This is a genomic window from Flammeovirga sp. AWQ4_249, assembly GCF_056161045.1.
Genome location: NZ_JBSWYJ010000016.1, coordinates 1 through 57,671 on the forward strand (window position 1 = coordinate 1; position 57,671 = coordinate 57,671).

At 31.7% G+C, this 57,671-nt stretch carries 50 protein-coding genes (1 of these 50 running past the window's edge); 17 read left to right on the forward strand and 33 right to left on the reverse strand.

The window, feature by feature from the left end:
- Positions 1 to 245: 245 nt before the first annotated feature.
- Entirely contained in the window at positions 246 to 590 is a 345-nt protein-coding gene (gene gldC / locus ACXAHM_RS13270; RefSeq protein WP_474960926.1) for a gliding motility protein GldC, read from the reverse strand.
- Between the two features lie 98 nt (positions 591 to 688).
- Between gldC and ACXAHM_RS13275 the strand changes: the two genes are divergently transcribed.
- Positions 689 to 973 (forward strand): putative quinol monooxygenase, encoded by a 285-nt coding sequence (locus tag ACXAHM_RS13275; protein WP_474960927.1) that lies wholly within the window; start codon positions 689 to 691, stop codon positions 971 to 973.
- 5 nt (positions 974 to 978) lie between these two features.
- Here the strand turns inward: ACXAHM_RS13275 and queD are convergent, their stop codons facing one another.
- The 3 genes from queD to ACXAHM_RS13290 all read right to left on the reverse strand — a co-directional run bounded on the left by queD (position 979) and on the right by ACXAHM_RS13290 (position 3,563).
- Complete coding sequence (queD, locus tag ACXAHM_RS13280; RefSeq protein WP_474960928.1) at positions 979 to 1,335, reverse strand: 6-carboxytetrahydropterin synthase QueD; 357 nt, start codon at positions 1,333 to 1,335, stop codon at positions 979 to 981.
- Between the two features lie 54 nt (positions 1,336 to 1,389).
- Positions 1,390 to 2,412: a DNA polymerase III subunit delta gene (gene holA, locus ACXAHM_RS13285; protein WP_474960929.1), complete on the reverse strand. Its 1,023-nt coding sequence runs from the start codon at positions 2,410 to 2,412 to the stop codon at positions 1,390 to 1,392.
- Between the two features lie 140 nt (positions 2,413 to 2,552).
- Entirely contained in the window at positions 2,553 to 3,563 is a 1,011-nt protein-coding gene (locus tag ACXAHM_RS13290; RefSeq protein ID WP_474960930.1) for a hypothetical protein, read from the reverse strand.
- Between the two features lie 146 nt (positions 3,564 to 3,709).
- Here ACXAHM_RS13290 and ACXAHM_RS13295 point away from each other — a divergent pair, with 146 nt between their 5' ends.
- Positions 3,710 to 4,195, forward strand: coding sequence for a hypothetical protein (locus tag ACXAHM_RS13295; protein WP_474960931.1), 486 nt, complete (start codon positions 3,710 to 3,712; stop codon positions 4,193 to 4,195).
- An 83-nt stretch (positions 4,196 to 4,278) separates the two neighbouring features.
- On the opposite strand, the gene ACXAHM_RS13300 is transcribed toward ACXAHM_RS13295, so the two are convergent.
- The 4 genes from ACXAHM_RS13300 to carB all read right to left on the reverse strand — a co-directional run bounded on the left by ACXAHM_RS13300 (position 4,279) and on the right by carB (position 10,860).
- Complete coding sequence (locus ACXAHM_RS13300) at positions 4,279 to 6,171, reverse strand: cytochrome c oxidase subunit I (RefSeq protein ID WP_474960932.1); 1,893 nt, start codon at positions 6,169 to 6,171, stop codon at positions 4,279 to 4,281.
- Positions 6,172 to 6,214: 43 nt separating this feature from the next.
- On the reverse strand, positions 6,215 to 7,243 hold the full coding sequence (locus ACXAHM_RS13305) for a cytochrome c oxidase subunit II (RefSeq protein WP_474960933.1): 1,029 nt from the start codon (positions 7,241 to 7,243) through the stop codon (positions 6,215 to 6,217).
- A 208-nt stretch (positions 7,244 to 7,451) separates the two neighbouring features.
- Positions 7,452 to 7,907 (reverse strand): deoxycytidylate deaminase, encoded by a 456-nt coding sequence (locus ACXAHM_RS13310; protein WP_474960934.1) that lies wholly within the window; start codon positions 7,905 to 7,907, stop codon positions 7,452 to 7,454.
- 136 nt (positions 7,908 to 8,043) lie between these two features.
- Complete coding sequence (gene carB, locus ACXAHM_RS13315; protein WP_474960935.1) at positions 8,044 to 10,860, reverse strand: carbamoyl-phosphate synthase large subunit; 2,817 nt, start codon at positions 10,858 to 10,860, stop codon at positions 8,044 to 8,046.
- Positions 10,861 to 11,033: 173 nt separating this feature from the next.
- On the opposite strand from carB, the gene hisF reads away from it, so the two are divergent.
- The 9 genes from hisF to ACXAHM_RS13360 all read left to right on the forward strand — a co-directional run bounded on the left by hisF (position 11,034) and on the right by ACXAHM_RS13360 (position 21,648).
- Complete coding sequence (gene hisF, locus ACXAHM_RS13320; protein WP_474960936.1) at positions 11,034 to 11,789, forward strand: imidazole glycerol phosphate synthase subunit HisF; 756 nt, start codon at positions 11,034 to 11,036, stop codon at positions 11,787 to 11,789.
- A gap of 231 nt (positions 11,790 to 12,020) precedes the next feature.
- Positions 12,021 to 12,371 carry an aspartate 1-decarboxylase gene (gene panD, locus ACXAHM_RS13325; protein WP_474960937.1) on the forward strand — a complete coding sequence of 117 codons (351 nt, stop codon included), beginning with the start codon at positions 12,021 to 12,023 and terminating at the stop codon, positions 12,369 to 12,371.
- 97 nt (positions 12,372 to 12,468) lie between these two features.
- The gene (locus ACXAHM_RS13330) at positions 12,469 to 13,467 is read left to right on the forward strand and encodes a lysylphosphatidylglycerol synthase transmembrane domain-containing protein (RefSeq protein ID WP_474960938.1); all 999 of its coding nucleotides are present in this window, start codon (positions 12,469 to 12,471) and stop codon (positions 13,465 to 13,467) included.
- A 2-nt stretch (positions 13,468 to 13,469) separates the two neighbouring features.
- Entirely contained in the window at positions 13,470 to 13,955 is a 486-nt protein-coding gene (gene rfaE2 / locus ACXAHM_RS13335) for a D-glycero-beta-D-manno-heptose 1-phosphate adenylyltransferase (protein ID WP_474960939.1), read from the forward strand.
- A gap of 113 nt (positions 13,956 to 14,068) precedes the next feature.
- Positions 14,069 to 14,377, forward strand: a complete 309-nt coding sequence (locus ACXAHM_RS13340; RefSeq protein ID WP_474960940.1) for a HesB/IscA family protein — start codon at positions 14,069 to 14,071, stop codon at positions 14,375 to 14,377.
- Positions 14,378 to 14,401: 24 nt separating this feature from the next.
- Positions 14,402 to 16,060, forward strand: a complete 1,659-nt coding sequence (locus tag ACXAHM_RS13345) for a S41 family peptidase (protein ID WP_474960941.1) — start codon at positions 14,402 to 14,404, stop codon at positions 16,058 to 16,060.
- 46 nt (positions 16,061 to 16,106) lie between these two features.
- A complete protein-coding gene (locus ACXAHM_RS13350; protein WP_474960942.1) occupies positions 16,107 to 18,065 on the forward strand; it encodes an ATP-binding protein in 1,959 nt (652 codons plus the stop codon).
- Between the two features lie 143 nt (positions 18,066 to 18,208).
- Entirely contained in the window at positions 18,209 to 19,285 is a 1,077-nt protein-coding gene (locus ACXAHM_RS13355; protein WP_474960943.1) for a lysylphosphatidylglycerol synthase transmembrane domain-containing protein, read from the forward strand.
- A gap of 362 nt (positions 19,286 to 19,647) precedes the next feature.
- Positions 19,648 to 21,648 carry a YgiQ family radical SAM protein gene (locus ACXAHM_RS13360; protein WP_474960944.1) on the forward strand — a complete coding sequence of 667 codons (2,001 nt, stop codon included), beginning with the start codon at positions 19,648 to 19,650 and terminating at the stop codon, positions 21,646 to 21,648.
- 71 nt (positions 21,649 to 21,719) lie between these two features.
- Here ACXAHM_RS13360 and ACXAHM_RS13365 read toward each other — a convergent pair whose 3' ends face one another.
- Positions 21,720 to 22,121, reverse strand: coding sequence for an energy transducer TonB (locus tag ACXAHM_RS13365; protein WP_474960945.1), 402 nt, complete (start codon positions 22,119 to 22,121; stop codon positions 21,720 to 21,722).
- 431 nt (positions 22,122 to 22,552) lie between these two features.
- Between ACXAHM_RS13365 and ACXAHM_RS13370 the strand changes: the two genes are divergently transcribed.
- The 4 genes from ACXAHM_RS13370 (at position 22,553) to ACXAHM_RS13385 (ending at position 27,229) form a co-directional block, all read left to right on the forward strand.
- Positions 22,553 to 22,930: a BlaI/MecI/CopY family transcriptional regulator gene (locus tag ACXAHM_RS13370; RefSeq protein WP_474960946.1), complete on the forward strand. Its 378-nt coding sequence runs from the start codon at positions 22,553 to 22,555 to the stop codon at positions 22,928 to 22,930.
- A gap of 4 nt (positions 22,931 to 22,934) precedes the next feature.
- Positions 22,935 to 24,467: a TonB family protein gene (locus ACXAHM_RS13375; protein ID WP_474960947.1), complete on the forward strand. Its 1,533-nt coding sequence runs from the start codon at positions 22,935 to 22,937 to the stop codon at positions 24,465 to 24,467.
- Positions 24,468 to 24,661: 194 nt separating this feature from the next.
- Positions 24,662 to 26,011 carry a leucine-rich repeat domain-containing protein gene (locus tag ACXAHM_RS13380; protein ID WP_474960948.1) on the forward strand — a complete coding sequence of 450 codons (1,350 nt, stop codon included), beginning with the start codon at positions 24,662 to 24,664 and terminating at the stop codon, positions 26,009 to 26,011.
- A gap of 210 nt (positions 26,012 to 26,221) precedes the next feature.
- Positions 26,222 to 27,229 carry a glutamyl-tRNA reductase gene (locus ACXAHM_RS13385; RefSeq protein ID WP_474960949.1) on the forward strand — a complete coding sequence of 336 codons (1,008 nt, stop codon included), beginning with the start codon at positions 26,222 to 26,224 and terminating at the stop codon, positions 27,227 to 27,229.
- A gap of 92 nt (positions 27,230 to 27,321) precedes the next feature.
- On the opposite strand, the gene ACXAHM_RS13390 is transcribed toward ACXAHM_RS13385, so the two are convergent.
- From ACXAHM_RS13390 to ACXAHM_RS13450, 13 genes are all read right to left on the reverse strand, one after another.
- A complete protein-coding gene (locus tag ACXAHM_RS13390; RefSeq protein WP_474960950.1) occupies positions 27,322 to 27,999 on the reverse strand; it encodes a Rossmann-fold NAD(P)-binding domain-containing protein in 678 nt (225 codons plus the stop codon).
- Between the two features lie 615 nt (positions 28,000 to 28,614).
- A complete protein-coding gene (locus tag ACXAHM_RS13395) occupies positions 28,615 to 29,226 on the reverse strand; it encodes a 4'-phosphopantetheinyl transferase family protein (protein ID WP_474960951.1) in 612 nt (203 codons plus the stop codon).
- Between the two features lie 42 nt (positions 29,227 to 29,268).
- Positions 29,269 to 30,324, reverse strand: coding sequence for a PepSY-associated TM helix domain-containing protein (locus ACXAHM_RS13400; RefSeq protein WP_474960952.1), 1,056 nt, complete (start codon positions 30,322 to 30,324; stop codon positions 29,269 to 29,271).
- 67 nt (positions 30,325 to 30,391) lie between these two features.
- Positions 30,392 to 32,734, reverse strand: a complete 2,343-nt coding sequence (locus tag ACXAHM_RS13405; RefSeq protein WP_474960953.1) for a TonB-dependent siderophore receptor — start codon at positions 32,732 to 32,734, stop codon at positions 30,392 to 30,394.
- Positions 32,735 to 32,948: 214 nt separating this feature from the next.
- The gene (locus ACXAHM_RS13410; RefSeq protein ID WP_474960954.1) at positions 32,949 to 33,200 is read right to left on the reverse strand and encodes a hypothetical protein; all 252 of its coding nucleotides are present in this window, start codon (positions 33,198 to 33,200) and stop codon (positions 32,949 to 32,951) included.
- A 32-nt stretch (positions 33,201 to 33,232) separates the two neighbouring features.
- A complete protein-coding gene (locus ACXAHM_RS13415) occupies positions 33,233 to 33,973 on the reverse strand; it encodes a hypothetical protein (protein ID WP_474960955.1) in 741 nt (246 codons plus the stop codon).
- Between the two features lie 9 nt (positions 33,974 to 33,982).
- On the reverse strand, positions 33,983 to 34,513 hold the full coding sequence (locus tag ACXAHM_RS13420) for a hypothetical protein (protein ID WP_474960956.1): 531 nt from the start codon (positions 34,511 to 34,513) through the stop codon (positions 33,983 to 33,985).
- A gap of 109 nt (positions 34,514 to 34,622) precedes the next feature.
- The gene (locus ACXAHM_RS13425; RefSeq protein ID WP_474960957.1) at positions 34,623 to 36,716 is read right to left on the reverse strand and encodes a TonB-dependent receptor domain-containing protein; all 2,094 of its coding nucleotides are present in this window, start codon (positions 36,714 to 36,716) and stop codon (positions 34,623 to 34,625) included.
- Between the two features lie 131 nt (positions 36,717 to 36,847).
- Positions 36,848 to 37,702, reverse strand: a complete 855-nt coding sequence (locus ACXAHM_RS13430; protein ID WP_474960958.1) for a DUF350 domain-containing protein — start codon at positions 37,700 to 37,702, stop codon at positions 36,848 to 36,850.
- A gap of 10 nt (positions 37,703 to 37,712) precedes the next feature.
- On the reverse strand, positions 37,713 to 39,224 hold the full coding sequence (locus ACXAHM_RS13435; RefSeq protein WP_474960959.1) for a flavin monoamine oxidase family protein: 1,512 nt from the start codon (positions 39,222 to 39,224) through the stop codon (positions 37,713 to 37,715).
- Between the two features lie 2 nt (positions 39,225 to 39,226).
- Entirely contained in the window at positions 39,227 to 40,291 is a 1,065-nt protein-coding gene (locus tag ACXAHM_RS13440; protein WP_474960960.1) for a hypothetical protein, read from the reverse strand.
- Positions 40,292 to 40,388: 97 nt separating this feature from the next.
- On the reverse strand, positions 40,389 to 41,153 hold the full coding sequence (gene yaaA / locus ACXAHM_RS13445; protein ID WP_474960961.1) for a peroxide stress protein YaaA: 765 nt from the start codon (positions 41,151 to 41,153) through the stop codon (positions 40,389 to 40,391).
- Positions 41,154 to 41,247: 94 nt separating this feature from the next.
- The gene (locus tag ACXAHM_RS13450) at positions 41,248 to 41,646 is read right to left on the reverse strand and encodes a rhodanese-like domain-containing protein (protein ID WP_474960962.1); all 399 of its coding nucleotides are present in this window, start codon (positions 41,644 to 41,646) and stop codon (positions 41,248 to 41,250) included.
- A 286-nt stretch (positions 41,647 to 41,932) separates the two neighbouring features.
- On the opposite strand from ACXAHM_RS13450, the gene rpoN reads away from it, so the two are divergent.
- Both rpoN and ACXAHM_RS13460 read left to right on the forward strand, forming a co-directional pair.
- A complete protein-coding gene (rpoN, locus tag ACXAHM_RS13455) occupies positions 41,933 to 43,408 on the forward strand; it encodes an RNA polymerase factor sigma-54 (protein ID WP_474960963.1) in 1,476 nt (491 codons plus the stop codon).
- Position 43,409: 1 nt separating this feature from the next.
- Positions 43,410 to 44,060 carry a hypothetical protein gene (locus tag ACXAHM_RS13460; protein WP_474960964.1) on the forward strand — a complete coding sequence of 217 codons (651 nt, stop codon included), beginning with the start codon at positions 43,410 to 43,412 and terminating at the stop codon, positions 44,058 to 44,060.
- Here ACXAHM_RS13460 and ACXAHM_RS13465 read toward each other — a convergent pair.
- The 11 genes from ACXAHM_RS13465 to ACXAHM_RS13515 form a co-directional block, all read right to left on the reverse strand.
- Complete coding sequence (locus ACXAHM_RS13465) at positions 44,052 to 44,414, reverse strand: response regulator (RefSeq protein ID WP_474960965.1); 363 nt, start codon at positions 44,412 to 44,414, stop codon at positions 44,052 to 44,054. The genes ACXAHM_RS13460 and ACXAHM_RS13465 overlap by 9 nt on opposite strands.
- Positions 44,415 to 44,419: 5 nt before the next feature.
- Positions 44,420 to 45,871: a PAS domain-containing sensor histidine kinase gene (locus ACXAHM_RS13470; RefSeq protein WP_474960966.1), complete on the reverse strand. Its 1,452-nt coding sequence runs from the start codon at positions 45,869 to 45,871 to the stop codon at positions 44,420 to 44,422.
- Between the two features lie 148 nt (positions 45,872 to 46,019).
- Positions 46,020 to 47,486: a Fe-S cluster assembly protein SufB gene (sufB, locus tag ACXAHM_RS13475; protein ID WP_474960967.1), complete on the reverse strand. Its 1,467-nt coding sequence runs from the start codon at positions 47,484 to 47,486 to the stop codon at positions 46,020 to 46,022.
- A gap of 534 nt (positions 47,487 to 48,020) precedes the next feature.
- Positions 48,021 to 49,382: a dipeptidase gene (locus ACXAHM_RS13480; protein WP_474960968.1), complete on the reverse strand. Its 1,362-nt coding sequence runs from the start codon at positions 49,380 to 49,382 to the stop codon at positions 48,021 to 48,023.
- 31 nt (positions 49,383 to 49,413) lie between these two features.
- On the reverse strand, positions 49,414 to 50,034 hold the full coding sequence (locus ACXAHM_RS13485; protein WP_474960969.1) for a sterol desaturase family protein: 621 nt from the start codon (positions 50,032 to 50,034) through the stop codon (positions 49,414 to 49,416).
- 33 nt (positions 50,035 to 50,067) lie between these two features.
- Positions 50,068 to 51,627 (reverse strand): bacillithiol biosynthesis cysteine-adding enzyme BshC, encoded by a 1,560-nt coding sequence (gene bshC, locus ACXAHM_RS13490; RefSeq protein WP_474960970.1) that lies wholly within the window; start codon positions 51,625 to 51,627, stop codon positions 50,068 to 50,070.
- A gap of 115 nt (positions 51,628 to 51,742) precedes the next feature.
- Positions 51,743 to 52,351 (reverse strand): hypothetical protein, encoded by a 609-nt coding sequence (locus ACXAHM_RS13495; RefSeq protein ID WP_474960971.1) that lies wholly within the window; start codon positions 52,349 to 52,351, stop codon positions 51,743 to 51,745.
- Between the two features lie 63 nt (positions 52,352 to 52,414).
- A complete protein-coding gene (locus ACXAHM_RS13500) occupies positions 52,415 to 53,026 on the reverse strand; it encodes a thioredoxin family protein (protein WP_474960972.1) in 612 nt (203 codons plus the stop codon).
- Positions 53,027 to 53,269: 243 nt separating this feature from the next.
- Positions 53,270 to 54,388 (reverse strand): MFS transporter, encoded by a 1,119-nt coding sequence (locus tag ACXAHM_RS13505; protein WP_474960973.1) that lies wholly within the window; start codon positions 54,386 to 54,388, stop codon positions 53,270 to 53,272.
- Positions 54,389 to 54,484: 96 nt separating this feature from the next.
- Positions 54,485 to 57,466 carry a two-component regulator propeller domain-containing protein gene (locus ACXAHM_RS13510; RefSeq protein WP_474960974.1) on the reverse strand — a complete coding sequence of 994 codons (2,982 nt, stop codon included), beginning with the start codon at positions 57,464 to 57,466 and terminating at the stop codon, positions 54,485 to 54,487.
- A gap of 182 nt (positions 57,467 to 57,648) precedes the next feature.
- Positions 57,649 to 57,671, reverse strand: partial view of a hypothetical protein gene (locus ACXAHM_RS13515; RefSeq protein ID WP_474960975.1) — the final stretch only. Its footprint extends 160 nt past the window's final position; only the last 23 of its 183 coding nucleotides appear in the window; its start codon lies off the right edge, out of view — the gene reads right to left on this strand; it ends in the stop codon at positions 57,649 to 57,651.

The window sequence follows — 57,671 nt, forward strand, 5'->3', positions numbered from 1 at the left end:
AGGTCTTGATAAAATCGAGATAGAGTTAGGTCTTGTCTTCATGTCCATGAATATCATGAAATACGCTAGAAAGCTCCAAAAAGGGGTAAAAAAAGGTGTATTTTTACATATTCTTCATTTTAGGCTTCAAATAAGAGCTATTTAATTCAAAATATCGATACTAATCTATAAAAATGTGGATATGAAAAAAGAGGCCGATTCATAAACTAGTTATGAGACGGCCTCTTTTTTCTTTGGTAAAAATATTATTTACCTTCTTTATTTCTTAATTCTACAACATGATCTGACAAACGCTTACACATTTGATGTATCTCTGCAGCCATCTTTTCATCTCCAGTTGCATTGAAAATATTTTGAGCGATACCCCCCATAGTATCAATATAAAAGAATTTCAATTCTTCAATTGTCATTTCTTTTCCCCAAAGACCGATACGAAGTGTTTCTTTCTTCTCATGGTCCCATATATTTAAATCAAAAGCACGTGTTTCTTGAAGACCCACTTGACCAGAATCGTCTGCTTTCCAGAAAATTTTCTCTGGTACATTTTTATCATCCAATTCTACCTTTACTCTGATATTAGATTCTTTCATTATTAAATCAATTGATGTCTAATGTGATTTTTTATATCGCACAAAGTTGCATATTTTAAGGGAGAAATTGCAATTTTTTTCATGAATAAACCTCTATAATGTTACATAGATTCGTAAGAATGTCGTTTAAACAAGAATGCACATCTGATTTCATCAAAATGTTTGAAAACATTAAAGATACTATTGAAAGTTTTGAAGGGTGTCACTCTGTTATTTTGCTAAGAGATAAGGAGGAAAAAAATAAATTTATGACCTTTAGTATTTGGGAAGATGAAAAGGCTCTAGATAATTATAGACATTCAGATTTTTTCGCAACAACATGGAAGAAAACAAAGCTGATGTTTAATGACAAGCCAGAAGCCTTTTCTATGGATCGACTATAATATTGTTACTCTCCTAAATATTCAGTACCAGCCTCTGGCGTTTCGAAAATCACGACTTTATAAAGTGCTGGAAGATCTTTTTTGATTTTATTCCAAATCCACATGGAGATCACTTCAGAAGTGGGGTTTTCAAGTCCTTCTACTTCATTTAAAAAATTATGATCTAAAATCGTATAGATTGGATTTACAACATTATCAATTTCATGAAAATCAATAACCCATTCATAAGGCATTACAAGTTCACCATCAAAATGTAATTCCATTTTCCATGAATGACCATGAATTCTTCTACAAGGGTGTCCTTCTGGCATTTGAGGTAAGAAATGTGCCGCCTCAAATGTATATGATTTGAATATTTTCATCTTAACGTATTAATTCTAATAAAAAGTACGCAAAGATAAAGGGAGGTATTAAGTCTAATGGAGGATTTTAAACACCAATTCTTTAAGATTTTCGTCATCAGAAAGTGACGCTCTGATACCTTTTGCTTTAAGATCAGCTTCTTGAAGGTGTTCAATGATTTGAAGTACTTTAATTCTTGGGTAATTTTGAACAGCCATTTTATAATCTTTCATAAAATAAGGATTTACACCGATCAACTTTGCTAATTGCTGATCTGGCTGAGTAAAGTTTTCATGTAAGACCAATAACTTTGAAAAATAGGCATACAAAGTACCTACGACAACAACAAAGGGATTACTTTTTGGATTATCATTAAAATACATCACAATACGGTTAGCTTTCAAAACATCCTTCGTTCCTAAAGCATTCTGAAGTTCGAATACATTGTACTCTCTACTTATACCAATATGTTTTGCAATTAAAGCTTCTGTGATTTCAGTAGATTCCTTATCATAATTAAGCATTAATTTTTCTAATTCATTGGCAATACGCACAAGATCATTACCGATGTATTCAGAAATTAAATTAACTGCTCTATCTTTAATTTTGAATCCTTCTGTTTTACAGAACTGTTTAATCCAAGCAGGAATTTTGTTATCATACATCTTCTTAGAATCTAAGAAGACTGCATTTTTTTCAATAGTCTTTTTGGCTGGTGTTCTTCCGTCTAGTTTTTTATTTTTCAATGCCATTACCAATACGGTTGATGGTACTGGATTTTCGGCATACTTATTTAATAATTCTAAGCTGCTTTTTCTACTTAAATCAGGTAAATCCTGTGCTTCCTTAACGATAATAACTTGGCGCATTGCCATCATTGGAAATCGTCTTGCACTTTCAAGAACTTGTGTAAGTGTAGTATCCTTACCGTATAGAATCGTTTGGTTAAAACTTTTTTCAGCATCAGTTAAAGCATTTTCTTCTATATAATCAGAGATTTGATCAATAAAAAACGGTTCTTCACCCTGTAAAAAATACATTGGTGAAAATTTACCAGCTTTCATGTCTGTTAATATAGAATCTGCTGTGAATGCCATAAAAATATTTGACGGTACTTCTTATAAAAAAATTGGACTGCAATTTAGAAGTTGTATTTTAAAAAGAAAAAAGTATAAAGAGTTATTGTAAAAAGAATAACAAATAAATTGATCAAATGAGGTCTTTTAATAGAAAAAAATTATTCAACATCAATATCAATTCCATATCCAATAATTTTTTGATGGATTTGCGTACCCACTTCATTGTAGCCGTTATAATATTGAGGCTGGACTAATTGTATAATCGTACTCCCATTATCACCTGAGGTCCAATTTACAATTGGTGAATTAGGAGAATTTTCCCAAGTTGAAATCCATCGATCTACGCTATCTTGACTAACATCAAATATTGGATTTGTTTCACAGTTATCTTGATCTACAAATGGATTAGCAACTCTAGTTCCATTACCCAAAACTATGGTTTCTGTATTACTATTATCTCCACAATAAGGATTACCAACTAACACTGCTTCCTCTGTTGTAAATTCATAATAACGCCTTGCAGTATTACTATAATCTCTAATTACTAAACCCAAGTCTTTTTGGTAAACAGCAATTTCTGTTTCTTCAGCATCTAAGATTGTATTAATATTATTTACTTCCTGTATTACAGCTGTATTCTCATAAAGCTGACCTTCATAATAATAAGACCTACCCACTCTCAAAATTTCATATCTCAAATCAAATCCTTCTTGAGTTCTTGATGGTAAGCCATTATAAGTATTTTGATTAAAATATGTATTTTCTTGTAGTGGGTTAAGTAATTTCAAATATGGAATTGCATTCTCATAACGAATGATATGATTATCTCGATAGGTAAGTGCCCAAATAGAATCTAAAACCCATTCCATTTCTTCAGAATCTCTTTTATACCTCAGTAATGGATAATTTTGACCACCAAATCCATCATCGTAAGGACTACCAATTAATTCTCTTAATTGTATAGAATTTTCAGAGACAACACCTTCTTCATCTGCATCCTCATTATCAAAATCAATATTAACTGTATCAATTTGATACGTCATATACCAACCTTCTTGAATTGGATAATATGGCGTCCCGTTTTGATATCCAGGATCTGGAACTGTTTCATTACAAGAAAAAATCAAAAATGGTACAATATAGAGGAGAGGAAAATACTTTAGATTCATAATGAGTGATTGTGTTCTACTATCTAAGTTAACAAAAATAGGATTTTATATGAAATTTAATAAAAGTGAACATCATTGTCTAGTTAAAATTTATGTCTGTCTTCAAATTAGATAATCAATTTATACATCTAACTTAATTTATTGCTATGAAAAACGATTCTATCAAAAAACTATTTTTATTAATTGCTTTCCTTTTCACATCCTTCTTTTCTTATAGTCAAAAAGATAAAAGTGATTTTCATTTATCTGCAGGTAATTCATTTAGATATTCACAACCTATTCAATTAGAATATAATTATGGTGTTGGTGTTTATACTGATTTAGATTTCACATTAGTAAAAGGACTTTCTGTAAGAGGTGATTTTGGTTGGAATGATTTCTTCAAGAAACCAAGTAGTGAAAATCTTGATTTAACTAATGAAAATATGGAAGATTGGGAATTCTCAGGTGGATTACGTTATCGTATATCCATGTTATATGTTGAAGCTTTAACAGGCTACAGAACAGGTTTTCAAGATCAAACATATACTGCAGGAGGAGGTTTTGTCTTTGGCAACTTTAATATTGGTGCTTCTTATGTTTATTTAGATCATACTGAGATGATTAATTATAAACTTACTTTCTTCTGGTAAAGACAAAAAAAGGGTATAGACCGAAGTCTATACCCTTTGGATACTTTCTGATAAAAGTATATCTAAATAAATAGATTTCTTTATTAGATGAAAGGATTCTTTTCTCTCTCCTCACCTAATTTATCAAACTCTTGATCTAATTGAGCTAATACTTTTTCCTCAGGAGTATTTGATTCCATAGTTTGTGATAATGGAACATTTTGAGGGATAAAGTCAGTGAAACCATCTTTATCAGCATTAGGCTTAGAGTAGTCATATGGCCAACGATATACTACAGGCAATGCACCTGGCCAGTTACCGTGACCTGGCTCTCTTGGAGTAGTCCACTCTAATGTATTTGAATTCCATGGGTTTAATGGAGCTAATCTACCTCTAAACATACTCCAGAAGAAGTTGAATACAAAGATAAATTGAGCTGTAACAGTGATGATTGCTGCAACTGAGATGAATGTGTTCAAATCAGTGAATGTTGAGAATGCATCAAAGTTAGTGAATGAGTAGTATCTTCTTGGGAAACCAGCGATACCAATATAGTGCATTGGGAAGAATACCATATATGCACCAACGAAAGTTAACCAGAAATGAACATAACCCATTGCGTTATTCATCATTCTACCAAACATTTTTGGATACCAATGATACACACCTGCCATCATACCGAAGAATGCTGCAGAACCCATTACTAAGTGGAAGTGAGCTACTACAAAGTAAGTATCGTGTAATTGGATATCTAATGCTGAGTTACCTAAGATGATACCTGTTACACCACCTGAGATAAATAATGATACTAGACCAATTGAGAACAACATTGCAGGAGTAAAGTGAATATTACCTCTGAATAATGTTGTGATATAGTTAAATGCTTTTACTGCTGAAGGAACAGCAATGATCAACGTTAAGAACATGAAGATTGTTCCTAAGAATGGGTTCATACCAGATACGAACATGTGGTGTGCCCATACAATAAATGAAAGGAATGCAATACCTAACATTGAACCGATCATGGCTCTGTAACCAAAGATTGGTTTTCTAGAGTTCGTAGAGATTACCTCTGAAGTTAAACCTAAAGCTGGTAATAATACGATGTATACCTCTGGGTGACCTAAGAACCAGAATAAGTGCTGGAATAAGATAGGGCTACCACCTGAGTGCTCTAATAATTCACCTTGAATATAGATATCTGACAAGTAGAATGAAGTTCCAAAGCTACGGTCAAACACTAATAATAAAGCTGCAGCAAATAATACTGGGAAAGATAAAGTACCAATAATCGCTGTAATGAAGAATGACCAGATTGTCAATGGCATTTTAGCGAATGACATACCTGCTGTTCTTAAGTTGATTACAGTTGAGATATAGTTGATCGAACCTAATAATGAAGATGCGATGAAGAATACCATTGATACTAACCATAATGTCATACCAATACCCGAACCTGAAACAGCTTGCGGTAATGCTGATAATGGAGGATAAATTACCCAACCACCTGATGCAGGACCAGTTGAAGCAAATAATGAGCAGAACATGATTACTGAAGCTAAGAAGAATAACCAGTAAGAAAGCATGTTCATAAAACCTGATGCCATATCTCTTGCTCCAATTTGAAGAGGAATCAGGAAGTTTGAGAATGTACCACTAAGGCCTGCCGTTAATACGAAGAATACCATAATAGTACCGTGCATGGTTACTGCGGCTAAATAGAATGTAGTATCCATTTTACCAGATTCAGTAATCCAGTCACCTAAAAGTGGTCTTAACCATTCCAAATTCGCTTCAGGAAAACCTAATTGAATACGGAATAAAAGTGATAAACCACCACCAATAATTGCCCAGAAAATACCTGAGATTAAATATTGCTTAGCAATAACTTTATGATCAAATGAAAACACGTAATTGGTCCAGAAGTTACCATGGTGCTCATGATCATCGTGCGAATGAACGTCTTTGTTTTCTACGTCTAATGCTACGCTTGACATGTTATTTATCTTTATTGAGTTTGTGTCTTAAAATAAAAATGGATTAGTGAGTTTGAGCTACAGTAGCTTTTGCTTTTTTAGCTTCCCACTCTGATAAATAGTCAGGGTTTTTCTCTAACCAAGGCTTTTGCTCTTGTAACCATTTATCATATTCCTCTTGAGAAACAATTTTCACTAATCTTCTCATACCAAAGTGACCGTAACCACAAACCTCAGTACAAGCTAATTCATAGTTGAACTTTGGATTATTAGTCTTTTGTCTCATTTCAGCCGTTGTAATTGTTGGCGTAAACTTGAAACGAGTTGGCATACCTGGTACAGCATCCATTTTTACACGGAAATGAGGTAAGAATACTGAATGTATTACGTCGATTGCTCTAATCTTTAATTCTACTTCTTTTCCTACAGGTAATACAATTTCTCTTGCAGTAAAATCATCCTGTGCATTAACATCGTCAAAATCAACTCCCATTGAGTTTGTATTATCGATGTTTGCAACATCATATTTACCTAATTTCAAATCTTTACCTGGGTAACGGATTTCCCATGCAAACTGCTTACCCATTAATTCTACTTGAATAGCATCTTCAGAAGCTGGAGCTGTAATCTCTGACCAAGCTCTCCAACCAAAAATTACCAAAACAGCCATTACAATTGCAGGAACTGCTGTCCATGCGATCTCTAATGTATCGTTATGTGGGTTAAAATCCGCTTTTCTTTTTTCAGAATATTGAAAGAAGAATGGGAATGTAAATAGTAAAAGGTGTGTTAAAGCAAATGCTGCAAAAACAATCCCCATAGTGATCCAGAATAAATGATCTGTTTCTTTACCATGAATCGAAGCTGCTTCTGGTAAAAAGTGCTCTTGTGCATCATTGAAAGACCACATGATTAATACAGCGCCTACAACTAATGCTATTGGGAATAATGCCGCATTAATTTTGTTACTTGAAGTAACTTTCTTCGTTTGGTCGCCCTTAGCGATTCCTACAAGAGTTACGATACGGTAAACCAAAGCAAGTACTGCTATGATTAATATCGCTCCCGTGGCAAAAAGTAAAGCCGTTGTCATACCTTTTTGATAGTGTGTAAGTTTGTGATATACTTTATTAGTGACAATTTATCGTCTTAAATCTCTATTGAGAAAAATAAGTTCGTATAAAATTCCATCAAATATATTAAAACAATTTCACATTGATGATATATATCATACTTTTTTGGTGACGTATTTTAATATTTTATATAAATTTGATTGATTTCCAGCTCAATACAATTCTCATTTAATATTCAACTTGTGAAACTTTAACACCTGCTTTACGTAGTAAGTCCAATCCTGACTGATCTCTGTAAGCTCTTTTGTAAAAGAATTCAGTTATTCCAGCTTGTACAATTAGTTTTGCACATCCGAAACAACAGCTGTCTGTACAATATATAGAAGCTCCATCTGTTGAATAGGTAGATTTTGCTGCTTTTGTAATAGCATTGGCTTCTGCATGTAAAACTTCATTTTTTGTCACTAGTTTTTTTTCTTCAGATTGAGTTTCCTCATTCCAAATTGTCTCCTCAATTTCACAGCAGTTATCGAAACCTTTTGGTGTACCATTATATCCCATGGATATGATGTTGCCATCTTTCACAATGATAGCTCCTACTTTTAATCGGGTACATCTGCTCAAAGCTCCGATTGACTCTGCACAACGCATAAAAGCTAAATCAAATTCTTGTTTTCTTTTCATAATGACTTATTGTTCGCGTTTAATGTTTTAAAAAAATAGCTTTTATTATGTTGCTATTGGCTTCTGAAAAAAATTATATTAAAAAAGCCCTGTCTCCTAAAGAAACAGGGCTAATATAACTACGGAAAAAATCCGATTATCTACTTAAGTAAAGATTTCTTCTAGAGTAAATATCTCTAAAGTATTCATCTTTTAAGTTATCGATAAAGTAAATTGCTTCACCTGTTGATTTCATTTCAGGTCCTAATTGCTTATCAACATTAGGGAACTTATTGAATGAGAATACAGGAACTTTAATCGCATAACCTTTTTTCGTTGGTTTGAAATCAAAGTCAGTTACTTTATTCTTACCCAACATCACTTTAGTTGCATAATTTACGTAAGGCTCTTGGTAAGCTTTACAGATAAATGGCACTGTACGTGACGCTCTAGGGTTTGCTTCAATGATATATACTTTATCATCTTTGATTGCAAACTGAATATTTAAAAGACCTTTAGTTTTTAATGCTAAAGCAATCTTTTTAGTGTATTCTTTGATTTGCTCGATTACTAAATCACCTAAATTGTAAGGAGGTAATACTGCATAAGAATCACCAGAGTGAATACCAGCAGGCTCAATATGCTCCATGATACCGATAATGTAAACATTTTCACCATCACAAATTGCATCCGCTTCTGCTTCAATAGCACCGTCTAAATAGTGATCAAGAAGTACTTTGTTACCAGGAATATCACGCAACGTTTCAACAACGTGTTGCTCAAGTTCCTCTTCATTGATAACAATCTTCATTTTTTGACCACCTAATACGTAAGAAGGTCTTACTAATAGAGGGAAACCTAAATCTTCAGCTTTATCTAATGCTTCATCAGCAGTTTCAATAACATCGAACTTAGGGTAAGGAATATTGTTCTCTTTTAGTAAAGTTGAGAAGCTACCTCTATCCTCCGCTAAATCAAGTGCTTCGTAGCTAGTACCTAAGATTTTGATACCATAACGAGTCAATTTCTCAGCTATCTTAAGAGCAGTTTGACCACCTAACTGAACGATAACACCTTCAGGCTTCTCGTGTAAGATGATTTCATAAATATGCTCCCAGAATACTGGCTCAAAGTATAATTTATCTGCAACATCAGGGTCAGTAGAAACTGTTTCAGGGTTACAGTTGATCATGATTGTCTCATATCCTGCTTCTTTAGAAGCTAAGACACCATGAACACAGCAGTAATCAAACTCAATACCTTGACCGATACGGTTTGGACCTGCACCTAAAACAATAACTTTTTTATTCTTTGTTGCTACTGATTCATTTTCTTTATCAAATGTTGAGTAGAAATAAGGCGTTTTCGCTTCAAATTCTGCAGCACAAGTGTCTACCAATTTGAATTGACGCTTGATTTCCATCTCTTTGTAACGCTTATTAAATACTTCAGATTCTAAACATCCTAAAGTATGAGCGATTTGACGGTCACCAAAACCTTTTTCTTTTGCTTCACGCATCACCTCGTAAGGGATAGTATCAATCGTGTGCTCAGAAATTTTCTTTTCAACTAGAACTAAATCTAAGATCTGACGCAAGAACCATTTATCAATTTTAGTAATCTTACGAACAGTTCTCATAGCAATACCAAGCTTCATCGCATCCCAAATCGCGAACAATCTATCCCATGATGGATGCTCTAATTTGTAAAGGATTTCTTCTTGGTTTGTATTTTCTTTCCCATCAGCACCAATACCATTACGTTTGATCTCTAAAGATTGACATCCTTTTTGTAATGCTTCTTGGAAAGTACGGCCGATACCCATAACCTCACCTACAGCTTTCATTTGTAGACCAAGTTCAGTATCTGCACCTTTAAATTTATCAAAGTTCCAACGAGGGATCTTAACAATCACATAGTCTAATGCAGGCTCAAAGAACGCTGAAGTAGTACCTGTAATTGGGTTTTTCAATTCATCTAAGTTATAACCGATTGCTAATTTCGCTGCGATTTTAGCGATTGGATAACCTGTTGCTTTAGAGGCTAAAGCTGAAGAACGAGATACACGAGGGTTGATCTCAATACCAATGATTTCATCATCATTTGGAGATACTGAGAACTGAACATTACATCCACCTGCAAAAGTACCGATACCGTTCATCATTTTGATTGCCAAATCTCTCATTTTTTGATACACTGTATCAGGAAGAGTTTGTGCTGGAGCAACTGTAATTGAGTCACCTGTATGAACACCCATTGGGTCAAAGTTCTCAATTGAACAGATGATAATTACGTTACCTAAATTGTCACGAAGTAATTCTAACTCGTATTCTTTCCAACCTAAAATAGATTGTTCAACAAGTACTTCATGAACTGGTGACATTTCTAAACCTCTTTTCAGAGCTTTTTCGAAATCTTCTTGTGAGTGGACGAATCCACCACCTGTACCACCCATTGTGAATGATGGACGGATTACAAGAGGGAAACCAATTTCTTGTGCAATTTCCTTTCCTTCTAAGAATGACTTTGCGGTACGACCTCTACAAACACCAACATTAAGCTCAAGCATTTTCTGACGGAAAAGCTCTCTATCTTCTGTTAGGTTAATAGCATCTACGTCGACACCAATCATTTCTACTCCGTAATCTTCCCAGATTCCCGCTTCTTGACAATCAATTGCTAAATTAAGTGCTGTTTGACCACCCATAGTTGGTAATACAGCATCAATTTCATGCTTTTCAAGAATTTCTCTAATGTATTTTTTCTCCAGAGGTCGGAGATAGACATTGTCGGCGGTCACCGAGTCTGTCATAATGGTTGCAGGATTAGAATTAATCAAGGTTACTTCGATACCTTCTTCACGCAACGAACGAGCTGCTTGTGATCCTGAGTAATCAAACTCACACGCTTGACCAATGATGATTGGTCCACTCCCGATGATAAGTACCGATTTGATGTGATTCTTCTTTGGCATTTTGATCTTCTTTAAAAAACATGACTTAACACTCGGGATGCAAAACTAATAGAGTTTTTATTAAAATCACTATAAAAATATCAATATTATGACATAATAAAATTAAAGTTGTTTTTATTCAGATTTGTAAAAATCTTGATCTATCTTTGTACTTTTTCTAAAAATCACCTTATATGCTAACAAAACGAATAATTCCTTGTCTAGACATCAAAGACGGTAAAACGGTAAAAGGTGTCAATTTTGTAGAATTAAGAGATGCAGGAGATCCTGTCGAACTTGCTAAAATCTACAGTAATGAAGGTGCAGACGAACTAGTATTTTTAGATATCACTGCTACTGTTGAAAAAAGAAAAACATTAATTGAACTTGTACAACGAGTTGCTTCTCAAATCAATATCCCTTTTACAGTTGGGGGAGGAATATCAAGTATAGAAGATGTTTCTGCTTTACTAAATGCTGGAGCTGACAAAGTTTCTATTAACTCATCCGCTGTAAAAAGACCAGAATTAATCAACGAACTTTCTGATGAATTTGGAAGTCAATGCGTAGTAGTTGCTGTTGACACACGTTTTGTTAATGGAGAACACATTGTACATGTTCGTGGTGGACGAACTCCAACTGAACTTAGAACAATCCCATGGGTACATGAATGTCAAGAAAGAGGTGCAGGTGAAATTTTACTTACCTCAATGGATCATGATGGTACTAAAAACGGTTTTGCTATCGAATTGACAAAAGAAATTTCTCAATCTGTCAACATTCCTGTAATTGCTTCTGGTGGAGCGGGTAAAGAAATTCATTTTACTGAACTTTTTAAACAAAATGCGGCTGATGCGGCTTTAGCTGCAAGCATATTCCACTTTAAGGAAATTAGTATCCCTCATTTAAAAGGGGAACTTAAAAAAGAAGGAATAGAAATCAGAATGTAGTGATAATGAACAAACAATCATTAAAAGTTCTCTAAGGAAACTTAATAAAATTGTTCATTCAGCAAATAAGTCTTATTATTGCAGGCACGATTTACAAGAGCAACACGGGTAACCTAATAATGAACTGAATATCAAGCAACTAATAATTTGCATATTCTTTAACGATTAAGGATATTTGTTATAGCCTTTGTAAGCCAATAGCATTAGATAACAGATTGTTAAAATACAACTATGTATATAGAAGTTTTAAAGTCAAAGATACACAGAGTTAAAGTAACTCAGGCTGAACTAAACTATGTGGGGAGTATCACTGTAGATCAGGATCTCATGGATGCCGCTAATATTATTGAAGGCGAAAAAGTTCAAATTGTCAACAATAATAATGGTGAGCGATTTGAAACTTATGTAATCACTGGAGAAAGAGGTAGTGGTACTATTTGTCTAAATGGTGCTGCAGCTCGTAAAGTACAAGTTGGTGATATCTTAATCATCATCTCATACGCTTACATGAAACAGAAAAAAGCATTGAAATATTCTCCTAAGTTAGTATTCCCTAATGAGAATAATAAGTTAGAAGATTAACTCTATACAATATTAACAACTATGCCAACTCAGACCTTTTGAAAGTATTTGGGTTGGCTTGTTTTTTATACTTCTCCCTATCATAAAGGAGGTACCTATGAAATTAAAAGAGATTCTTAAATATGTTTTCTCTCTTGTACTAGCCGGGTTGTTACTCTGGTATGTATTGAAAGAGCAAAATATACAAGAGGTAGCATCTTCATTTCAAGATTTGAATTGGGGTATTGTTCTAGCTTCTATTACTATATCATTAATTAGCCATTACGCAAGAGCTCTTAGATGGGGTTTAATGTTGAAACCTCTAAACTATAAAGCAAGTGGACCAAATTTATTTATGGCCACTATGTCGGGGTATGCAGGAAATGTAATCATCCCTAGATTTGGTGAGTTTTTTAGGTGTGGTGTTCTACAAAAATTAACAAAAATCCCTGCTAAAACTTCATTTGGTGCTGTTGTAGCAGAAAGGGCTATTGATTTAGTCGTATTTATAATACTGTTTACAATTGCTTTTGTTAGTCAATTCGACAAACTAAACAATATGATAATGCCCCACATCTCCGGGCAAGAAGAAAATTTAAAGAATAAGGCGATATTATTGATTATTCTTTCAATTCTATTCCTATTAATAATTCTTATTCTTTTTAAAATAAGAAAACGCTTAATGAAAACTCCCCTGTTCCGAAAATTCATGGGTGTATTACAAGGAATTTTGGAGGGTATGGCTGGTGTATTTCAACTAAGAAAGAAAGACCTTGTCTCTTATTTATTACTAACTGCAGTAATTTGGATCACTTATTTTTACATGTGTTACATCCTCTTTTTTGCGATTGATGGAACATCTTCCCTTCCTGCTATGGTTGGTTTTGTAATGATGATGATGGGTGGTTTAGGTATGGTTTTACCAACTCCAGGTGGGACAGGAAGTTATCACTTTTTTGCAACACAAACACTTTTGGCGTATGGAGTTGCTAATACAGATGCCGTTGCTTTTGCACTATTAATGCATACTTCACAAACTATTTCAGTATTAACTTTTGGGGGTATAAGCACATTGATTGCCAACCTTAAGAAAGATCCTGAAGAAACTGACGAATAAACATGAGTTCAAAAAATAAAATTGTAAATCTAGAAGAAGCAAAAAAAATACGTGCTAACTGGAAACAGGAAGGTGAGAAAGTCGTATTTACAAATGGATGCTTTGATATTGTTCACCTAGGACATGTGGATTATTTGGAACAAGCAAGAGCTCAAGGAACTAAAATGATTCTTGGACTTAATACAGATACTTCGGTAAAACAATTAAAAGGAGAAGAAAGACCTATAAATAATGAATATGCTCGTGCAAGACTTTTAGCTGCATTTGAGTTTATTGATATGGTTATTCTTTTTGGAGAAGAAACACCTATCGATTTGATTAATTCATTAATCCCTGATGTATTAGTGAAAGGTGCAGATTACACAATCGAAAACATTGTTGGATCAAAAGAGGTTATAGAAAATGGAGGCGAAGTAAAGACGATTACTTTAGTTGAAGGATTTTCTACATCTTCAATCATTGAGAAGATTAAAAAGTTTGGTCTTTAGAAAAACGATTATTTGTGTACATTCAAGATTTTAAGATACTTGTTGAATATACGACCTAATTTGAAGAAACACATTTTGCTTTTCAACAAACTTGTCCATAAATTATATTAAAGATGAACATTGAAAATCCGATCACAATAACTGATCGTGCAGCCGAAGAAATAAAAAAAATATTAACCCAAAAAAAAGTTCCTGAAGGCTACTTTCTAAGAGTAGGTGTAAAAGGTGGTGGTGGATGTGGTGGCGCCGCTTTTACGCTAGGATTTGATAAAGAAAAAGAAACTGATGTTTCCTACATGACCAAAGAAATTACTGTTTTGATCGAAAAAAGACAAATGATGTTTTTAATTGATCTTGAGATTGATTTCGAAGATCGTAGAGATGAACGTGGTTTTGTCTTTAATAAGAAAGTAGCTCAATAGCTTTTTCTAGATGCTTAAACCATAATGACTGAAAAAAAATCAACAAAAGAATTTAGTATCAAAGCATGGATACCTCTAATCGTAGGTCTTTCAATAGGCCTAGGAGTGATTATAGGTACTCATTTGAGGTCTCCAAGTGTAGATGACAAACGTCTTGCTGTGGATTCTAATGCATCAAAATTTGAACGTTTACTCAATTATGTTGATAAATATTATGTGGATACTGTAGATGTTGATCAATTGACACAAAAGGCAATTGACCACATTTTAGAAGATCTTGATCCTCATACAGTCTATGTTCCCCCTTCAGAAGCTGATATCATGGCCTCAAGACTTAATGAAGGTTTTGAAGGAGTCGGAATTGAATTTAGAGTTATAGATGACACTTTAAAAGTCGTATCCATCATGCCTGGCGGTCCTTCTGTAAAAACGGGAATTAGAGCCGGTGATAAAATTGTTGTGGTCGATGGTGATACAATTGCAGGGCAAAATTTTACAAATGCTCAAATTGTCAAAAAACTAAGAGGTAAAAAAGGTACAACTGTAGATGTGGGCATCAAAAGAAGAAAAGAACCTGAATTACTATCATTTTCAATCACAAGAGACAGAGTACCCACTCCTTCTGTAGAATCTAGCTACATGATCGATGAACAAATTGGGTATATCAAAATTTCAAAATTTGCGAATAAAACATACGATGAATTCCACAATGCACTTTTAGTTCTGAAATCTGATGGAATGAAAAACCTTGTTTTGGATTTAAGAGATAATGGTGGTGGTTTCTTAGGACAAGCTGTTAAAATTGCCGATGATTTACTTCCTAAAGATGATTTAATCGTTTACACAGAAGGAAAAGGAAATGAATTCAGTGAAAAAGAATACAGCATTCGCCCTGCAGAATTTGATGGTCCAATCGTTGTTCTTGTCAATGAAAGATCTGCTTCTGCTTCTGAAATTGTCACAGGTGCATTACAAGATCATGACCGTGCAATTGTAGTAGGAAGAAGAACATATGGTAAAGGTCTTGTCCAAAGACAAATCCGTTTAAAAGATAACTCTCTATTACGCTTAACGATATCACGTTACTTTACTCCTAGTGGTAGAAGTATTCAAAAACCCTACGGAGAAGGTATATCTTATAATAATGACATCAACGAACGCTATGAAAGTGGTGAACTGTTTTTCAAAGACAGTATAAAATTAGATCAAATGCCACAGTTCAAAACCGATAATAATCGCATTGTTTATGGTGGCGGTGGTATTATTCCAGACAATTTTGTACCTCTAGATACTACCTCACTAGGCATTTATTATTATACTTTAGAGCATACTGATCTACTTCGTGATTTCGCTTTAAATTATGCCAATGATAATTACATAGATCTTCAAGAACATGGTTTAAATCATTTCATCGAAAATTTTGAAAATGACACTTCTATTATCAATCAATTGGAAAATTTCTCTTCCGCTAATGGTGTAAATCGTAGTGCAAGACATCATAATCCTGACATGATTGATGAAGAATTAAGACATAGAATAAAAGTAGTAATCGCTCGTGCTATGTGGGGTGATGAGGGCTATTACAAAGTAGTAAACATCAAAGACCCAATGGTAAAAGAAGCCAAAAAGGTAATCCAACAAGGTGTTGCCAACGAAACTCAAAATCATAAAGATAAAGGCTGAATAAAAAAAAAATAAAACGCCCTCATCTGTACTTTTCTCATTACTCATGGAACTATCAAAAATCAAAGCATTATCCCAAAAGGATACTCAAAATTGCTTGTATCTATTATCTGTAATAGGTCAAAGTAATAGCGTTCCTTTGGTTTTTGATCGATTTAGTGCCCATTTAAAAAAAATTACTTCTTCTTTTCATTTATCTTTTTTTGTAGAGCAAAGTAAGGCTAAAGCTTTAGATTTCAGGCTTACTTTTCCTTACGTTCATAATTACGGCCTTTTCATTAAATACTCAACAGTAAATTACATTCCACCTTCAATGCACATTTTGGAGGAATATCTTAATGAAAATGTAAATAAATTTTCAGTATTAAATGACGAAGGACAATATCTATATTTTATTACTATAGAAGATTGGGGAAAATTATGCCTTCAAAGTAATGAAGAAAATTTTGGTTTCGATGATATAGAATGCTTAAAAGTCATTTGTGAAAAGTTATCAGAAACGATCATTTCACTTATCAATAAGAAAACTACATACCTTAATACACCTTCTCATAACTCAGTACATAACCCCTATCCTACTTTAAAATTTAACCAAGAAGGCAAATTGATTTACTCTAATCAAGCAGCTAAAGAAATCCTTCCTCATTTTGAAGAATTAGATTGGGTATACAGTAATTTGTTTGAGAAATGTATAAATAATAATGAGACAAGTAGTTATGAACAAGTGATAGAACATAAACATTATTCTATTACAATAAAACCAATTCCTGATGAAAAAGTGGTCAATGTGTTCGCCATGGATATTTCCTCCAGAAAACATGTTGAAAATAAATTAAAAGAAGAAAAAGAGAAAGCCGAATACTCTGCACAACAAAAAATGGAATTTCTTTCGACCATGAGTCATGAGATTCGAACACCTATGAATTCCATTATTGGATCTATCAACCTTTTAATTGATACTGCCTTAAATCCTTATCAAGCTAAAAAGCTAGAGATGATGCGCTTTGCGGCTGATAACTTATTAAGATTAATCAATGAAATATTAGATTTTAATAAACTAGAAGCAAATAAGGTTAGTCTTGAAAAAATTCGTTTTTCACTTCCCGATACTGTTGAGCACCTCTTTAATATGTATGCAGATCAAGCAGAAAAAAAGAATATTGGCTTTCAACTCGACGCTAAAAACCTACCTATACATTTTGTAGAGGGAGATCCTACTCGTTTGTCACAAATCTTATTAAATCTATTGTCAAATGGTATCAAGTTTACTGAAAAAGGAGCTGTAACACTTTCAGTAAACACTAATTTTCAAAATGATGATATGATTGTTTATCAATTTAAGATAAAAGATAGTGGCATTGGAATTTCACAGGATAAAATAGATTCTATATTTGAGGCCTTTACTCAAGCAGAAGATAGTACAACTAGAAAATTTGGAGGTACTGGACTTGGATTAAGCATAACCAAAAAATTAGTGGATTTATTAGAAGGAGAATTGACTGTTGAAAGTGAAGAAAATAAAGGCACAACTTTTACGGTTAATTTACCATTTAAGATTTCAGGTAATCAAAATGCTATCAAGCGAAAAGACAACTTAAAAATTGTCGATGGAAATCTTAAGGGAAATAAAGTTTTATTAGTTGATGATAACGAATTTAATATTCTGATTGCTTCTGAGTTTTTGAGCCGTTGGGAAGCGGATATTATAGTTGCTAAGGATGGCCAAGAAGCTTTAGATCAAATGGAAAACCATACAGATATAGATATTATTTTGATGGATTTACAAATGCCTGTTCTGAATGGATTTGAAGCTACTGAACAAATTAGAGAAAAAGATAATCCCTATTTCAAAAACATCCCAATTGTAGCATTAACTGCAGATGTTGCAAGTGATGAAATCAAAAATATAACTGCAAAAGGGTTTAATGATTTTGCATCTAAACCTTTTGAACCAGAAACTTTACTCAGTAAACTCATCACACTAATTGAAAAAAAATCAAATTAGACTATTAAAATATTCGAATTAAATTTCGAAAATCAGAATAAAACATATTTTTGTAAATTCATATAATCTAATAATTCATCTCATTGTACCTTTTATTGTTGAAGTAAAGTGTGTTATAAAGAGATTAAACTATGAACAAATAAATGGAGACACAACAGCAGAAAATGCTTAAAAGCTTAAGTCCAAAAAAAATGGTCATTCCTATTTTAGTGGGCTTTGGTGTGATCTTTTATATGATTTATTCTAATGATGAATTTAATTCTGAGCTCATCCTCGAAAGTTTAACTCAAATGAACTTGTGGTGGGTTGCCGCTTCATTTTTAGTGCTTTTTGGAAGAGATTTCGGTTATATGTTTCGTATAAGAACTCTGACTGATAATAAATTAAGTTGGAATTCTAGTTTCTTTGTCATCATGTTATGGGAATTTGCCTCTGCAATCACACCATCAGTTGTTGGAGGAACTACAGTTGCTGTTTTTATCATGAACAAAGAGAAAATCCCTTTTGGAAAAGCATTAAGTTTTGTCATGCTGACTGCAATTCTTGATAATCTTTTCTTTGTTTGTGCATCATTATTAGTGATTGCTTTATTTCCTGGAAGTATTTTCCCTGAAAACAACTACTCAACAGAAATGTTAGGATTTACATTAGGCCTCCAACAAATATTCTTTGTTAGTGTTTCACTAATTGCTCTTTATACTTTGTTCATGGCTTGGGGTTTATTTATTGGTCCTAAATCATTTAAAAGATTTTTATGGTATCTTACTTCATTTAGAATTACAAAAAGATGGAGAAGAGATGCTGTAAAAAGTGGTAACGAAATGATAGTCGCATCTAAAGAATTAAAAGGGCACAATATCAATTATTGGCTTAAAGTTATTTTTTCAACTATTTTCATTTGGTCAGCTAGATATGCTATGTTGAATTGCTTAATTAATGCTTTTCTTCATATTGATTTAACAAACCTAAGTAATCAAGACTTTTTAGATCAATGTTTAATATTTGCAAGGCAAGTCATCATGTGGATTGTGATGCTTATTTCTCCAACACCCGGAAGTGCAGGAACTGCTGAATATTTCTTTGATGAATTTTTCAGACAATTTTTTAAGGATGGAGGCATTGTATTAATTGTTGCTTTATTCTGGAGGCTATTTACATATTATGCATACTTGGTAATTGGTGGTGTGGTACTTCCAAGATGGATTGCCAAACGCTTCTAATTATATTAATAATAAGGTTTATTTATAATAAAAGTGGATCTTCCCTCGAAAGAAGTATCCACTTTTTCATTTCTCTGATAATAATAGCTTTTCAAGAAGACCAACCATAAGGGCAAAATCTCTAAAATTAGGTTTAACAAGAAGAAGGCTCTTATTCAATATCAAAGGTAGTACATGTCATTTTATTCGTCAACTCGTTTTTTAGGCTGTACTACACACGTAATAAAAACCACAAAAGGCAACAAAAACACTAATATTCAACTATTTACCCCTGAATTCACGTTCATTTTATAAATAGTCTTACATAAAGTATACATCATAAGCACATTCTTCCGAAATTTGTAACCCGAACTTGATTTAGAATGATAAGAAAAGAAAATAAATTATCAGATTGGTTACCAATCACTCAGAAAGAGATGGCACTTCGTGGATGGGATAGCTTAGATGTTATTATTGTCTCAGGAGATGCTTATGTTGATCACCCTTCATTTGGTGCAGCTGTAATTGCAAGGTTAGTAGAATCTGAAGGATTACGTGTGGGTATTATCCCTCAGCCAAATTGGAAGGATGACTTAAGTGATTTTAAAAAACTAGGTAAACCTAATCTGTTTTTTGGTGTAACAGGTGGTTGTATGGATTCTATGGTGAATCATTATACTGCTGCTAAAAGGAGACGTTCGAACGATGCATATACTGCTGGTGGTGAATCTGGAAAAAGACCAGATTATGCAACTATAGTATATTCTAAAATTTTAAAAGAATTATATCCAAATACTCCTGTTTTAATTGGAGGTATTGAAGCTTCTTTAAGAAGAGTTACGCACTATGATTATTGGTCTGATAAACTTAGACCAACTATTTTGGAAGAATCTAAAGCTGATATTTTAGTATATGGAATGGGTGAACAGCCTTTACGCCAAGTTATTAAATTGGTAAAAAAAGGGGTTCCAATGCGTTCGCTGAAGACTATTCAACAAACGGCTATTTTACAACCTGCTGATCAAGAACTTCCAAAAGGTGTTCACTGGAATACAATAGACCTTCATTCTCATGAAGAATGTCTTGAAGATAAAATTAAGTTTGCTTCTAATTTCAAGCACATTGAAAGAGAATCAAATAAACAATATGCGGATCGTTTGACGCAAGTAATTGGAGATCAAAAATTAATCATCAACCCTCCTTACAAAACAATGAAGGAGAAAGAAATTGATGCTTCATTTGATCTTCCTTACACAAGACTACCCCACCCAACTTATAATAATCAAGGAGCAATACCCGCTTTTGATATGATTAAGTTCTCTATCAACATGCATAGAGGCTGTTTTGGCGGTTGTTCTTTCTGTACGATCTCTGCACATCAAGGTAAAATGATTGCCAGTCGTTCTGAGAATTCAATTCTAAAAGAAATTGATAAGGTTACGACTATGCCAGATTTCAAAGGTTACTTAAGTGATCTTGGAGGTCCAAGTGCAAACATGTACAAGATGAAAGGTAAAATTCAATCGATTTGTGACAAGTGTGTGAGCCCATCATGTATTCACCCGGTGGTATGTGATAACTTAGATTCTTCTCATAAAGCGATGACGCAACTTTATAGAAAAGTTGACAAGCACCCTAACATCAAAAAGGCATTTGTAAGTAGTGGTATTCGTTATGATTTATTGGTCAGTGAGTACAATAAATCAGATGAAACGAAAAGTTTGCATGAGTATATGGAGCAAGTAGTCACTCGCCACATCCCAGGACGATTGAAAGTTGCACCTGAACATACTTCAGATCCTGTTTTAAAAATCATGCGTAAACCTTCTTTCAAGCATTTCCATACGTTTAAGAAAAAATTCGATCAGATTAATAAGAAACATGGTCTTCGACAACCATTAATTCCTTACTTTATCTCAAGTCATCCTGGCTGTGATATGAAAGATATGGCCAATTTGGCTTTAGAAACAAAAGAAATGGGATTCCAATTGGAACAAGTACAGGATTTCACTCCTACTCCAATGACTGTAGCAACGGTTATTTATTATACAGGTGTACATCCTTATACTTTGAAGCCAGTTGATACAGTAAAAGATCCAAGGAAAAAGAAGGATCAAAATAAATTCTTCTTCTGGTATAAGAAAGAAAATCAAGCTTGGATTAGAGAAACACTTCGTAAAAGTGGTAACTCTAAAATGGCTGAGGAACTTCTTAAATATCACGCAAGAGCGAAAAAAGAAGAAAGAGATCAAAAAGGGAAGCCTGCAAGTAAAGGAAAAAATCTTCATGGAAAACCTAACTCTCATGTCGGGAAAAGTAGTGGAAAACCAGGAATGAAGCTTGGTAATACAAAAGCTTCAGGAAGAAAGAAGAAAAAAAGATAAAAGAAAAGCACTTTGGTTTAACTATTAACCAAAGTGCTTTTTTTAATGTATTGCTAAACTAACTTTATTTCTTAGTTATAATCTAATGAAAAATTAAACGGCACGATTACCCATGATGGTACTGCAGTAGTTTCTCCTGTTGAAGTATTTGTAACAACTGTAGGTTCAAATTCTAAGTTCATTATCGCATCATGTACAGAACCAGCTAACATCTGATTACTTCCTTCTACGACTGTATATTTTGTAACTTCGCCATTTTCATTGACATAAGCCTTAATTTTTACAGTTCCTTCAATACCTAAATCTTTTCCTATTTTTGGATAATTCACTTGATCAACAATTGCTTCATAATTCACAACTTTAGCTTGTTTGTATGTAAATAAAGGTTTGTCGTCATCAATATTGTTAGCAGCAACGTTAAATACTAATCCAAAAATAAATGCAACTGGCAATAATATATTCTTAATGTTCATAATTGTATTGTTTAGTTTGTAATAATTAATGTCATCTTCTTGTAACATTATCGTAACACAAAGATGTAGTATATTTTTTAATAATGTAATAAGTACACTAATCAAATTTTAGTGATTTATATCATATACCTTAATTTTACGCCTATTTTCTATGGTATGTTACAACATTTTATGTGAAAAAATTGTAAGAAGTTCTAAAATCATAAAATAACCTTCACTACTCCAATGTTAACTATATGTTACGTATTAAGTAATATTTATTACTTTTTGACGTAAATATGAACACAAAATGGAATTTCTTTCTTGTTTAATGAACTATAATTTTAGTTAAATAACTAAGTTTTTAGTTTATATATTTTGATAACTAAAGATTTAGTTCATAAATTGCAGACATATTCAAAAACAAAAAATATCTAATCATTAATAATTACATGAAAAAGCTCACTACTGCAGAAGAACAAGTAATGCAAGTTCTATGGGATCTTGATAAAGCCTTTGTAAAAGAAATCATAGAAAAACTTCCAGAACCAAAGCCTGCGTATAATACTGTTTCTACAATTATTCGAATACTTCAGCAAAAAGAGTTTGTAGGTCATAATACATTTGGAAAAAGTCATCAATATTTTCCATTAATAACGAAGGAGCAATATTCACATCAGTATCTCAAGAATTTTGTAGGACGTTTCTTTAGTGGGTCATTTGAAAGTATGGTTTCATTCTTTGCTAAAAAAGAAGATGTTGACCTGAATGAATTAGAAGAAATGCTAAAAGATATAGAAAAAGATAATTCAACGGACACTAAAGACTAAAATCATGCTTTCTTATCTCTTCATCACATCAATCGGATTAACACTTCTTGCTCTATTTTATTTTATCTTTTTAAGAAAAGAAACGTTTTTCCAACTCAATAGAATAACACTCTTGATAGGACTTATCATTAGTATTGTATTTCCTGGAATTGAATTTTTAAATCAAAACCAGAAAGAAATCATTATTGATACAATCCCCGTCATTACTCTACCAACTCTTGATATATCTGTTCAAGAAAATATAATCTCAAATACTGAAATTATATGGTCAGATACTGAAATTGCACTGTCGATTTATGGAGCTGTCGTGCTATTTTTATTAAGTAAATTTATTCTCTCTAACCTATTATTACTTCGTTTTATAGCAAGAAATAAGCGAACGAAATTGAATCATATTTCAGTTGTTTTTACAAATGGAAAATATCCCACTTTTGCCTATTTAAAATACATCTTCTGGGATAATTCTAAAGCGTTAAATCAACAAGAAGAAGCTTTAATTTTAAAGCATGAAGAGACGCATGTAAAAGAACTACATTCATTAGATATTTTTCTGATGGAATTTATAAAGATTATCTTTTGGTTTCATCCTGCAATATACCTTATTGATGCTGCACTGCGCACGCAGCATGAATACCTTGCCGATCAAAAGGCAAATCAAATGACGAATGATGCTTCTTATCGTCAGTTAATGGTCAGATCACTCTTTGAAGAGCTCTCGATTAGTGTTGGCCATGGTTTTCAATTCTCAACAATAAAATCTCGAATCAATATGTTAAAACAACAACGTTCAGCACAATGGAAAAGAGTTCATTCTATATTTTCTATTTTCATTGTCAGTTCAATCGTTCTAATAGCACAGGCTTGTGTACAAGATGAAATTAATGCAGTAGATCCAAGATTACAAGAAGTAACTACTGAAAATATCTTTGGTTATGAACTTGATGAAAAAACCTATTGGGATATCAATAAATCAATAGATTTAGAAAAAGATTTTGATAGTGATAGAATAGCAAGTGTAAATGTTTTAAAAAATGAAAGTTTACCTCAAATATTTAATGAAAAGGTAAAAGGGGCTATTATTATTAATTTCAAAAGTGATTTAACTGAAGAAATGATTAATAAAATACGTCAATTACCATCTTCAAATCATCAATTTCAAGTGAACACAATAAAAAATAAACCTGAAGAATCATCACCTAAGTATAAGATGGTTGATGGTGAAAAGGTTTATATAGTTGCTCAAAACCCTGCTGGATACCCAGGTGGAATGAAAGAATTCTACAAACTAGTGGGAAAACAATTAGTATATCCTAAAGAAGCAAGAAAAAAGGGTATTGAAGGGAGAGTATATCTTCAGTTTATAGTTGATAAGAAAGGTAATGGTGAACATTTTACAATAGTAAAAGGAGTTCATCCTTTGTTGGATGAAGAAGTTCTAAGAATTGCACCTTTGATAATAAAAGGATGGACACCTGCAAATACAGATGGTGAAATTGTAAAGCAAAGAATAGTTTTACCTATCAATTTTAAACTTTAATCTCATAATGACTATAGCTGAACATTATTTTGTTTAGCTATAGTCAAACGACGCATGAACTTACATATCAATTTCAGATTACACTGAACTTCTATTACAAAAAATATATAATTTAACTTGTAGAATGTTAAAGAAAATGTCTATTACACTGTTTCAAATGACCTAATATTATAATTTCTAACTTCAATTACAACATGAAACTACTCTTCATCTTATTTATCATCATGCCTTCTTTTATTTATGCACAATCAAGAAAAGAAGTAAAACAAAGGCATCAAGAACAAATCAAACTTCAGGAAGAAAAAGAAGCGAAATGGAATAAAGATATTCAAAGTTTTTGGGATAAAATAAAAGAAAATCATCCTGAAAGGTATGAAAGACAAATTGCTTCCCTTAAAAAAGACTCGTTAAAGAAAATTGAGGTTCGAAAGGATAAAACTGTTGAAGCAAACAATTCATTAAAATCTTTAACAATTGATCAACATAAAGTTGAGATTTCCCATTCAAATTGGGAGGCTATCCCTAATAAGATTTATGATCTTTCTAAGATTGATACTCTCATTCTAAAAAATCATAAGTTTACGAAAATCCCAAAAGAGTTAAAGGATTTAGAAAATTTGAAATACTTGAACTTAGCACAGAATAACCTTTCTTCCTCTAAACTTCGATTTTCAAAATTAAAAAACTTAGAATATCTCAACCTAAGTCAGTGTAATCTAAAAAAACTACCTCGTGGTTTACGAAAACTGAAAAAATTAAAAACTTTAGTTTTAACTGATAATCCATTAGAAAACACAAAAAAAATCCAAAAATTAAGAAAACTTGAATCTCTGACCCTTAACAAAACGATCGTACCTCTAGATCCTTACAGTATTGGAAAGCTAAAAAATTTGAAAAAGCTCAATATGAATGAGTGTATGGTACTTGAAATTCCTCATAAAATTGATCATATGCAAAGCTTAGAAAGCTTGGTGATGGCAAGAAATAACATTAAAAAAATTCCTGATGAAATCGGAAATTTATCTGGATTAGATCATCTTATTTTATATGAAAATGATATAGAAGTAATCCCTTTATCATTTTTCAAACTTACAAACTTAAAAGAATTAGATTTTTATCATAACAAAATAAAAGTCCTCCCTAAAGAGATTGGTAATCTAACTAAACTAAATACATTATATATATCATATAATGAACTAAATGAATTACCTGAAGAGATGGAAAACTTAAAGCAATTAAAGAAGCTATATGCTCATCATAATACCTTAACTTATGTATTTGACTTAAGTGTATATCAAGATTTACAAGTTCTACATTTACAAGAAAATAGTCTTGAAGACTTTCCAACATCTATTCTTTCTTTGAAAAATTTGGTAGAACTAGATCTTTCTAAAAATAAAATCACCTCCTTCCCTATTGAGATTAAAAACCTCGACAAGTTAGAAATTCTCAACATCTCTGATAATCTAATTGAAGAGAAAAATAATGCCTTGGAAGAAGAGTTAAAAGTGATGGAAAATGAAGGAGTGATTGTTAATTTTTAAGGTGATGAATGTATATTCCAAACAACGTAAGTGAATAATAGGTTACAATCGTTTATCTTCCTTTTCTGTTTTTTCGCAGGTAATAACCTTCCAAAAGACTAAAGTAAGGATGAAAAATTCCATAGTAGGCTCTCTTCAATCCTTTTACATTTGTGATAGATCAAATTTCCATTTTAAGTAATAACTTAAAAACAACAAAACGACTATCCCATGAAGACAAGCAATTTTCAACTTTTTTCTATTTCTGAACAAAAAGCTAATTTATTCATTCGTGAAAAATTCATATTAAATGATATTGAAATACGTGAATTCTTACTACAGTTAAAAAGTGAGTTAAATATTCATGAAGCTATGATCATTTCGAATTGCTCTAGAACTGAAATCTATTATTGTGACGCTAAAAATAAAAGCATTGAAATTCTCGAAATGCTGTGTAACTACAAAAAACAACTTCCCTATTATGAGTATGTGACCTATTTTGATGAAAAAAATGGACAAGAAGTAATCAAACATTTTTTCTGTACAGGAATAGGTGTTCACTCTAAATTATCAGATGATAATCAACTACTTTTTAGTTTAAATAAGGCATTTACGATTGCAGAAGAATGTCAAATGTCGTCTATTAATCTAAAATATATGAAGGAGCAGTTCTTACGCTTTGATGCTCGAATTCTAAAAGAAACACACCTCAAAGAAAATTCCATATCTAAGGCTAAGGTAGTTGCAAAATTAATTCAAAAAGAAAGTATAAAAGGGAAAGCTAAGAAGATTCTTATCATTGGGTTAGGTCACTTAGGAACTGAAATTTGTGAATATCTAAATGATTACAATACTCAGAATATTTGGGTAACGAATCGAACAATGAAAAAAGCAAAAGAAATCAGTAAACAATATGGATTCCAATGTATGCATTATAGTTTTCACAGTAAAAATCTCCATTATTTTGATATCGTGATTTCTTGTGCTCAGCTTGATAAAATTACATATCATTCTACTCATTTTAGTAGAAAAACACCAAACCTCATAATGGATTTATGTGTTCCAAGAACTGTATCCGCTGATGTAGTACGTTTAGGAACAAAGCTTATTAATGTTGATGATCTAAGCTTTCAAACAAGCAACAGTATTATGAAACGCAAGCAAGAACTCAATAATGTTTTACCTATTCTTACAGAAGAATTGCTTTCTATAAATTCTGCTGATGCATTGTCAGCCTAAAAAAGACTACACTTTGATTTTTTAATATCAAAAAGGAATGTTGGCCATAAAACTTTTCACTGTCATAATAATTACACGGCCAACTTCCTTTTTTAGCTTAATGCTAAACTGTTGATATCTTTATTATCTAAATGCTTCTTAGAAAATTCTTTTTCAACAACTGAAATCATTGCTTTTCCTACCCTTGATGTTGTTGTCACTTTATCAGGAAAGAATTTATTGATAATTGGAAAAAGAGGTGATATTATTCCATAAATTACTTTATACAAAGGTACTTTTGAAGACACCCCTTTTTCAGGTTGTATAAAACCAGGGCGAAACATATACACATTATCGAAAGGCATTTTTAGCAAATCATTTTCAGTCTTACCTTTCACATTTGCCCAATTCATCGAAGAGTTCTCTTCAGTAGACGTCCCCTCTCCAGAAACATAACAGAAGGTAAGATCTGGGTTAAGGGGTAAAATTACTTGAGCAAAGTGTATCGTTAGATCATAAGTAATCTCTTTGTATTTTTCTTTTGATATGCCTGCAGAAGATATTCCTAAGCAAAAATAACAAGCATTATATCCCACTAATTGAGGAATAAGTGCTGTGAAATCTGAAAAGTTTTTATGAACAATTTCAGTTAGCTTATTGTGTGTAATTCCAGTAGATTGACGTACAATAATTAATACTTTTTCGACATTAGGGTTTTCAAGGCATTCCAGCAAAACACCTTTACCTACCATGCCCGTAGCACCAGTAATAATAGCTTTTATTTTTTCCATGTTAGTAGTTTATCAATTAGTACCTAGATTCTGTATTGTAAATTTATCAATTAATTAGAATCATTCAAGTGCATTCTAAATAAAGGAGCTAAAACATTGATCTTCTCTTAATTTTATATCTTTTTAAGCACCTTTTTGCAATTCAAAAAGTGTATTTACATGTTTTTCACAAATGTAAATCATACAATTTACAGGTAAACTTTTATTCATTTTTTAATGCGTATTAATGAATTTATATTCACTTATTATTTTTTACAATCCTTAAAAGTATTTTTCAAGAAACAGTGTAAATAGATGTTGATAGTCTAATATTTTGTTAATAAAATAAAGAAAAATAACACAAATGTAAAATAGTAGTAACATTGTTTCTTATTTTTGTCTTCGTAACATTTTTAGGATTAATTAGTATAAAATATGGAAAAGTTGATCATTGCAATAATCATCGTGGCAGCTTTAGTTTTAGCGACTATTAAGTTCACATCAGTGTTTAAATATTTAGGCTTAAATTCTTTTGAAGCTATTTCGATTTCTATTTTAACTTCAACTTTTATTTTAGTTATAATAGGTAAAGTTATGATTTCATACTTAGGCTTCCCTCCATTTCTTTTTTAATTTTTATTGGTAGCAAACCGCTACTGACAGCTCATTCCCAATAGATTTAACATCAAAATTCCAAGGATTTTCACCCGAAATCTGCAACTCCCATTTCCCATTAATAAACCAAAAACTAAAAGTATCCAGAGTATATGTTTTGTCTGTTGCCTTAATAAATGCTTCTTTCATTGTAAACAATTGAAATAAAGCCATTTTCCTTTTGTCGTTACTTTGTATTGATTTTACCTCCTTAAGTTCTTGTTGGGTTAAAAACCATTTTAATTTTTCTTCATCTAATGCTGAAATAGGTTCTACATCCACTCCAATTTCTTTATTGGAAATGCCCAGAACAATGTATCCATTACTATGAGATAAATTAAAATAAAACTCACCATAAATTTTAGACATATAAGGTTTACCATTTTCAGAGTAAGAAAGTGAAATCTGTTTTGCTTTCACACCAAGTTCTTTTGCCAAGGCAATTTTTAAAAATGTTCTTGCAGCAAGGAACTCTTCTCTTTTTTGATCAGAAATAAAGCGTTTATATCTTTTAAGTTCGGTACCGTCTAGTAAAGATATATCTGGGTTTACAGCATCTACAGTTGTTGTTATTAACTTATAGGGTCTATTCATCAATTAAGCTTTTTTGTTCATACAGAACACTAATATATAAAATTACTTTTTCTTCTGTCGGTAGAATGCAAAACCAAAACCAATAATTAGGCATAATCCTATACCGATGAGGAAGTTTAGCAAACGATGAAAAAATCCGCCTAGTTCTCCAAAATGAATTGGAGGTATCCATTGATTTGTAATTTCATCTAAAGTATTTGTTTGATCAGGGTCAAAAGTATAAATAGGTTGATGCGTATAAATATCTACATTCATATACGGGCGAATTCTTATTCCACTATCCACACCTTCTGGATTTTTTAGCCATGAAAAATAGGCTGTTTTTGTCTTATTTAAATGAATAGACCTTGGCGAATATTCAGTAAAATAACCTTTCATGAAATCTAATGCTTCTTCAATATTCATAGGTTTTTTATTACTCTGAATGGAAGTTAGTTGAGAAGGTTTGTCTGTTTTCTCTTGTACAACAATACCAATAATTTTCTGATATGGAATTTTAAAAGTAAAATAGGGTCCAGAAAGTGCCAAAATCAAGATAAATGGTGTACAATACAAGCCAATTAATTTATGCCAATTGATATTAAAACCTTTACTATTTGACTTCACTAGATTCCAAAAATCTCTTTTTCTAAATTTTCTTCTTTTGGGATACCATAAATAAAGGCCTGAAGAGAGTATCATAAAGGCACATATTAATGTAGTCCAGGCAACAAAATATTTTCCGCCATCTATAAAAAAACTCATGTGAATGGTGAGAATATGATCTAATATTCCTCTCCTTGTCATCATTTGACCCAATACTTTACCATCTGATGGATTGATGAAATAAAAAGCCTCATCATTATAATATTGGATGATATATGTTTCTCTTTCTCTCTCTGGAAAATAAAACGTTTTAATTTCTTTTGAAGATAAATTCTCTAGATGTTTGGCAACTTCTTTATAACTGAGATTTAAGGCTGAGGATTGAGCTAAATATAAATCAGAATATATCCACCTAGTAAGTTCAGGTTGCCAAGTATATATGCTTCCTGACAAGCCAATAATAAATAGTGGCACTCCTAATACAAGACCTAAAAATTGATGAATCTTCCTCATTTATATAAAAAACAAATAGAGGTAGATTGGAGTTTCTACCTCTATAAAATTATTTAATAAATTCTTACTAGAATAAATATCTAAAACTTAACACTAAATGTCGTGGTGCTCCTGGCATAACTCGATTATAATTTTGTGAGCCGACATAATATTCGGTGTTTGTTATATTTTTTATGGTCAAAGTAGATGACCAACGATCCGTTCTATAAAAAATATTCCCTTCAAATAAATTATAAGCTGGCAACATTTCGGCATCTGGAACAGAAGCAGCAGCACGTTCAGAAACGTAATTATATCCAATACCTGCACCAAATCCCTTCATTCCTCCTTTTTGTATTTCATAATTCATCCATAATTTATACATATGAGGAGCGACATTTAATAACGGCTGTCCAATATTATCAGGGTTTGTATCTTCTGTAATTCTTGCATTTGTATATGAATAAGAAGTCATAAAGGTCCAACCGGGAAGTGGTTCCCCTTGCAAATCAAATTCCACACCATTACTTTTTGCCTTACCGGTCTGAATTTGGAAATCAGGATCATCCGGATCTTCCACTAAATAACCATCTCTTGAAAGGTCAAAATAAGTAGTTGTAATATTGAATTTATCATCAAGGAAATAGAATTTCATTCCAATATCAAAGGATTGATTAATGATTGGGTCAAATACATTTCCATCTTTATCTGCCGGATTACCCCATTGAGGATTAAAACCTGTACTCCAATTACCAAATAATGAAATATCTTTTGTGACTTTACCTAACACTCCCACTCTTGGTGAGAATCCCATGTAAGTACTATTTGTTGTTTCTCCATTTAGACGGTTTTCATAGGTTTGATCATAGATATCAAAACGAACACCAGCAATTAAATTAAGCCAATTCGTTACTTCCATATAATCTTGGGCATAAAAACCGTAATTATTGATTGTATATAGATAGTCATTAGAAGTTGTTAGCTCCAAATCATTTGGTGGTCTTTGATTGTAATCGGTGTTATAGATAGAAACGGTATCATAGGACCCATCTTTCTGAATAAACATATCTGTCGTTGTTTGAGCAATCTCAACTCCGAATACTGACTTATGTTTTGTAGATCCTAGTTCAAAATTACCTAAAATCTCATTTTGCATAGCAAGATACATCTCTTCATGACGTTGGTCTTGGTAATATCTTTTTACAGAATCTGGAGATACAAAACCACTTACTTCAACGGCATTTCTTTCTCCATTCGTAAATAACATATTTCCAGCATTTCTAAATGTCCACTTACTACCTATTTGATGTACAATCTCATATTGTGTCAAATTATTGGTGTTATGTGTTTCATTATATGGATCACCAAAACTTTTACTTGGATCAAAACTATGCATTTCTCCTGTTGCTGGATTGTATAAAGGCACTCCTCTATCGGTTGGTTGAGAATGATTTAAATATTCACCTTGAACAGTAATTTTTGTATTTGGTGAAGCATCATAAGTAAATACAGGAGCTAAAAAATAGCGTTCAGTATCAATAAAGTCTCTATAGGTTCCGCCTGATTCAATAGCACCGTTTAAACGGAATTTCATTTTATCATCTTTCCCTAAAGGTCCACCAATATCAAATGAAGGCCTGACCATCCCAAATGTATTGGTAGTGAAATTTACCTCTCCATGTTTATAAGACTTGGGCGTTTTAGTAACAATATTAATAGTTCCTCCTGGGTCAGATACTCCATATAAAGCGGAAGCAGGCCCTTTTACAACTTCTATTTGTTGAATGTTAGAAGACTCTCTATAGATTCTCATAGGGTTTCTAAATCCATTTTTAAATATAGATTCTCTTTCTGACCTAAATCCTCGAATAATGTAAATATCTGTTCTACCGCCAAAGCCTGTTTCTTGATTGACTCCACTTACATATTGAATGGCATCAGTAATTCTAACAGGTTCAATTTGGTCTAACATATATTGTGATAGAACATCCAAAGCAAATGGAAGATCTTTGGGATGTACAGGAACTTTAGTACCAACTGTTGTCGCATTGGTTAGATATTCATCACTGTATAAATCACCAGTTACCACTACTTCATCCAACTTAGAATAAGAGGTTTTTAAAGTGAAATTTTTCTCCAAAAGTTCACCTGAGACAACAGTTACCTCAAGGGTTAGTGTTTTAAAACCTACTGATGTAATCACCAATTTTTTAACTCCAGCAGAGACATTTTCAATTTTGTATTTACCATCTACATCTGTTGCATCACCGTAATTTCCTCCTTGAATTATTACATTAGCACCAATGATAGGTGTTCCATTTTCATCTGACACAACACCTTGAATATCACTTACATTTTGAGCTTTTAGCTCATTAAAAAATGATATCAGAGTAAAAAAGAAAATAAATATTTTTAGGCTACAAGTTTTCATAGACAAACGTTAAAATCAATATTTGCTCAAAAGTAATTTTATTTAGACTGATTTTAAATAAGTTTTCTTTTAATAAATTCAAACGTATGAAACTCTTTAATAAAAAGTGACTTTTATCAAATTTAACTCAAAATAATATAATTTATTCTTTGCTTTTTAAACGAAAAAAGGTTGCTTCTTTTCAGAAACAACCTTCCTTTGTATTTTAATAATTTTACTCTATGATACTAGCTCCTATATAACTGTATTCATCAACACTTTCTTTTCGATAAATTCTGTAATGTGCCTGACCACCTGTAATATCTAGATAATTCAAAGAATGTAAATCTCTATAAGAAGTCATTCCATCTGAATTTATAATTCTCAAATCTATTAATTCGGTTGCAGATTCGTCTTGAAAATCAGTACCTGTAAATATTTTGATAAGGTAATCATTATTATGAGGGACAGACGAATCTAAATTCACTACACATTCCGTTTTAGCATTCACTCTTTCTTTTAAATAATTTCAAGAGGAATAGCAACTACACCTTCAAAATAATCTATGTCAGTAAGTTCATTTTCACCTGTATAAGCTGCTGTACCTATATTAGATACTGCATAATAACTTCCTCCTCTGTCTTCAGTTCCAACAAACATCCTAATATGATTATCAGTAGTTGTTAAATCTGAATAAGATACATTGCGAACATCAGTATAAAAAATATCTTCACTTCCAGCTTCATATTCTTTTAGATCCATAATTTCTCCATCATTGTATTGTATATGATTATTATTAAACAATCCTACAGTACTATTTTGAGAAGGATTATCTTCACCTCCTGTCATTTGATAACTTACTAAGGTATAACCATTTACTCTTTCTTGAAGAACAACTCGACCTATATAATTTTCATTTTGTTCATTATCAAAAATATATTCGTTAAATCCACCTGTGAGTTCATTTCCCCCAACATCACCTCTCGCATATTCATTTCCTTCTCTAGAACTCTCTCTCAATACGATAAATCCATTAGAAATAGAATCTGAAGAAGTATAATTTTCTAAATTATTCATTGAAATTGTACCCAATGCATCACTTCCAAATCTCAAAATAGGCTCAAGCTCTGCTATCACATTATTTGAAATCTCTCCAGTAGCAGCACTCCCTTCGATAATGGATGGATAAAAATCAGTTGAAGTATTTTCATTCGTCAACTTAACAGCAACAAACATCGGGTAATCATTGTTTCTAGGCAAGAATTTAGATTAAGCTACAACATTAGAATCTGCATCTAGAATATTATAGTTTTTTTCTGCACCTTGAACAAACGCATTTTGACCTAGATCAGTAAAAATATTAATAGATAAATGTTGGGACTCGTCTGATAAAACTCTTATGTTTCTATCTGCAGTAACAAGATCTTCAAATGAAATAAAAGATCCATCATCACTTTTATTTACTTCCGTAAGACTTTCTGTTTCACCTGAAGCAATAGTATTCAAGGTGAGATAGACACCATGATCTTGTCCATCAAAATGATTATTATAAATTTTAACTACGTTATCTTCGCTTGCTGGATCATCTAACTGAACTCTGACAAAGATATCTCCGTCTTGATTCGTTTCAATATCTACTCTACCTCCAGAAGAAAATGAACTAAATGAATAAGCTGCATAACTATTCACTTGTGAAGGTAAATTTGTAGGAGAATCATCAACTTCATCATTTGAACACGACCAAATTGTAATTCCTAATAAACTTAATAATAGTAATTTTAAATAAGTAGTAGACTTCATAATATAGTTTTAAAATAATAGTTTTTTAGTAGTGTATATAGTGTTATACTACAGGCTTATTGTTTAGGTTTAAACATTTAAATTAATTAACTTTTTGTTTAACATCATATTAATTAAATATATCATTACCCATACTTTCTTTTGGAGCTTCTTTCTTTTTTGATTTATTATTTCCAATTCTATATCTAAATGTTAGGCGAATCACTCTTGATTCCCAATCATAGGTTTTATCTTCTGAGAAAGTGGGTTGATTTCTCGTCATTTCATATAGCTGCGTATCAAATACATCATCAAATGATAAGATTAGGCTTCCTTTATTTTGAAATATGGACTGAGAAAGTGATGCATTAATAAAATAACGTTGGGCGACATCGCCTTGTGGATTATTTTGTGGTGATAAATAAGTACCAGCGATCATTAATTGAGACCCTTTCCATAATTTCATATTTGAGGTAATGGTTGTTCTCCAATTCATACCTGTTTGATAAACATTAGGGTCAATATTTCTACCATCAATCATACTGTAAAAAACATTGACATTGGCATTCACATTCCACCAATCTGATATTTCAGTATCAATAATTAATTCCACACCAGCATCGGCTGCCTTATCCATATTTTCAACTGAATTGACCATCACTCCATCATCTCCTTCTGTAGTATACCATCTTGCAGGGTCTTGGTATAGTTTGTAATAAACTGACCCTTTAAAGTTGAATTTATCTTTATTTAAATTATAACCAAGTTCAAAAGAATCAATAAAAGATGCATTTAAGTCTGGATTACCTTGTCTAATATAACTTGGGTTAGAATAATCAACAAATGGATTAATCATTCTCATACTTGGTCGCTGTACTTTCTTGGTATAAGTAAAAAATAAATTATCTATGTCTGATAAATTTTGTTTTAAACTGAGACTAGGATAAAGTTTGAAGTAATCGTTTTTATAAATGTCATAAGGATCAGAATCCAGATTTGTTCGAATAATAGTTTGCTCTGCTCTCACCCCTACTTGATAAGAAAATGATTTCTTTGATCCTGAAATCATTAGATATGCAGCTGTAACATATTCATTATAATTAAATACATTATTTCTAGATAAATCAGGTTCAAAGACTCCCGTATATTCATCATAATCTGTAACATATAAACCATCCGTCTTAGAGCGAATAGTTTGTTTTACCCCCGATTCTAATGATATTTCATTTGACAGTTTTCTTGTATAGTCTGTTTGAAAAGAAAAATTTGAGAAAGAAGCATTTCTAGTATTTGTTTCATAGTCGCCTAGGAATTTATCAACTTCTACATTACCATATGCATATGCAGTACTCAAACTTAGCTCTTCTCCTTCTCTATCTGTCTTATGAATGTAATCTAACCTTACTTCTCCTTTCAATTTGTCACCATACATCTCATTAACCTGAGAAGAATTTATGGGATTTGAATCTCCTTCTGTAATTGCTGAAGAAAGTTCACCATCTCTTCCCCAATCTACTTTGACAACATTGGTTGATATACTAAGGCTATTATATTTATCAAAATCATACTGCCCTCCTAATTGAAAATTATGCTTGGTAAAATTATTATTTCCATAATAAGTTTGGTCTGTATTTTTAGTTGAACCGTCTTCGTTAAAGTTTTGTAGATTAGCATCCATAGAAGCATACCTATTTTCTTCCTTAAAATTATAAGAGGTATTTAAAGAAAATTTACCATATTGCTTTTGAAGACCAATTCCTGCATCATATTTATCTGCTGTACCCATACCCAACATCACATTTGCAGAAGTACTTTTCAAATTTGATGAAGATGTATTTATATTAATTATTCCTGCTGTTCCATCTGCATCATATCTTGCTGAGGGATTTGAAATAATTTCTATAAAATCAATATCCTGTACTAAAATTTGTTCTAAAATAGGTCCATATTCTCCTGATTGACTTGCTGGTCGATTATTTAAAAAAATCTGTACTCCTTGATTCCCTCTATAACTAACAACTCCATCTGCATCAACGTCAACTGCTGGAATTAATTTTAAAGCATCCAATGCGTTACCATCGACAATCTTAAGGTTCTTCCCTACTTCATAACGATCATTTGAATGTTTATGTACAGTCATTTTATGCTCCTTATCTATGGATTGAGCATACAAACTTGTATTGATTATAATGAAAATAAAAAAGGTCTTAATAATATGATGCATAACGTAATTAGTTTAATATAAAACTACGTTAGTTCATCAATATTAAATGACCTTATTTAATGATATTATGCATATTAACACTAAAAATGAAGTATTCACTTTTCATTTATAGTATTTTATATTTGTTTAATTCAAAACAGAAAGAAAACTAAGAGTGCTACCATTACATTAATAAAGAAATCTAAGACACCTACACCAATGTTTTTATCCTCTACTAATTCATACGATAAATCTGATTTGGGAATAATTACTTTATCAAAGAAATAACTGACGATAAATAACAAGATGATCATAATAGCACCATCTAAACAAATCATGATAAAAGTTTTCTTCCAGCCCATAAAATCATGGCCAATTGCAATCATTACAAGTAAGCCAATTGCAACCATCTTTCCTGCTACACTAAAGGCTACAGCAATATTTCCTCTATTTATTTGTGTTTGTATATCGTATGATGAAAATTTAAGGTATCCTTTTGTGAATAGAATTAGAAAGACCTGTCCAATTAAATAAAACACAAATGCTTGTAATGGTCCTCCACCATCTCCTGCAATTGCTCCAGCAATCATAAATCCTGAAGCAATAGATGCTGCTACCTGTACAATTGCTGCAGCAACATTATGTTTATTTTTAATTTCTTCCCTAATTGACATTTGACGATATATCATATAATCATTTATCCATGAAGAGATAAACATGACAATTACACCACCTAATGCATAAGCAGAAACATTAATAATGTCCGTCATTAACCCATGCGAAGGACCAATCAATGCTCCAATGTAAATACTAAATACACCCAAAAAATATCCACCAATAGATAAACCATAGGCAACATTATCTTTGTCTATCAATTGACTATCAACATCGTCTTTGTAAACCAGCTTTTTAAATAGTTTTGCAATGAATAAGATTACAGCAAATATGAGAATGTAAATTAAACTCACTCCCCAACCTTGTGTTAAATCCAATAGTAGTTCTTTCATTTTTATTAGTTTATTGATTTTTTAATAGAGAAACAGCTTCAATAGCTGAGTCCATTGCTTCGGTTAAAAAAGGTAATCTACCATTATCAACGCCAGCATATACTAATTCCTTATACCTACGGTTATCATTTAAATCATTAAATAAATACCCTGGTTTTGGTATTGGCATTCCATGTCCCAATAAATTTATATATACTTTTTCAATTTGAGAAATAACTTCTTCACTTTCAATCTGAAAGAATTCAGCTATTTTCTTTAGTGATGCCAATACTACTTCTTGTTTTTTGCCTTCTATCTTCTTTAAAGATTCTCTTTCTGAGACATTAAAACAATGATAGACAGTTAATACTCTATCTTTCTGTGAATATTGAGTTGATGAATCTACAAAACCCATAAAACTTGAGTGATCTTCTAAATTCTCATTTTGCCAAGAGCCAAAAGGTATAGTATTCTCATTCTTAAGGATAATATTCATCACCATCCATGGAGCTTGTTGAATATCCAGTTTTTGTTTTTCTTCTTTTAAAATATATTTCAAAGCGTGCTTTTGACCTGCATAGATAATTTTATCAGAATGAATCTCTTTGATTACTTTATCTTTAATATCAATTACCTCAGTAATGAAACCCTTTTCTTTTTTAGTGATTTTTTTAACTAAATGTTCTTTGAAAACTGTATTCTTTGGAAGAAAAGAGTTCATTTTATCAATAAAATAAGCATTACCTTGAGGAGGAGAAAATGTAGCACAGCATTGTCCAATTTCAGGTCTTACTGCATAGTATGCTATTCCAGCAAAAGCAGAAACAGTATCTGCGCCTGCTCCATAATCATCTATTAAATGGTAGTCCATCCCTTCTAAAAATGTTTTAGGGAAAGGAATTTTTAAGTCTTCAAGCCATTTTTTAAAAGTAATATTGTCCAACTCCTTTGTTTTTCGATCTGACAATCTAGAAGGCAATGTCATTTTCTCATAATATGGGACAATAGCTTGATAAAATTTATGAGCCCATTCAGATTGAAATAAAACTTCATGATAATATTCATCTCCAAATTTACAAGTAGTCATTAAGTCTTTGGGAATTATATACTTTTCATCTTTGAAGTTATAAAAAGCTCCATCTTCATATACTATATCTAAGTCAACTAATGTCTGTAATACCTGTTTTCCAAACTTCTGAGGATAAACCATATCATAGTGAGCACCTTGAGCAAATGTTGTCTCATTGTATGTGTTTGATGCAGCACTACCTCCCAATCGGTTTGATAATTCGAATAGTTTGAATGATTCATCTTTTAACAAGAAAGCGGAAGTCATACCGGCTATGCCACCACCAACAATTAAGGTTTCAACTTTAGGCTCTTTTACTTTAGGAAATAAAATACTTTCCAACACTAAATGACCTACTTTATGATCTGATTGCACCTCAATAGTAAAGGGAAGTTTTTCTTTAGTATTACCACAACCTAATAAAGCACTAAAGAGAGCAGATGAGGATAATTGTACAAATTGTCTTCTTTTCATAATTAATTTGCAAAGATTTTTCTCATGTTCTTATTCTTATTGCCTTTCCAAATAATGCCATCAAGAATATAATGTGTGATTTGTGGAAGTGATAATAAGCCAATACATAATGCACGACTTAGGTCATTTTCTAGGTATAAAGATGTCCACCCTCCATAGAAAGATTTCTTTTCGCTATTGATAAAAATGTCCCAAAAAAACTCTTCAAAATATCCCAATAATAAGCAAATTGAAATCATCCAAATGACATTCAATGCTATTTTTGATACCTTTCTTAATGGTGATTCCAACTTCTTTTTTTCTTCAACATAATAGAATACTAATAACATATATGGTATTCCATGTGCGACGACATTTGTAATAGTAAAAGAGAAGTCTGAATTGAAATAAACTATTCCTAACCACCAAGTACCAAAAGTAGATACCATCCAAAGTATCTTACCGATTGGTATCATTTGTTTAACTTTCTTGGATTGATATACCTGTTCAATTACCCATGCTGATAACAATGAAAAGTACAATATATTTAGAACTTGAACTTGTTGGTCATTAAGCATTGAAAAAACAAAAAAGTCATCTTGAACAAACCAGTTAAATTTTCGATCTCCTTTTAAATGCCAAATAAGAACAGGATAAAGTGTACCTAAATATATCATCCATGTATCTTTCAATAAAAACTTCTTTACACCATCTCTAATTTCATATAGTTTGATGAAACCATATTGTTGTTTGATAAAATGAAATAATGCAAAATAAGCTAGGACTCTCCAAAATAAATATTCTGAATACCATGAGATGAAAAAGGATAAAATAAAGGCTATGATTGGAGCCCACTTCATTGGTGATGAATAGTTACTTCTTTCATCTTTGGATAGATATGTTCTAAAAATTGTACTCCAAACATGGGAAACATCGACTCCTAAAACGAAAACTACCCAAACGAAAAGTGGTATTTTAACTGTTTCAAACTGATGATCAAATATGAAACAAAGAATCCATGTAACCAAAATTGGCAAATACATGAAATATAGATCTAACCTTTTAGAAAATAACCACTGCTTGTTCATAAAGTCTACTTAAAAAATATGACTAAAGATAAGAGAAAAAATAAATAGCCACTTCAGATGTAACTCTAAAGTGGCTATTTGTGAGATTAAATTATGATTATTGATCGCGAGTAAATACCCATTCATTCCCTTTTGTTAGGGATTCATTGTAATGATACCCTTCAAAATCAAAATTCTTTAAATCCTCTACATTCTCTATATTATTATCAGTTGCATACCGTACCATCATTCCCCTCGCTTTTTTGGCAAAGAAACTAATGACTTTATAATTGCCATTTTTAAAATCTTTAAATACTGGCGTTATAATCTCCGCTTTCAACTTCTTCTTATCAACTGCCTTAAAGTATTCATTTGATGCTAAATTAACCAAAATTTCTCCATTAGCTAATTCACTATTCAATGAATCTGTGACCGTCTCTTTCCAGAAAGAATATAAGTTTTTATGTTTTCCAATACCCCATTTCGTTCCCATTTCTAAACGATATGCTTGCATTAAATCCATTGGTTTTAATACACCATATAGTCCAGATAAGATTCTTAAATGTTCTTGTAAGTATTCTTGTTGTTTATTATCTAAAGAATAAGCATCCAATCCTACATAAACATCCCCTTTGAAAGCATAAACAGCTTGTCGAGCATTTTTTGGATCAAAGTCTTTTTTCCAATCCATAAAACGTTCTTTATTCAAATCAGATAATTTAGGGCTTATACTCATTAGTTTCCCAATATCTTCTGAAGATAACTTTGCTAATGATTTTACAAGTTGTTCAGATTGATTTAAAAATCTTGGAGTAGATTCAATATCGGTTTGAAACGAAGTTTCATAATCTAAACTTTTCGCTGGAGAAACCACTAACTTCATATTTATATCTATTTTTTTGTAACTAATTAATGGATGCAATTTACTTTAGAATTCAATCAAGATCCAATTAATAATATCTATAGAGGTATTAAGATTATTGATTCGTTGGCTCAATTTCTCCTCCAGCTTCTTTCCATCCTGTAATACCACCCTCAAGGTCTACTACTTCGGTGAAACCCATATCAACCAATTTTTGTTTTGCTTTCGCGCTTCTTCCACCAGCTTTACAGAAAACCATCACAGTTTGGTTTTTATCTAACCCTTCAACTTTTGAAGCAAAAGAATCATCCATTACATTAATATTTACAGCACCTTCAATTGTACCTGTAGCATATTCTCCAGGAGTACGTACATCTAAAACAATTGCATCAGGATGTTCATTTCTGATCTCTACAAATTCTGATACTGAAACTTGAGGTTCATTGTTTACTTTTCTATCACAAGACGAAAAAAGAGTCACAAATAAGGCGGCTAAAGCTAAAAAATTCTTCATATTAAAAGTTATTTAAAATATAAAATATTGATTTTCAGTGTTAAGGATACAATGGCACGATTTTAATTTTATTTCCACAACAAAATATGTTATTTTTCGTGTATTAAATATACTTATACCTAATTAACCAATGTGTTTAAAGAATAGGCAAGATAAGCATTTGAAGCTAAAATTGTATATTCTTTAGGATAAGGATAAGATGATTTACCGTCATCAAACTGTTTTATTTTCTTTACTCTTTTTTAGTGTATAGAAATATATTTTTTAATTACTGACTTCAAAGACCATGTTAAAACAGGCACAGAAGCTCAAGCAGACACAGACATTATCGCCGCAACAAATTCAATTTATTAAATTGTTGCAGGTACCGACGATCGAATTGGAAAAAAGGATCCAAGAAGAACTACAAGAAAACCCAGTTCTTGAAGAAGGGAAGGAGTCTGACCGAGAAGAAAACGAGTTTGGGAGTGACGATACTACTACTAATGAAGATTCAAATGAAGAGTTTGATGACATTCCTGAAATAGACCCAATAGACGAAGTTAATCTTGATGATTACGTCAATAGAGATGACGTAGCTGGATATAAAATGTATGGCGACGGTGATGTTGCCGACGATAAAGAACTTCCAATTCCTATGATGGATACTTTGGGAGATGCTTTATTGATGCAATTGAGTTTTCTAAAACTTGATGATGTTGAACAACAAATTGGCGAACAACTCATCGGTAGTATAGAAAGTGATGGTTATATCCGTAGACCATTAGAAGCTATCGTGAATGATTTGGCTTTTCTACAAAATGTCGAAACAGATCTAGATCATGTTGAAAAAACATTAAAGAAAATTCAGCAATTTGATCCTCCTGGTATAGGTGCAAGAACATTACAAGAATGCCTTGAAATTCAATTAAAGAAAAAAGACACAAATGATCCTATTGTCAAAATAGCTATCAAAATGATTGTTCTTTGTTTTGAAGAATTCAAGAAAAAGCACTATACTAAAATTCAAAAGAGGTTAGGTATTGACGATGAACAAATGAAAGATGCGATTGATCTTATCATTCATTTAAATCCAAAACCAGGCGGAGTGAATAGTAATGCTGCTTCTGCACAATTTCTTACTCCTGATTTTATCATCAAAGAAGTTAATGGAAGAATCAATATTTCATTAAACGGAAAAAATGCTCCAGATCTTCGAGTAAGTCGTCAATATGGAGACATGATTGATGCTTTTGATAAAACACCAAAGAAAACGAAGAAGATGCGTGAAGAGGTTCGTTTTGTGAAGCAAAAACTTGATGCTGCAAAATGGTTTATTGATGCTATCAAACAGAGACAAGATACTCTTCTACGTACAATGCAAGCAATTGTTGACTATCAAATGCCATTTTTCTTAAGTGGTGATGAAGGACAATTAAAACCTATGATTCTAAAAGACATTGCTGAGATTATTCAAATGGATATCTCAACCGTCTCAAGAGTAGCAAGTAGTAAAGTTGTGGAAACGGATTTTGGTATTTATCCTCTTAAATATTTCTTCTCTGAAAGTATTTCAACAGATAGTGGAGAAGATGTAAGTAGCAAACAAGTAAAGTCTGTTCTTAGAGACATGATTGATAATGAAGATAAGAAAAAACCTTTATCTGATGACAAGCTTGAAAAACTTCTAAGAATCAAAGGATATAACATTGCAAGAAGAACAGTTGCCAAATACAGAGAGCAAATGAATATTCCTGTAGCTAGAATGAGAAAGGAACTTTAATATGGAAACAAAAAAAGTATTTCAAATTATTTCTGTTCTTTTACACCCTATTTTTATACCCTGCATCATTGCGGGGTTATTTCTTTTTGGGGTAAATGAAGCACCTTGGCTAGATGATAATGCTAGATGGTCTTTGTTTAGCTTACTGGGTACAATAAGTACACTTATGCCTATTAGTTGTTTATTAATTATGCAACGATTTGGTGTTGTCAAGAGCCCACAAATGCATAGTAGAGAGGAACGTGCATTTGCTTTGTCATTAATGATTCTTTCATTGGGAGTAATCTGCTATATTCTAATTGCAAAGATAAATGTAAGCACTGCTTTAAGTATTGCTTTTACTTCTGCAACGATTACATTAGTCAGTGCCAATATTGCTAATTTCATTGATAAAATAAGCCTGCATTGTGTTGGGTTATCAGGTCTATTAGGTATTTTATACTACTTTATTTCTGAAGAAGCAGTACCTCATATTATACTCTTTGATGCTTTTGGAGTGACTATTATCTTATTAGGTTTAGTAATGACAGCTAGACTCTATTTAAATGCACACACTTATTATCAAGTAATATCAGGAGCTGTCATTGGTTTTTTAAGCGGGTATTTCGGGGCAATAATTTCGGGTAGTTTTCTACATACAACATTATACTAATACAGCATATTTTTTTAGTAGATCATAAGATAAAGGCTTATTAATAAAACCTTTTACAAATTCGTATTCTATTGCTCTATCTTTATCTTCTTTAAGAATAGAAGTACTTAACATTACAACTTGAACATGATATTTAAAAGAAGAATAATTTTCTAAAAATTCATGACCATTCATGATTGGCATATTGATATCCAACAGAATCAAATCAATTTCATTATTATGAATCTGAAGGTAACCTATGGCCTCTTCCCCATTCTTTTGAGTGATAATATTAAATGTATTATTCGCTCTCTTTAAAATAATTTCATTGTAGAAACTTGCTGCTTCATCATCATCAACTAATAATATATTCATAATCATTAATTTTTAGGTAAATAAACAATGAAAGTTGTTCCTTGATTCAACTGACTTTTCACTTTAACATTTCCTCTTAATTGTCCACACGCTTGTTTAACAAGATATAACCCTAATCCATTTCCTTCTACTACATCATTGGCTCGTTTGAACATCTCAAAAATTCTCTCACCATGCAAATCTAGATTGATACCTACACCATTATCTGAAATAGTAATACTGTTTTCAGCAGAGGAAGTTGTATCAACTGTAAGTTTAATCTTTAAATTCTTATTATTCTTACGATAACGTAATCCATTCGTCAATAGGTTTTCGAAGATTGTATTCAATTGTTTTTTTGAAGATACTATTGAGGTTGATCCTATAATTTCAACGTCTAAGAAATCTTTTAAAGAAAGTTCATCTACATTAACACTCCCTTTTATGTCATCTATAAATGAAGGTAAGGAGATTGTTTCTTTGAATATAGAAGCCTCACGTTGCTCTATAACTTTCACTAAATCATCAATTTTAGTATTTGCTTTTTCTATTGACTTACTAATCCAATGGATTGCATTTAAGGATGTAATATCTGTAATAGTCTTATCTTCTTTTAAAAATTCTAAGAAGCTCTCAATATTTGCAATTGGACTTTTGACATCGTGAGTAGTGATATATGCAAATTGTTTTAATTCTTCATTATGAGCTTTTAATGCCTTTTCCTTTTCTATTTCAGAAGTAATATCATTTAATAAAATAAGTACACCTCCTATTTCGCCTGAACTCATTGCCCATGGATCAATATGCACCTTGAAATACTTTTGAAGTCCGTCAAATTTAAATGAAACCACATCTATGGTACATCTAATCTTGTTTTTTATAACTTCATCTAATTCACTTTGAATAAATAGTTTCTTATAATGATCACTAAAATTCTCCCCGAATAATTCTTCTTTACTTGGGAAATTTTTAATCCAAGAATCACTATAAGTAATTATACGCTTTGTTAAGTCCAACATGATTACTGGAGAAGGTATCGTATTTACAAAGGCTCTTAGGTTTCTAATACTTGTTTTTTGCTCTTTTCTTAGTTTTTTAGAATGTGCGATTAACTCATCGTCTTCAATTAATCGAGATACACCAACGGTTCTCTCTGTGATCCCATCCTTGTTTTTTATAGGGTTTTTTATGGTATGGAAATAGTTTTCATTTCCTTCTCCATCAGTTACCGCTTCTGACGGAACATCTAATGTTATCCCTTTTGAAAATACATAGTGATCATCTTTTACATATTGAATAGTATCATCAGGGTCACTATGTTCTGAGTCAATTATATTTTGGAGTTGTTCATTGGACATGTTATAGTAGTCACAAAATGCTTTGTTAGCCCATAGTAGTTTTGATTTATCTCCTTTTACTAATATCATATCATTAATGGCATTTAAAACGGATAAATACCATTCTTTGTCGTAGTTCATATTTGGTAGTTCTAAAAAAATGAGTCTATTCCCAATAAAATTAAAATTACACAAACAACCAAAAGTTTAATATTAATGTTTTGAGAACAAAAAAAAGGCAGCTCTTTACAGAACTGCCTCTTAGTTATATAATTAGATGATTAATAGATTAACCTACTGAACCTTCTAATGATAATGCCAATAGTTTTTGAGCTTCTACAGCAAATTCCATTGGTAATTTATTTAAAACTTCTTTACAGTAACCATTTACAATCAAAGCTACAGCTTGTTCAGTATCGATACCACGTTGGTTACAGTAGAAAATTTGATCTTCACCGATTTTTGAAGTTGTTGCCTCATGCTCAACTTTAGCAGTATTGTTATCCACCTCGATATAAGGGAATGTATGAGCACCACAACGATCCCCCATTAACAAAGAATCACATTGAGAGAAGTTACGAGAGTCTTTAGCTCCTTTATTAACTTTCACTAAACCTCTATATGAGTTTTGTGATTTACCAGCAGAAACACCTTTAGAAACAATTCTTGATTTAGTGTTTTTACCAATATGAATCATTTTAGTTCCTGTATCAGCTTGTTGCATATTGTTTGTAACAGCTACTGAATAAAATTCTCCAACAGAATTATCTCCTTTTAAAATACAAGAAGGATATTTCCAAGTTACAGAAGAACCAGTTTCTACTTGTGTCCATGATAATTTAGCATTATCACCATCACAAATACCACGTTTCGTTACAAAGTTATATACACCACCTTTACCATTCTCATCACCTGGATACCAGTTTTGAACTGTTGAATATTTCACTTCAGCATCTTGGTGAACGAAAATTTCAACAACAGCTGCGTGAAGTTGATTTTCATCACGTTGAGGTGCAGTACAACCTTCTAAGTATGAAACATAAGAAGAATCTTCTGCAACGATTAATGTTCTTTCGAACTGACCAGTACCTGATGCGTTAATTCTGAAGTATGTTGATAACTCCATTGGGCAATGAACACCTTTTGGAATGTAACAAAACGAACCATCTGAGAATACTGCTGAGTTTAATGCAGAAAAGAAATTATCTTTAACAGGAACGACAGATCCTAAATATTTTTTCACTAATTCAGGGTGGTCTTTAACCGCTTCTGAAAAAGAACAGAAAATAATACCTTTCTCTGCTAATGTATCTTTAAATGTAGTGGCAACAGATACAGAATCAAATACAGCATCTACTGCAATATTAGAATCTTTAACTCCAGTTAAACGCTTTTGTTCATCTAGAGAAATACCTAGCTTTTCAAATGTTGCTAATAATTCAGGGTCTACCTCTTCTAAAGATTCTATTGCTTTCTTTTGAACTGGAGCAGAATAATAAATGATGTCTTGGTAGTTTACCTTTTCGTATACTACGTTAGCCCATTCTGGACAAGTCATTTTTTGCCACTCTCTAAATGCATTTAATCTCCACTCTAAAAGCCATTCTGGCTCTTCTTTCTTCGCAGAAATGAATCTTACAATCTCCTCATTTAGTCCTTTAGGAGCTTGGTCTGCCTCTATATCAACAGTCCAACCATGCTCATATTCTTTGGACGTAAAGTCTTCTAATATTTTATTATCCTGATCTGCACTCATTATATTAAACGTTTTCTACGCTGTGTAAATATCGAATCAAAAGTTTGGGCTTTCCTCAAAATTGAGAAAAACTGATGTTTATTATCTAGAAATCACACTATTAATAATTAGATTTTTCTTATTTCATTATTTAGTATGGTTCTAAATTGCAAAAGTACTATTAAAAATTTAGAAAGCAGAGTTTTGAAGGCAAAAAGTTACTTAATTCATTTAATTAAGATGATTCTTATCGAATTAAGAAAAAAAAACTACATATAGTGCAATTGTTACACTAGAATAATTATATTTACACTTGTTAAAGTTGCTAACACAACTCCGCCTCAAGTTGTTGTTATTACGGGTATTTATTTTCATGACTGTATACCTTAGCCTTAACAAAGAATTTTAAACTTATAATTGTGGGTTGTCTTTTATGGATAACCCTTTTATTTTGTTCTAACCCTACTACAACTTTTACTCTCTCTTTAATTTTTTCAATAAAAAAAGCAATCAAGTATATAACCTAATTGCTTTCTTTTTTGTTTCATCTTTCTATTATTTCTTCAATTTAGCATAATGCTTATAGAACAACTCAATTGTTTCTATTCCTTTTAGGAAATTGAAAATACCAAATTTTTCATTTGGTGAATGGATTGCATCTGAATCTAAACCAAATCCCATCATTACTGAATCTAGATTAAGTTCTTCTTTGAAAAGTGCAACAATTGGAATTGACCCTCCACTTCTTACTGGAATAGGTTCTTTACCAAAAGCTTCTGCATAAGCATCATTTGCTGCCTGATATTCAATTGAATTTGTTGGGATAACAACTGGAGTACCTCCATGATGAGTAGTTACTTCCACTTTAATTCCATCAGGAACAATAGATTCAATATGTTTAGTAAATAATTTTGAGATTTCTTCCCAAGATTGATGTGGAACTAAACGCATCGAGATTTTAGCGAATGCTTGAGAAGGAATAACTGTTTTTGCTCCTTCACCTGTATAACCACCCCACATTCCATTTACATCCAAAGTCGGACGAATGCTCGTTCTTTCATTTGTAGAATATCCTTTTTCTCCAAACTCTTTATCAATATCAAGTGCTTTTTTATAGGCATCTAAATCAAATGGTGCTTTAGCCATTTTTGCTCTATCCGCATCTGAAAGCATTTCAACTTGATCATAAAAACCAGGAATTGTAATGTGACCATCTTCATCTTTTAAAGAGGCAACCACTTCTGCCATTGCATTTAATGGATTTTGAACTGCACCACCATACATACCTGAATGAAGGTCTCTGTTTGGTCCAGTCAATTTAATTTCCATATAACTTAGACCTCTTAAACCTACAGTAATTGAAGGGGTATCGACAGAAATCATTCCTGTATCTGAAATTAAAATAACATCAGCTTTTAGATCTTCTTTCCGCTCACGAATAAAATCACCTAAGTTTACTGAACCAATTTCCTCCTCTCCTTCTAGCATAAATTTCACATTACATGCCAATGTATTGTTTTGCATCATTGACTCAAATGCCTTGATATGCATATACATCTGACCTTTATCATCAGAAGCACCACGAGCATAAATGTTTTCTCCTTTAATTGTTGGTTCAAATGGAGGAGTATCCCATAAGTCAATAGGATCAGCAGGTTGTACATCATAATGTCCATAAACAATTACTGTAGGTAATGATGGATCTACCATTTTTTCACCATAAACTACAGGATTACCTTTTGTAGGACAAATTTCAACTTTGTCTGCTCCTGCTTCTGTTAATTTATGTGCAATAAAAGCAGCTGCTTTTTTGATGTCTGGCTGATATTCTGCATCTGTACTTACGGATGGAATTCGTAACAAATCAAACAATTCAGATAAAAATCTATCCTTGTTTTGATCAATGTACTTTGTCATTTTCTATTTATTTTAATCTCTAATTATCATATCAATCAGGCATTGTCCGGAAAATAAAATCCCATAAAGGTGATGAAACACCAAATGCCTTTGTATCATCTCTATAATGATGTATGCTGTGATGAATCCATAAGACCTTAAAAAAGTTCTTAGGAGGTTGCATTGCATGAATCATATAATGAACACCTAAATATAATGCATATCCAGTTAGAAAACCCGATGTAAAAGGATAAGAATAGTCATCCATTCCTAATTTAAACAAGAAAAAAAAGACAGAAGCCAAAATTACACTAAGTATTGGTGGCATGGCTAATCTAGATTTATCTTTAGGGTGATGATGATGTACTCCATGAAATTTATGCGTAATATCCTTCTTCAAATCAGTACTTGGTTCCATATGAAAAAGAAACCTATGCATTACATATTCAATGAATGTAAAAAATAATAATCCCACAAAAAATAAACCCACTGATAATACAGCTGAGACTAATTGATTATACATTCCATAAAACAATAGTCCTGATCCAATTAATAAATACATAGTAATTGGAACTGCTGCATGTGTGTGGGTTAATTTTTCTAGAATAGGGTTTTTGAATAACTTTTTATCATTTAACTTTTTATCATTAAATGAAGATGAAGAAATATCCATTATTTTAAATAGTGTTTTGGGTGGTAAAATTTATTATTCTTCCACCATCACATTTAAATTAAAGGATAGTGGATCTAACTCTTTAATAAGTTCGGAAAATAAATTGATATTTTTAGGCCAAAACTCCATTAAATTCTTAATTCTTTCTTGAGGTGCATTGTTAGGAAGAAGACACTCTCTTATACATAGAACTCTTTCAATATCTTCTTGTATCTTTCTTTTACCTTCTTTTCTCAGTTTATTCTGAGTATGCTTAACTCTTTTGACCATTCTCGTCTTTTCAGCATCCACATGCTTTTGTAGCGTTGGAGTTATTATATTCGCTTTTTCCAAAATTTCATCATAAGCAGACTCAATTTGGGCTAACTCCTTTGAAAGATCTGTAATTATTGCTTCATCATCATCCAATAATTGATCTTCAATAGTTCTTTTAGGTTGTAAAAGTTTATCTAATTCCCAACCAGTTTTTTTCCATTTCTCAGAGAAGTGACCATCTAAAATCAGACAGAAACCTCTAGGTAAAACCATTGGAAAATGTACACCATATGCATCAAATGCATTTTTTAATTGCAACCAATAAACTACTTCTGCTGGTCCTCCTAAGTAAGCTAGGTTCGGAAGTAATATCTCTTGTAAAACAGGTCTCAATACAACATTAGGACTAAACTTTTCTGAAGAATCACTTACTAATTGACGAATTTCATCCTCTGTCCAAGAATATTCACCACCTACTGTTTGGAAACCATTATCTATTTTTTCTAATCGTAATCTAACACCATCTTCCATATAAAACAGATTTATCTCTCTAGCATAAATCTGGGTTTTATATCCCTCCTCCTCTATTAAGTGATTCGTTTTTGATACATTTTTGAAACCTGTATTATCAAAAAGTTCTTCTAATACAACCTCTTTAAAAGGCTCTTTCATCTCTTTGTAATCAGCATCAACGATTACTAAACCATGCTCACCAAAAAGTGTATTGACTATCTTTCGTGTTGCTTCTGACAAATTTTTACTTTCCCTGTAAGCATCAACAAAAAGAGATGGCATATCTTTAATCCTATCTAGAATGGTATCAATTCCTTCTAAAGTTAGTCTACCAACAGGACCTGAAGCATTTGGATGATCCCATGTATATTTGCGTCCTCCTAATTGAAAGGAAGCTATTTCCTCAAAATCATGATCTTCTGTTGCCATCCAATATACTGGAACAAAATTATATGAAGGGTATTGTTCTTTTAATTGCTTACAAAGATTAATTGTAGCAGCAATTTTATAGATGAAAAATAATGGGCCAGTAAAAATATTTAACTGATGACCTGTTACTACAGTAAATGTATTATTTTCCAATAAAGCATCTACATTTTCTTTAGGGAAAGAACTGATTCCCTCATATTGATGATGCAATGAATCGACTAATCTTTGGCGAGCATCTTTTGTAAAAGAGCTTCTATCTTTGATAATCTGTTCAAATGATGATAACTGAGGTGAATATTTATATAAAGGTTTAATTTCTTCTTTTTCTGAAAGATAATCTAGAAACATTTTGCCATAAAGACCTGCTGTTTCAAAGGGAATTTTGTAAGTATTCATTGTGTTTATTATTCTTAGATGCACGAATTTAATGGACTTTTTGGAAAATAATAGAGAATTAGATAAAATATTTGTTGCAACAATATTCGATACTGTATTTTCTTATGAAGATTGATTAAAATAAATGATCGAAATCCATAGATTCACCAATAAATAGAGCGGACTGATGTTCTATATTTACAGTTCCATCATTTATTACTTCATAATTATTTATTGAGCGTTGTTCTAAATTTTGATGTTGGATAATACTACCATTTGTAGCGATTGTCACTCCTTTTGGTAACCACTTTTGATAAGGAGAATTCTTATTAAGAATCCACCTATATTTATTATCAAAAACTACTAAAGTTTTGATGAAAGATTGAGTTTCCCAAAACTTATAATCATCAATCAGCAGTGAAGATGTAAAATAATTTAAAGCAAAATGATCTTTTTTATTTAACCATTTCAATACTGACTCTAATAAACTTCCGTGAACTTGTTCTAATTGAAAATATTCATTTTGATGTCTCATATTTTCCAAAATAGCCTCTTCATTTTTTTCATAAAAGATTACATCAATTTTAATGTCCAAAGAAAGAAGCTGTTCATAAGAATTATCTGTAGCGATAACAATTGGGCTCCATTCTAGAATGGATAAAATTATTGGCTGTGAAAAGGAAGATAAATGATCAATTAGAATAGCAGGCTCTTGATCATCTTTTACTATATGATGGGATGACATAATAAAAAAAAGTTTGTTTGTATACTGAAATTGAATACAAACAAACTTACATTTATAATTTAATTATTTTAAACTCTCTAACATTTTTTGAAGATCCTTCATAATGGCTTTACCTTTATTTTTGTTATACCATCTTTGGACTTTCATTGAAAATTGTTGTTTATCTTCACCAACTTCCTTTTTAAATTCTGGAATCAATTCAGTTAGCTCTTGAGGTCTTGGTCCCCAAACATCTATTACTTCGTTAGTTTTTTGATCAATCATAATTAATTTTGGAATCGATCGCGAGCCATTTGTAAGAAATTGCTCCATCAATTCTACATTATTATCACGAAGTAAAAACCTCAAATCAATTTTTGGTGAAACTTGAGCTGCTTCAGCAATGATAGGTAAACTTTGTGCTGCATCACCACACCATCCTTCAGTGATCACCAACCAATACACACTTCTATTAATCGCTCTTCCAGCTTCTCGTAAAGGATCTAATAACCTGTTAGTTTTATCAATCCTTTGCATTCTGGTAACATTCAATCGAGTATAATCTACCAATGATGAATCATCATAACTAATAATCGTTGGTTCTTCAGCTAATAAACTATCTAATGCTTCACGATATACTTCATAAGTAAATGCATTATCGATACACTCTTGTGCTACTTTTTGTATTTCTGTCATGTGTGTAATTGAATGAATAGGTTGAATATTTCAATAGTTGTTTTGCCATCAAATGATTTTATTATTTAGAAATTAATAGCAAGTACTAATTATCATACAAATCTTTTGATAGTAATGTTCATTTTCGTTAGAAATAATATTATCTAAAGTTGCCTCAAAGTAGTAAAAATGAAGATATTCATCTTACACTCCTTCCACTTTTTTCCACATAAAATGAATAATACTTGATATAATACAATGAATTTAATTTTCAGTTGAAGGCACCTTTACAAATTGAGCAAAAACTAATGATATGATAGATAAAAATGCTCCTCCATAAAATGGTAATGTCCAATCTTGTAACCATATCCACCCACCCAATAGTGGTAAGAATACTGCGACAATATGATTAATAGTAAACCCTACTGCCATTGATGGAGCAATATCTTTAGGGTTTGCATTTTTTTGGAAATAAGTTTTTATAGCAATTGAAAAGCTAAAGAAAATATGATCAATAATATATAAACCCGCTACTACCCATCTATTTTCAATAGTAGCATATGCAATAAAAACTACTGCTAAACTGATATATTCAAAACTTAACATTTTTCTCTCTCCATACTTATTTAGCATTCTTGCAATGATTGGATTGAAATACATTGAAATTATATTATTTAAGACAAATAAAACTGTAATTTCTTTTATTGTAAATTGATATTTTTCAACCAGTAACAATACAGCAAAAACTACAAAAACCTGTCTTCTAGCTCCACTTAAAAGATTTAAAACATAGAAAAGCCAATACTTTCCTTTGAATATCATTTTTTTATGTTGAGGAACAGCTTCTTTATCAATAGGGTTTTGAAAAATAGCCCAAAAACCTGCCAATACAACTAGAACACCTATTAGTAGGTAAGTATTTTCGTAAGAAGAAAAATAAGATAATCCATAGATAGCACCTCCTACTGCAATATTTGTAAAGGCCATAATACTCCTTAATCTTGCAAGTACATGTGGACTATCTTCTTTAGAGAAATTTTGTAATGTCAAAGATTGGTTAGAAGTTTCAAAATAATGAAAACCTATTGACATGATTAAAGTCGTAAACATTAATCCCCAAAAAGAAGAAAAAAAACCAGTCAAAGCTACACCAACTCCCATTACAATAATAGAGATTGAAGCAAACTTATCTTCTCTAATGAACATCAAAAAAAATAGTGCTGTAACTACCAAAAAGCCTGGTACTTCTCTAAATGACTGAATTGCTCCAATATCAAATCCATTTAAACCAATTTCATCTACTGCAAAATTATTAAATAAGGTTCTCCAACCTTGAAAACCTAATGCTGTAGCAATAGAGAGTACAAGTAAGAACTTATACATTGGTGATTTTAAAAGAGATTTATCTTTCACAATAAAAAAATTATAATTGTTTGTTCACTAAAAAAGGTTGCCAAATTTAGCAACCTTGTTTTGATATTAGAAGCGAGTAATCATTTTTGTTAGAGATTTTCTCTTTTCTAAGCCTATTTTTTTTCTGATTCTATATCTAGAAGTTTCTAGAGTTCTTACACTAACATTCATTAGTGTAGCAATTTCTTGATTTTCTAAATCCATTCTTAGATAAGCACAAATTCTAAGTTCTCTTTTGCTTAAGTCAGGATATTCTGTTTTAAATCTTTCCAAGAAATTATCATGAGATTTATTGAATTGATGTTCAAATTTATCCCAATAATCATGATCCTCACTTTCTTTATTTATTTCTTTTACAATAGATTTTACTCTTCTTTTTTCTGTGCTACCCAAACCGACTGAAAGCTCTTCCAATTTCTGTTTAATCTGTTGTAAACTTTGATTCTTGTGCAAATGACTTATTGTTATATTCGTCAGTTCACTCTTTGTGTTATCTAATTCTTTTTCAAGTGTATCATTTTGAATCTTGATCTTCTCTCTTTCCGCTTGAATACTCTCCAAAGCAAATTGCTTTTTGACATTCATAATCCTTATTCTTTGTAATAGATATAAGCCTACTAAGATCAATAAGAACATTAATACTCTAAACCAAGTAGTTTGCCAGAAAGGTGCTTTTACAATAACATTGATTGAAGCTCCTTCTTTATTCCATACTCCATGATTATTAGCAGCGATTACTTTAAAAGTATATTTACCTGGATCCAGGTTCGTGTATGTTGCTATTTTTCTATCCCCAACATAATTCCATTTTGTATCGAAACCAGATAATTTATATGCATATGCATTTCTCTCTGTTTCAGTAAAATTCAATGCACAATAATTAAAATTAAATACTGATTGATCATATTCCAATTCTATGGTCTCTGTTTCAAGAACTGACTCTTTTAGAATTGATGCAGAATCTAATGGAGATTGAGTTACATTAAATAGATCAAAGCCAGTGATATAAACAGGAGGTGCTGTTTTATTTTTTTCTAACAGTTTTGGATTAAAAACAGTAATACCTTCTGTCCCTCCAATTAATATTTCCCCTCTTTCACTTTTTTCAATGACATTATAATTAAATGAATTGTTAGCAATATGAAAACTAATTACTGATTCATCAGAAAGTGACATTTTCGAAACATATTTTTTCGAAATGACAATTAGATTTCCTCTATTATCTGAAGTAATATTTAAGATGGGTAATTGAGGTAATCCATCTTCTTTTGAAATTAGATCAAACTCATTTCTTTCTGGAGAATATTTTAAGAGACCTACCGCCGTTGCCATCCAAATGTGACGTAATTTATCCTCGTAAACGGCTTTTATGTAGCTATAATTATGGTTTCTTTGAATTAAGTGATCCATTAATTCCATATTCCATTCATCTTTCTCTCTATCATAAAATACTACCCCACCATCTGTACTAAACCACAAATTAGAATTAGAATCTTCATAAATATGATATACATGATGTTGACCCGTATTTAGATACTGTAAATCTAATCGTATACATTCTTTTTTTATAGGGTCATATTTTGCAATTCCACCACCCAAAGTACCTAACCAAGTTGATCCTTTAGAATCTGTAAGTATAGTCCAAATGTTATTACTTGGTAGGCATTTATCATCTTTGTTTCTTTTTAAATGAAAATATTTACCAGTATTCTTTTCAAAAATTCTAAGCCCCTCACTATATGTACCTACAAGTAAATTGCCTAAAGAATCTTGTGCAATAGCTTTAACTACATCGAATGCAAACTCCGAAGATTCTTTTCCTTCAATAGAAAAATGTTTAAAATGATTTTCATTTTCTGACAGTTGTTGATGCAATCCTCCCCAATCCGTTCCTGTCCATAACTTGTGATTATCATCATAGTAGAGTGACAATACAGGCTTATTCGGTAATGTCCTAAAATCACATGGGTTATTACTTATCTGTCTGAAAAAGTTTTTACTAGGATCAAATTTATCGACTCCTTGAAGATAGGCTCCTAGCCAAACATTATCTTGTCTATCTTTATACATCTTCCACAATACATCTGAAGAAATAGACAGAGGATTAACTTTAGAATGTTTATGGCTTAAAAATTTCTTTGTTCTAATATCAAATTCATCCAAACCTGCTCCATCTGTAGCAATCCACAATTTATCATCTACTGCCAAAATATCTTTAATATTATTACTACTAGGTCCTTTTCCATTTGTATCAGATAAGTATGTTTTAAAATCCCCAGTTAATAAATTATATTCCGACAATCCTCCACTATTACTTCCAATATAAAGTAAAGTATCGTTATAGATAAAAAGGTTTTTCTTTACATTATCCTCTAGACTATTTAATGGAAGATGAGTGTATTCAACCTCAGAGAATTTTTGTGAGCTTTTATCATAGACACAAAGCTTTCTATTATCGGTAGCTATCCATATTCTATTCCATTTATCTTCAACAAGATCATAAACGGATTCTCCATTTAAAGTAGTTGGATTCGCTTCATCATAATAATATTTTTGAAATTTTTTTCTATCTTTTGAAATAACAGATAGGCCATCACTTGTACCCACCCACATTTTATTTTCAGCATCTTCAAAAAGACAGTTGACAGAAATGCTCGCAATTTTACGATTTGTCTCTCTCCCACCTAATAGATGTTTAAACATTTCTTTTTCAGGATTATATACACTAACTCCTTTATTATTAAGACCTATCCATATCAAACCTTGATGATCTTGTAATAAAGAAGAAATCATGTTATCATTTGGTCCTTTATTACTTCCCATATCATATGGGAAAACTTTCATTTGATAACCATCATATCGATTTAATCCTTTAAAAGTACCAAACCACATAAAACCTTTATCATCTTGAAGAAAGGAGCTAACAGTAGCATCAGATAATCCATTTTCTACCCTCAGGTGTTCAAATTGCTTATTTGTATGTTGAGAATATAAAGTACTAGGAGTAATAAAAAATGCTAGTGTAATGAAAAGTAGTGCTTTATTCATTTATAATTTGCTAGTTGTATTAATATAACAGTATATAGTATAAAAATACTAATAATGAGAATAGTAAGCAAGTTAGTTTCTTTTTAAATGGTACTTTTTACAAATAAAAAAAATCAAGGCATTAAAGTAAGCCTTTAACACCTTGATAATATTTCTTTTAGTAAAAGTATAATTAGGTTATTTTACCCTCTTGTTTGATGAAACT

Coding starts and splice junctions, on each gene's coding strand:
- ACXAHM_RS13365 (WP_474960945.1), bottom strand. CDS start 22,121: ATGAACATTAAGAATATATTATTGCCAGTTGCATTTATTTTTGGATTA.
- holA (WP_474960929.1), bottom strand. CDS start 2,412: ATGGCATTCACAGCAGATTCTATATTAACAGACATGAAAGCTGGTAAA.
- ACXAHM_RS13290 (WP_474960930.1), bottom strand. CDS start 3,563: ATGAATCTAAAGTATTTTCCTCTCCTCTATATTGTACCATTTTTGATT.
- carB (WP_474960935.1), bottom strand. CDS start 10,860: ATGCCAAAGAAGAATCACATCAAATCGGTACTTATCATCGGGAGTGGA.
- sufB (WP_474960967.1), bottom strand. CDS start 47,486: ATGAGTGCAGATCAGGATAATAAAATATTAGAAGACTTTACGTCCAAA.
- ACXAHM_RS13385 (WP_474960949.1), top strand. CDS start 26,222: ATGAAGACAAGCAATTTTCAACTTTTTTCTATTTCTGAACAAAAAGCT.
- ACXAHM_RS13390 (WP_474960950.1), bottom strand. CDS start 27,999: ATGGAAAAAATAAAAGCTATTATTACTGGTGCTACGGGCATGGTAGGT.
- ACXAHM_RS13450 (WP_474960962.1), bottom strand. CDS start 41,646: ATGAAGAATTTTTTAGCTTTAGCCGCCTTATTTGTGACTCTTTTTTCG.
- ACXAHM_RS13435 (WP_474960959.1), bottom strand. CDS start 39,224: ATGAAAAGAAGACAATTTGTACAATTATCCTCATCTGCTCTCTTTAGT.
- ACXAHM_RS13430 (WP_474960958.1), bottom strand. CDS start 37,702: ATGAAAGAACTACTATTGGATTTAACACAAGGTTGGGGAGTGAGTTTA.
- ACXAHM_RS13405 (WP_474960953.1), bottom strand. CDS start 32,734: ATGAAAACTTGTAGCCTAAAAATATTTATTTTCTTTTTTACTCTGATA.
- ACXAHM_RS13500 (WP_474960972.1), bottom strand. CDS start 53,026: ATGACAGAAATACAAAAAGTAGCACAAGAGTGTATCGATAATGCATTT.
- ACXAHM_RS13465 (WP_474960965.1), bottom strand. CDS start 44,414: ATGAATATATTATTAGTTGATGATGATGAAGCAGCAAGTTTCTACAAT.
- ACXAHM_RS13495 (WP_474960971.1), bottom strand. CDS start 52,351: ATGTCATCCCATCATATAGTAAAAGATGATCAAGAGCCTGCTATTCTA.
- yaaA (WP_474960961.1), bottom strand. CDS start 41,153: ATGAAGTTAGTGGTTTCTCCAGCGAAAAGTTTAGATTATGAAACTTCG.
- ACXAHM_RS13355 (WP_474960943.1), top strand. CDS start 18,209: ATGGAGACACAACAGCAGAAAATGCTTAAAAGCTTAAGTCCAAAAAAA.
- queD (WP_474960928.1), bottom strand. CDS start 1,335: ATGAAAATATTCAAATCATATACATTTGAGGCGGCACATTTCTTACCT.
- ACXAHM_RS13350 (WP_474960942.1), top strand. CDS start 16,107: ATGGAACTATCAAAAATCAAAGCATTATCCCAAAAGGATACTCAAAAT.
- rpoN (WP_474960963.1), top strand. CDS start 41,933: ATGTTAAAACAGGCACAGAAGCTCAAGCAGACACAGACATTATCGCCG.
- ACXAHM_RS13330 (WP_474960938.1), top strand. CDS start 12,469: ATGAAATTAAAAGAGATTCTTAAATATGTTTTCTCTCTTGTACTAGCC.
- panD (WP_474960937.1), top strand. CDS start 12,021: ATGTATATAGAAGTTTTAAAGTCAAAGATACACAGAGTTAAAGTAACT.
- ACXAHM_RS13470 (WP_474960966.1), bottom strand. CDS start 45,871: ATGAACTACGACAAAGAATGGTATTTATCCGTTTTAAATGCCATTAAT.
- hisF (WP_474960936.1), top strand. CDS start 11,034: ATGCTAACAAAACGAATAATTCCTTGTCTAGACATCAAAGACGGTAAA.
- ACXAHM_RS13395 (WP_474960951.1), bottom strand. CDS start 29,226: ATGAATAGACCCTATAAGTTAATAACAACAACTGTAGATGCTGTAAAC.
- ACXAHM_RS13400 (WP_474960952.1), bottom strand. CDS start 30,324: ATGAGGAAGATTCATCAATTTTTAGGTCTTGTATTAGGAGTGCCACTA.
- ACXAHM_RS13380 (WP_474960948.1), top strand. CDS start 24,662: ATGAAACTACTCTTCATCTTATTTATCATCATGCCTTCTTTTATTTAT.
- ACXAHM_RS13345 (WP_474960941.1), top strand. CDS start 14,402: ATGACTGAAAAAAAATCAACAAAAGAATTTAGTATCAAAGCATGGATA.
- gldC (WP_474960926.1), bottom strand. CDS start 590: ATGAAAGAATCTAATATCAGAGTAAAGGTAGAATTGGATGATAAAAAT.
- rfaE2 (WP_474960939.1), top strand. CDS start 13,470: ATGAGTTCAAAAAATAAAATTGTAAATCTAGAAGAAGCAAAAAAAATA.
- ACXAHM_RS13340 (WP_474960940.1), top strand. CDS start 14,069: ATGAACATTGAAAATCCGATCACAATAACTGATCGTGCAGCCGAAGAA.
- ACXAHM_RS13305 (WP_474960933.1), bottom strand. CDS start 7,243: ATGACAACGGCTTTACTTTTTGCCACGGGAGCGATATTAATCATAGCA.
- bshC (WP_474960970.1), bottom strand. CDS start 51,627: ATGAATACTTACAAAATTCCCTTTGAAACAGCAGGTCTTTATGGCAAA.
- ACXAHM_RS13480 (WP_474960968.1), bottom strand. CDS start 49,382: ATGACAAAGTACATTGATCAAAACAAGGATAGATTTTTATCTGAATTG.
- ACXAHM_RS13295 (WP_474960931.1), top strand. CDS start 3,710: ATGAAAAACGATTCTATCAAAAAACTATTTTTATTAATTGCTTTCCTT.
- ACXAHM_RS13485 (WP_474960969.1), bottom strand. CDS start 50,034: ATGGATATTTCTTCATCTTCATTTAATGATAAAAAGTTAAATGATAAA.
- ACXAHM_RS13370 (WP_474960946.1), top strand. CDS start 22,553: ATGAAAAAGCTCACTACTGCAGAAGAACAAGTAATGCAAGTTCTATGG.
- ACXAHM_RS13300 (WP_474960932.1), bottom strand. CDS start 6,171: ATGTCAAGCGTAGCATTAGACGTAGAAAACAAAGACGTTCATTCGCAC.
- ACXAHM_RS13505 (WP_474960973.1), bottom strand. CDS start 54,388: ATGTATAAGTTCTTACTTGTACTCTCTATTGCTACAGCATTAGGTTTT.
- ACXAHM_RS13275 (WP_474960927.1), top strand. CDS start 689: ATGTTACATAGATTCGTAAGAATGTCGTTTAAACAAGAATGCACATCT.
- ACXAHM_RS13310 (WP_474960934.1), bottom strand. CDS start 7,907: ATGAAAAGAAAACAAGAATTTGATTTAGCTTTTATGCGTTGTGCAGAG.
- ACXAHM_RS13420 (WP_474960956.1), bottom strand. CDS start 34,513: ATGAAGTCTACTACTTATTTAAAATTACTATTATTAAGTTTATTAGGA.
- ACXAHM_RS13440 (WP_474960960.1), bottom strand. CDS start 40,291: ATGAACAAGCAGTGGTTATTTTCTAAAAGGTTAGATCTATATTTCATG.
- ACXAHM_RS13375 (WP_474960947.1), top strand. CDS start 22,935: ATGCTTTCTTATCTCTTCATCACATCAATCGGATTAACACTTCTTGCT.
- ACXAHM_RS13510 (WP_474960974.1), bottom strand. CDS start 57,466: ATGAATAAAGCACTACTTTTCATTACACTAGCATTTTTTATTACTCCT.
- ACXAHM_RS13425 (WP_474960957.1), bottom strand. CDS start 36,716: ATGCATCATATTATTAAGACCTTTTTTATTTTCATTATAATCAATACA.
- ACXAHM_RS13460 (WP_474960964.1), top strand. CDS start 43,410: ATGGAAACAAAAAAAGTATTTCAAATTATTTCTGTTCTTTTACACCCT.
- ACXAHM_RS13360 (WP_474960944.1), top strand. CDS start 19,648: ATGATAAGAAAAGAAAATAAATTATCAGATTGGTTACCAATCACTCAG.